General features: G+C 63.6%; 52 protein-coding genes and 1 tRNA gene (1 of these 53 running past the window's edge). 29 read left to right on the top strand and 24 right to left on the bottom strand.

The window, feature by feature from the left end; genetic code table 11:
- Positions 1-437, top strand: the 3' portion of a protein-coding gene (locus tag RCO31_RS29840) for a CPBP family intramembrane glutamic endopeptidase (RefSeq protein ID WP_308971951.1). Its footprint begins 331 nt before the window's first position; only the last 437 of its 768 coding nucleotides appear in the window; the start codon falls outside the window, past its left edge; its stop codon occupies positions 435-437.
- A 166-nt stretch (positions 438-603) separates the two neighbouring features.
- Here the strand turns inward: RCO31_RS29840 and RCO31_RS29835 are convergent, their stop codons facing one another.
- Entirely contained in the window at positions 604-1,536 is a 933-nt protein-coding gene (locus RCO31_RS29835; protein ID WP_308971949.1) for a LysR substrate-binding domain-containing protein, read from the bottom strand.
- 124 nt (positions 1,537-1,660) lie between these two features.
- On the opposite strand from RCO31_RS29835, the gene katG reads away from it, so the two are divergent.
- On the top strand, positions 1,661-3,829 hold the full coding sequence (gene katG / locus RCO31_RS29830; RefSeq protein WP_308971947.1) for a catalase/peroxidase HPI: 2,169 nt from the start codon (positions 1,661-1,663) through the stop codon (positions 3,827-3,829).
- A gap of 166 nt (positions 3,830-3,995) precedes the next feature.
- Here the strand turns inward: katG and aqpZ are convergent, their stop codons facing one another.
- The gene (gene aqpZ, locus RCO31_RS29825; RefSeq protein ID WP_308971945.1) at positions 3,996-4,721 is read right to left on the bottom strand and encodes an aquaporin Z; all 726 of its coding nucleotides are present in this window, start codon (positions 4,719-4,721) and stop codon (positions 3,996-3,998) included.
- A 198-nt stretch (positions 4,722-4,919) separates the two neighbouring features.
- Between aqpZ and RCO31_RS29820 the strand changes: the two genes are divergently transcribed.
- Both RCO31_RS29820 and RCO31_RS29815 read left to right on the top strand, forming a co-directional pair.
- A complete protein-coding gene (locus RCO31_RS29820; protein WP_308971943.1) occupies positions 4,920-5,381 on the top strand; it encodes a GNAT family N-acetyltransferase in 462 nt (153 codons plus the stop codon).
- Positions 5,378-5,974 carry a glutathione S-transferase family protein gene (locus RCO31_RS29815; RefSeq protein ID WP_308971942.1) on the top strand — a complete coding sequence of 199 codons (597 nt, stop codon included), beginning with the start codon at positions 5,378-5,380 and terminating at the stop codon, positions 5,972-5,974. Before RCO31_RS29820 ends, RCO31_RS29815 begins: the two co-directional genes overlap by 4 nt.
- 130 nt (positions 5,975-6,104) lie before the next feature.
- Here the strand turns inward: RCO31_RS29815 and fabI are convergent, their stop codons facing one another.
- The 3 genes from fabI to fabA form a co-directional block, all read right to left on the bottom strand.
- Positions 6,105-6,956, bottom strand: a complete 852-nt coding sequence (fabI, locus tag RCO31_RS29810) for an enoyl-ACP reductase FabI (protein WP_308971941.1) — start codon at positions 6,954-6,956, stop codon at positions 6,105-6,107.
- Positions 6,957-7,176: 220 nt separating this feature from the next.
- Positions 7,177-8,400: a beta-ketoacyl-ACP synthase I gene (gene fabB, locus RCO31_RS29805; protein ID WP_308971940.1), complete on the bottom strand. Its 1,224-nt coding sequence runs from the start codon at positions 8,398-8,400 to the stop codon at positions 7,177-7,179.
- Positions 8,401-8,457: 57 nt separating this feature from the next.
- Positions 8,458-8,982, bottom strand: coding sequence for a 3-hydroxyacyl-[acyl-carrier-protein] dehydratase FabA (fabA, locus tag RCO31_RS29800; protein ID WP_308971975.1), 525 nt, complete (start codon positions 8,980-8,982; stop codon positions 8,458-8,460).
- A gap of 377 nt (positions 8,983-9,359) precedes the next feature.
- Here fabA and irrA point away from each other — a divergent pair, with 377 nt between their 5' ends.
- On the top strand, positions 9,360-9,842 hold the full coding sequence (gene irrA / locus RCO31_RS29795) for an iron response transcriptional regulator IrrA (protein ID WP_308971939.1): 483 nt from the start codon (positions 9,360-9,362) through the stop codon (positions 9,840-9,842).
- A gap of 144 nt (positions 9,843-9,986) precedes the next feature.
- Here the strand turns inward: irrA and RCO31_RS29790 are convergent, their stop codons facing one another.
- Positions 9,987-10,511 carry an SH3 domain-containing protein gene (locus RCO31_RS29790; protein WP_308971938.1) on the bottom strand — a complete coding sequence of 175 codons (525 nt, stop codon included), beginning with the start codon at positions 10,509-10,511 and terminating at the stop codon, positions 9,987-9,989.
- Positions 10,512-10,754: 243 nt separating this feature from the next.
- Between RCO31_RS29790 and RCO31_RS29785 the strand changes: the two genes are divergently transcribed.
- Together RCO31_RS29785 and RCO31_RS29780 are read left to right on the top strand one after the other, a co-directional pair.
- On the top strand, positions 10,755-11,756 hold the full coding sequence (locus RCO31_RS29785; RefSeq protein WP_308971936.1) for a D-glycerate dehydrogenase: 1,002 nt from the start codon (positions 10,755-10,757) through the stop codon (positions 11,754-11,756).
- Between the two features lie 60 nt (positions 11,757-11,816).
- Complete coding sequence (locus RCO31_RS29780) at positions 11,817-12,311, top strand: GFA family protein (RefSeq protein ID WP_308971935.1); 495 nt, start codon at positions 11,817-11,819, stop codon at positions 12,309-12,311.
- A 12-nt stretch (positions 12,312-12,323) separates the two neighbouring features.
- Here the strand turns inward: RCO31_RS29780 and RCO31_RS29775 are convergent, their stop codons facing one another.
- Together RCO31_RS29775 and mutM are read right to left on the bottom strand one after the other, a co-directional pair.
- A complete protein-coding gene (locus RCO31_RS29775; RefSeq protein WP_308971973.1) occupies positions 12,324-13,124 on the bottom strand; it encodes a molybdopterin-synthase adenylyltransferase MoeB in 801 nt (266 codons plus the stop codon).
- Between the two features lie 996 nt (positions 13,125-14,120).
- Positions 14,121-15,002: a bifunctional DNA-formamidopyrimidine glycosylase/DNA-(apurinic or apyrimidinic site) lyase gene (gene mutM / locus RCO31_RS29770; protein WP_308971934.1), complete on the bottom strand. Its 882-nt coding sequence runs from the start codon at positions 15,000-15,002 to the stop codon at positions 14,121-14,123.
- A gap of 222 nt (positions 15,003-15,224) precedes the next feature.
- Between mutM and ubiE the strand changes: the two genes are divergently transcribed.
- The 12 genes from ubiE to trxA all read left to right on the top strand — a co-directional run bounded on the left by ubiE (position 15,225) and on the right by trxA (position 32,866).
- Entirely contained in the window at positions 15,225-15,989 is a 765-nt protein-coding gene (gene ubiE / locus RCO31_RS29765) for a bifunctional demethylmenaquinone methyltransferase/2-methoxy-6-polyprenyl-1,4-benzoquinol methylase UbiE (RefSeq protein ID WP_308971933.1), read from the top strand.
- Entirely contained in the window at positions 15,986-17,557 is a 1,572-nt protein-coding gene (ubiB, locus tag RCO31_RS29760; protein WP_308971932.1) for a 2-polyprenylphenol 6-hydroxylase, read from the top strand. The genes ubiE and ubiB overlap by 4 nt, the downstream gene beginning before the upstream one ends.
- Before the next feature lie 63 nt (positions 17,558-17,620).
- Positions 17,621-19,012, top strand: a complete 1,392-nt coding sequence (gene coaBC / locus RCO31_RS29755) for a bifunctional phosphopantothenoylcysteine decarboxylase/phosphopantothenate--cysteine ligase CoaBC (RefSeq protein WP_308971931.1) — start codon at positions 17,621-17,623, stop codon at positions 19,010-19,012.
- A 3-nt stretch (positions 19,013-19,015) separates the two neighbouring features.
- On the top strand, positions 19,016-19,471 hold the full coding sequence (dut, locus tag RCO31_RS29750) for a dUTP diphosphatase (RefSeq protein ID WP_308971930.1): 456 nt from the start codon (positions 19,016-19,018) through the stop codon (positions 19,469-19,471).
- A 102-nt stretch (positions 19,472-19,573) separates the two neighbouring features.
- Positions 19,574-19,996: an Rrf2 family transcriptional regulator gene (locus tag RCO31_RS29745; RefSeq protein WP_308971929.1), complete on the top strand. Its 423-nt coding sequence runs from the start codon at positions 19,574-19,576 to the stop codon at positions 19,994-19,996.
- Between the two features lie 194 nt (positions 19,997-20,190).
- Positions 20,191-22,683, top strand: a complete 2,493-nt coding sequence (locus RCO31_RS29740; protein WP_308971928.1) for a PAS-domain containing protein — start codon at positions 20,191-20,193, stop codon at positions 22,681-22,683.
- A complete protein-coding gene (gene tsaE / locus RCO31_RS29735) occupies positions 22,680-24,197 on the top strand; it encodes a tRNA (adenosine(37)-N6)-threonylcarbamoyltransferase complex ATPase subunit type 1 TsaE (protein WP_308971927.1) in 1,518 nt (505 codons plus the stop codon). Before RCO31_RS29740 ends, tsaE begins: the two co-directional genes overlap by 4 nt.
- Positions 24,198-24,259: 62 nt before the next feature.
- Positions 24,260-24,580 (top strand): PilZ domain-containing protein, encoded by a 321-nt coding sequence (locus RCO31_RS29730; RefSeq protein ID WP_308971926.1) that lies wholly within the window; start codon positions 24,260-24,262, stop codon positions 24,578-24,580.
- A 139-nt stretch (positions 24,581-24,719) separates the two neighbouring features.
- Complete coding sequence (locus tag RCO31_RS29725) at positions 24,720-25,442, top strand: nucleotidyltransferase family protein (protein ID WP_308971925.1); 723 nt, start codon at positions 24,720-24,722, stop codon at positions 25,440-25,442.
- Between the two features lie 345 nt (positions 25,443-25,787).
- Positions 25,788-28,940, top strand: a complete 3,153-nt coding sequence (gene addB, locus RCO31_RS29720) for a double-strand break repair protein AddB (protein WP_308971924.1) — start codon at positions 25,788-25,790, stop codon at positions 28,938-28,940.
- Complete coding sequence (gene addA / locus RCO31_RS29715) at positions 28,937-32,419, top strand: double-strand break repair helicase AddA (protein WP_308971923.1); 3,483 nt, start codon at positions 28,937-28,939, stop codon at positions 32,417-32,419. The genes addB and addA overlap by 4 nt, the downstream gene beginning before the upstream one ends.
- Before the next feature lie 126 nt (positions 32,420-32,545).
- Positions 32,546-32,866, top strand: coding sequence for a thioredoxin (trxA, locus tag RCO31_RS29710; protein WP_308971922.1), 321 nt, complete (start codon positions 32,546-32,548; stop codon positions 32,864-32,866).
- A 68-nt stretch (positions 32,867-32,934) separates the two neighbouring features.
- On the opposite strand, the gene RCO31_RS29705 is transcribed toward trxA, so the two are convergent.
- Together RCO31_RS29705 and RCO31_RS29700 are read right to left on the bottom strand one after the other, a co-directional pair.
- Positions 32,935-34,101, bottom strand: a complete 1,167-nt coding sequence (locus RCO31_RS29705) for an NADH:flavin oxidoreductase (RefSeq protein ID WP_374991551.1) — start codon at positions 34,099-34,101, stop codon at positions 32,935-32,937.
- Between the two features lie 50 nt (positions 34,102-34,151).
- Positions 34,152-34,544, bottom strand: a complete 393-nt coding sequence (locus RCO31_RS29700) for a RidA family protein (protein WP_308971920.1) — start codon at positions 34,542-34,544, stop codon at positions 34,152-34,154.
- Positions 34,545-34,695: 151 nt separating this feature from the next.
- On the opposite strand from RCO31_RS29700, the gene RCO31_RS29695 reads away from it, so the two are divergent.
- Positions 34,696-35,589: a LysR substrate-binding domain-containing protein gene (locus RCO31_RS29695; protein WP_308971918.1), complete on the top strand. Its 894-nt coding sequence runs from the start codon at positions 34,696-34,698 to the stop codon at positions 35,587-35,589.
- 51 nt (positions 35,590-35,640) lie between these two features.
- Here the strand turns inward: RCO31_RS29695 and RCO31_RS29690 are convergent, their stop codons facing one another.
- The 11 genes from RCO31_RS29690 to aroA all read right to left on the bottom strand — a co-directional run bounded on the left by RCO31_RS29690 (position 35,641) and on the right by aroA (position 46,944).
- Positions 35,641-36,915, bottom strand: coding sequence for a folylpolyglutamate synthase/dihydrofolate synthase family protein (locus RCO31_RS29690; RefSeq protein ID WP_308971971.1), 1,275 nt, complete (start codon positions 36,913-36,915; stop codon positions 35,641-35,643).
- Positions 36,916-36,968: 53 nt separating this feature from the next.
- Positions 36,969-37,907, bottom strand: coding sequence for an acetyl-CoA carboxylase, carboxyltransferase subunit beta (accD, locus tag RCO31_RS29685; protein WP_308971917.1), 939 nt, complete (start codon positions 37,905-37,907; stop codon positions 36,969-36,971).
- A gap of 227 nt (positions 37,908-38,134) precedes the next feature.
- Positions 38,135-38,971 (bottom strand): tryptophan synthase subunit alpha, encoded by an 837-nt coding sequence (gene trpA / locus RCO31_RS29680; RefSeq protein WP_308971916.1) that lies wholly within the window; start codon positions 38,969-38,971, stop codon positions 38,135-38,137.
- Positions 38,968-40,182: a tryptophan synthase subunit beta gene (trpB, locus tag RCO31_RS29675; RefSeq protein WP_308971915.1), complete on the bottom strand. Its 1,215-nt coding sequence runs from the start codon at positions 40,180-40,182 to the stop codon at positions 38,968-38,970. The genes trpA and trpB overlap by 4 nt, the downstream gene beginning before the upstream one ends.
- Positions 40,182-40,847: a phosphoribosylanthranilate isomerase gene (locus RCO31_RS29670; protein ID WP_308971914.1), complete on the bottom strand. Its 666-nt coding sequence runs from the start codon at positions 40,845-40,847 to the stop codon at positions 40,182-40,184. Before RCO31_RS29670 ends, trpB begins: the two co-directional genes overlap by 1 nt.
- Before the next feature lie 89 nt (positions 40,848-40,936).
- Positions 40,937-41,290 carry a lipopolysaccharide assembly protein LapA domain-containing protein gene (locus RCO31_RS29665; RefSeq protein WP_308971913.1) on the bottom strand — a complete coding sequence of 118 codons (354 nt, stop codon included), beginning with the start codon at positions 41,288-41,290 and terminating at the stop codon, positions 40,937-40,939.
- Positions 41,291-41,372: 82 nt separating this feature from the next.
- Positions 41,373-41,675, bottom strand: coding sequence for an integration host factor subunit beta (locus RCO31_RS29660; RefSeq protein WP_308971912.1), 303 nt, complete (start codon positions 41,673-41,675; stop codon positions 41,373-41,375).
- Between the two features lie 171 nt (positions 41,676-41,846).
- Complete coding sequence (gene sppA, locus RCO31_RS29655) at positions 41,847-42,827, bottom strand: signal peptide peptidase SppA (protein WP_308971911.1); 981 nt, start codon at positions 42,825-42,827, stop codon at positions 41,847-41,849.
- Between the two features lie 183 nt (positions 42,828-43,010).
- Entirely contained in the window at positions 43,011-44,720 is a 1,710-nt protein-coding gene (gene rpsA, locus RCO31_RS29650; protein ID WP_308971910.1) for a 30S ribosomal protein S1, read from the bottom strand.
- A gap of 260 nt (positions 44,721-44,980) precedes the next feature.
- Positions 44,981-45,610, bottom strand: a complete 630-nt coding sequence (gene cmk / locus RCO31_RS29645; RefSeq protein WP_308971909.1) for a (d)CMP kinase — start codon at positions 45,608-45,610, stop codon at positions 44,981-44,983.
- A complete protein-coding gene (aroA, locus tag RCO31_RS29640) occupies positions 45,607-46,944 on the bottom strand; it encodes a 3-phosphoshikimate 1-carboxyvinyltransferase (protein ID WP_308971908.1) in 1,338 nt (445 codons plus the stop codon). The genes cmk and aroA overlap by 4 nt, the downstream gene beginning before the upstream one ends.
- A gap of 316 nt (positions 46,945-47,260) precedes the next feature.
- Between aroA and RCO31_RS29635 the strand changes: the two genes are divergently transcribed.
- The 9 genes from RCO31_RS29635 (at position 47,261) to RCO31_RS29595 (ending at position 55,123) form a co-directional block, all read left to right on the top strand.
- Positions 47,261-47,656, top strand: coding sequence for a TIGR02300 family protein (locus tag RCO31_RS29635; protein WP_308971907.1), 396 nt, complete (start codon positions 47,261-47,263; stop codon positions 47,654-47,656).
- A 97-nt stretch (positions 47,657-47,753) separates the two neighbouring features.
- A tRNA-Ala gene (locus RCO31_RS29630) sits at positions 47,754-47,829 on the top strand.
- A 321-nt stretch (positions 47,830-48,150) separates the two neighbouring features.
- Positions 48,151-49,350, top strand: coding sequence for a CaiB/BaiF CoA-transferase family protein (locus RCO31_RS29625; RefSeq protein ID WP_308971906.1), 1,200 nt, complete (start codon positions 48,151-48,153; stop codon positions 49,348-49,350).
- A gap of 253 nt (positions 49,351-49,603) precedes the next feature.
- Positions 49,604-50,914, top strand: a complete 1,311-nt coding sequence (gene ugpB, locus RCO31_RS29620) for a sn-glycerol-3-phosphate ABC transporter substrate-binding protein UgpB (protein ID WP_308971905.1) — start codon at positions 49,604-49,606, stop codon at positions 50,912-50,914.
- Between the two features lie 476 nt (positions 50,915-51,390).
- A complete protein-coding gene (gene ugpA / locus RCO31_RS29615) occupies positions 51,391-52,272 on the top strand; it encodes a sn-glycerol-3-phosphate ABC transporter permease UgpA (protein ID WP_308971904.1) in 882 nt (293 codons plus the stop codon).
- Positions 52,272-53,120 (top strand): sn-glycerol-3-phosphate ABC transporter permease UgpE, encoded by an 849-nt coding sequence (gene ugpE / locus RCO31_RS29610; RefSeq protein WP_308971903.1) that lies wholly within the window; start codon positions 52,272-52,274, stop codon positions 53,118-53,120. The genes ugpA and ugpE overlap by 1 nt, the downstream gene beginning before the upstream one ends.
- A 2-nt stretch (positions 53,121-53,122) precedes the next feature.
- Positions 53,123-54,169, top strand: coding sequence for a sn-glycerol-3-phosphate import ATP-binding protein UgpC (locus RCO31_RS29605; RefSeq protein ID WP_308971902.1), 1,047 nt, complete (start codon positions 53,123-53,125; stop codon positions 54,167-54,169).
- Positions 54,170-54,359: 190 nt separating this feature from the next.
- Positions 54,360-54,785 carry an Hsp20 family protein gene (locus tag RCO31_RS29600; RefSeq protein WP_308971901.1) on the top strand — a complete coding sequence of 142 codons (426 nt, stop codon included), beginning with the start codon at positions 54,360-54,362 and terminating at the stop codon, positions 54,783-54,785.
- A 53-nt stretch (positions 54,786-54,838) separates the two neighbouring features.
- Complete coding sequence (locus tag RCO31_RS29595; protein ID WP_308971900.1) at positions 54,839-55,123, top strand: DUF1150 domain-containing protein; 285 nt, start codon at positions 54,839-54,841, stop codon at positions 55,121-55,123.
- Between the two features lie 234 nt (positions 55,124-55,357).
- On the opposite strand, the gene ptsN is transcribed toward RCO31_RS29595, so the two are convergent.
- From ptsN to rpoN, 3 genes are all read right to left on the bottom strand, one after another.
- Positions 55,358-55,819, bottom strand: a complete 462-nt coding sequence (ptsN, locus tag RCO31_RS29590) for a PTS IIA-like nitrogen regulatory protein PtsN (RefSeq protein WP_308971899.1) — start codon at positions 55,817-55,819, stop codon at positions 55,358-55,360.
- A 154-nt stretch (positions 55,820-55,973) separates the two neighbouring features.
- Positions 55,974-56,570, bottom strand: a complete 597-nt coding sequence (gene hpf, locus RCO31_RS29585) for a ribosome hibernation-promoting factor, HPF/YfiA family (RefSeq protein WP_308971898.1) — start codon at positions 56,568-56,570, stop codon at positions 55,974-55,976.
- 51 nt (positions 56,571-56,621) lie between these two features.
- Positions 56,622-57,671: RNA polymerase factor sigma-54 (gene rpoN, locus RCO31_RS29580; RefSeq protein WP_308971897.1), on the bottom strand; the 1,050-nt coding region annotated here is incomplete at its 5' end.

Raw genomic sequence — 57,671 nt, 5'->3', positions numbered from 1 at the left:
TTTTGCTTCTCTTGGCGCAACAGGTGGTCATGATCGCGCTGGCGGAAGAACTCTGGTTTCGGGGTCTCTGGATGCGGGCTATGGCCGGACGTCCCGGTTGTGCGATCTTCGGGGGCGCGGCCGGATTCGGCCTCTATCATCTGCATCAGGGATGGGAACTGATGCTCACCTCCGCAGCGCTCGGCGTGCTTTTCGGGACGGCCCGATGGTACGGCGCGCCCATCTGGGCTCTGGCTCTCGCACACGGCCTGTTCAACTGGATCAACAGCAACATCATTCCAGGTGTGGCCTGGCGGTCCGATCCGCTCACTGCGCGATTGCTTTACGTCGGCCTGCTTCTGCTGGGAGCCTGGGTGCTGCAGGCGTTTGCACGATCTCGCTCCAAGGATCGCCGATTGCGCGCTGAGGATGCCACGCTTTCAACGTCATCCTCATAGCCATTCGAAGAACGGCGTCGCTTCGCTCCCTATAAGAATCGGGAATCCCGCATCGCAGAGCCGCAGCGTTCTTATCGCAAATGCTGCGGAGTACTGAATGTCCGCCTACGCGGCCATGACGGCAGAGCCCAACCAAACTCATCATGCTTTAGAACGCCATTCACGATCAGCGCTTGCGCGACGACGATGGTCGCGGACGTCGCTTGCGCAGCACGTCGGCAGAGAGACAAACCACTTCAGAAATCTGCCGAAGCTGCCTCGCCAGCGGGCTTGTCTTGCGCCAGACCATGCCGATGGTTCGCGACGGCTGCGGGTTCTTGAAGCGGACGACAGACACGGGCGCCGAGCGCGTCTCCACGGCGACAGCCATTTCAGGGATCAAGGTAACGCCGATGCCGGCGCCAACCATTTGCACGAGCGTGGACAGCGAGCTCGCGTCGAGCACCTCCCGTGGCGGCTGTGACTGCATGTTGCAGAACGACAGAGCCTGATCGCGAAAACAGTGCCCCTCTTCCAGGAGCAGCAGCCGCATTTCGCGCAGCTTCTCGGCTGAGGGCACCGGCGTCCCCGCATCCTCGCCGGGCCGAACCAGCAGAAAATTTTCCGAGAACAGGACGGCCTCGGCAAGCGAAGGTTCGGACACCGGCAAAGCGACGATCGCCGTGTCGAGCCGACCTTCCGCGAGCTCCTGGATCAGCTTCGGCGTCATTGTCTCGCGAACATGGATCTCGAGTTCGGGATGCATCCGCGTGAGGTTGTCGATGATCGTGGGCAACAGATACGGCGCAATCGTCGGGATCATTCCGATGCGCAGCCGGCCCGCCAGCCGGTCGCGCGACGCACGCGCGAAGTCCCCGAGTTCATCGACCGAGCGCAGGATGTCGCGGACGCGCCCTGCGACCTCCTCGCCGAATCGCGTCAGCCTGACTTGTCGTGCGCCCCGCTCGAGGAGCACACCACCCAGAGTCTCCTCGAGTTCCTTGATCTGCATGGACAGGGCGGGCTGAGAGATCGCACACGCTTCCGCCGCCCGTCCGAAGTGGCAATGACCCGCCAGCGCATCGAAATAGAGGAGCTGTTTGAGGGTGACGTGGATCATCAAAATATCTTATTGCAGCGATCATTAGAGTCAATTTCACCTGATAGGATGCATGGCGTTAGATTGATTCTAACCGGAACGCGAACTGTGCGGCGGCAGCCGCAAACGGCCAGAGGAGACAGCGATGGATGATAAGACCAAGTGCCCGTTCACGGGCAGCACCGGCAGGCGCAACCGCGACTGGTGGCCCAGCACGCTGGACATCTCGGTTCTCCACCGGAACTCCGCCTTGTCCGACCCGATGGGCAAGGCGTTCGACTACGCCAAGGAGTTCAAGACCCTCGACCTTGATGCAGTGATCAAGGACCTGCATGCCCTGATGACGAACTCGCAGGAATGGTGGCCGGCCGACTTCGGCCACTACGGCGGTCTCATGATCCGCATGGCCTGGCACAGCGCAGGCACCTACCGCATCACCGACGGCCGCGGCGGCGCCGGTGCGGGCCAGCAGCGCTTCGCCCCACTGAACTCCTGGCCGGATAATGCGAACCTCGACAAGGCGCGCCGGCTGCTGTGGCCGATCAAGCAGAAGTACGGCCGGAAGATCTCCTGGGCCGACCTGATGGTCCTTGCCGGCAACGTTGCGCTCGAGTCGATGGATTTCAAGACATTCGGATTCGCCGGCGGTCGCACCGACGTCTGGGAGCCTGAAGAGCTCTTCTGGGGTCCTGAAGGCACGTGGCTGGGCGACGAGCGCTACAGCGGCGAGCGCCAGCTTGCCGAGCCGCTGGGCGCGGTGCAGATGGGCCTGATCTACGTCAATCCGGAAGGTCCGAACGGCAATCCGGACCCGATCGCGGCGGCCAGGGATATCCGCGAGACGTTCTTCCGCATGGCGATGAACGACGAGGAGACTGTCGCGCTGATCGCCGGCGGTCACTCCTTCGGCAAGACGCACGGCGCGGGCGATCCGTCGCTGATCGGTCCGGAGCCGGAAGGCTCGGATCTCGAGGACCAGGGCCTCGGTTGGAAGAGCAAGCACGGCACCGGCGTCGGCGCCGACGCGATCACCGGCGGTCCGGAAGTCACCTGGACGCAGACGCCGACCAAGTGGAGCAATCTTTTCTTCAAGAACCTGTTCGAGAACGAATGGGAGCTGACGAAGAGCCCCGCCGGCGCCCAGCAGTGGAAAGCGAAGGGTGCCGCAGCCTCGATCCCCGACGCCTTCGACAAGTCGAAGAAGCATGTACCCACCATGCTGACCACCGACCTCTCGCTGCGATTCGATCCGGCCTACGAGAAAATCTCGCGGCGCTTCTACGAGAATCCGGACCAGTTCGCGGATGCCTTCGCCCGTGCCTGGTTCAAGCTCACGCATCGCGACATGGGCCCGATTGTTCGCTACCTCGGTCCGCTCGTGCCGAAGGAGACGCTGATCTGGCAGGATCCGATTCCCGCCGTCGATCATCCGCTCATCGACGACAAGGACGTCGCGGCTCTGAAGACGAAGATCCTCGGCTCGGGACTGTCCGTGTCCGAGCTCGTCTCGACGGCCTGGGCCTCGGCGTCGACGTTCCGCGGCTCCGACAAGCGCGGTGGCGCGAACGGCGCGCGCATTCGCCTCGCGCCACAGAAGGATTGGGAGGTCAACCAGCCGAAGCAACTCGCGACGGTGCTTGCCAAGCTTGAAGCGATCCAGAAGGAATTCAACGCTTCAGCCAAGGGCGGCAAGAAGGTCTCGCTCGCCGACCTGATCGTTCTCGGTGGCGGTGCCGCTGTGGAGAAGGCCGCGCAGGCCGCAGGCATTGACGTGACGGTGCCGTTTGCACCGGGACGCACGGATGCGTCGCAGGATCAGACCGACGTCCAGTCCTTCGCTCCGCTCGAACCGCGTGCTGACGGCTTCCGCAACTACATCAGCGGCAAGCACCAGTTCATGCAGCCTGAGGAGGCCCTGGTCGACCGGGCCCAACTGCTGACGCTGACGGGACCGGAGATGACGGCTCTTGTCGGGGGTCTGCGCGTGCTGGGGGCCAATGCGGGTCAATCCAAGCACGGTGCCTTCACCAAGAAGTCCGAGGCGCTGACGAACGACTTCTTCGTCAATCTGCTCGACATGAGCACCTATTGGCAGGCCGTTCCGGGCTCCGAAGGTCTGTACGAGGGACGCGATCGAAAGACGGATGCCGGCAAATGGACCGGCACCCGCGTCGACCTGATCTTCGGTTCGCACTCGCAGCTCCGCGCGTTCGCCGAGGTCTATGCATGCGCCGATTCGAAGGACAAGTTTGCGAAGGACTTCGTGGCGGCGTGGACCAAGGTCATGAACCTGGACCGCTTCGACCACGCTTGAGGCATTCGCCCACTCGCTCACGCTCACTTGGAGCTCAGCCCCCAAGTGAGCCGTGAGGGGTGGCGCCTGCTCCCGAAAAAAATCAAGGCGGCGTTCCAGAAAACCTGGAACGCCGCCTTTTTTTATCCCCGCGGGGCAAAGCCGGGCCGCGCCCGGCGAAGCCAGGTCAGACTGGCTGCCGGTCACCTACGACGGCCGCGTCCTGCGTCTCGCTGAGCCAGCGGTAGATGATGCCGCCAAGCACGCCGCCGATCAGCGGCGCAACCCAGAACAGCCAGAGCTGGCTGATCGCCCATCCGCCGACAAACAGCGCCGGGCCTGTGCTGCGCGCGGGATTGACCGACGTGTTGGTGACCGGGATGCTGACCAGATGGATCAAGACAAGCGCAAGCCCGATCGCCAGCGGCGCAAAGCCTGCCGGCGCGCTGCCGTGGGTAGCGCCCATGATGATGAAGAGGAACATCATCGTCATCACGATTTCCATCAGGAGGCACGCGAGAAGGCTGTACTGGCCCGGTGAATGCTCACCATAGCCATTCGAAGCAAAGCCCTTGGCCACATCGAACCCGGCGGCTCCGCTCGCAATCACATAGAGTAGCGCGGCGGCGACAACCGCACCTACCACCTGCGCAATGACATAGGGCAGGATCTGTCCGGTCGGGAAACGACCGCCGGCGGCCAGGCCCACAGTTACCGCGGGATTGAGGTGGCAACCGGAAATATGGCCAATCGCATAAGCCATCGTCACGACGCTCAATCCGAATGCCAGTGACACGCCGACGAGCCCGATGCCGACTTGCGGAAACGCCGCGGCGATGACGGCGCTGCCGCATCCCGCAAATGTCAACCAGAACGTACCGATCGCTTCGGCCACATATTTTTTTGCATTCATGTCGCAGTCTCCCGGATCGTAAGTTTTCAAGAAGCAAATCAAGATGAAAAGGATGCGACGCTTTCTGCCGTCACCTACGCTGACATTGGCCGTGCCGCATTGCGAAAGCACCAGAATCGGAATGTTGTCATTTTCGTGTACTTTGCCGAGCCTGGGCGGCAGGTCAACTTCCGCCTCGTAATCCACAGGAAAATTTCCATGCAGGGCATGAAGATTCGAAAGGTGGAGGCGCAGGAGTACGACGAGGTCGCACGCGTCTGGATGGAGAGCTGGGCCTCGGTCGGCCTTGAGCCGGCGAGCGACCAACTTCTTGCCGAGCTGCGCGCGCACATCGACAGGGAGATCGCGAACGGCTGGAGCCTCTACGTCGCCGACGACGCCGGGCAGATCGCCGCGATGCTCGCCTTGCGGCTGCGCGACGGCTATCTCGACCAGCTTTTCGTTGCTCCAGCCTATCACGGCCGTGGCGTCGGCAAGATGCTGCTGCAATTCACGCGCAAGAACCTGCCCGATGAGATCTGGCTCCGCTGTGCGAGCAAGAATTCGAAAGCCTGGCACTGGTATGAGCGCGAGGGCTTCGTTCTGGAAAAGGAAGAGCCGCATCCCGTGCACGGCCTGATGATGCGCTACTATCGCTGGAAGAAGGGACTGAACCAATGATGAAGCTGTACTGGGCGCCTCGCACGCGATCATTCACGACGGTCTGGATGATGGAGGAGACCGGCGAACCCTACGAGCGGGTACTTGTCGACACCTCAGCGGGCGCACAGAAGGCGCCCGAGTATCTCGCCATCAATCCGATGGGCAAAGTCCCGGCCCTGCAGGACGGCGAAGCGACGATGGCCGAAGCCGCTGCGATCTGCGCCTATGTGGCTGATCGCTACCCGCAGGCGAAGCTGGCACCGCCGCTCGGCGACCCGCGCCGCGCGAAGTATCTCTACTGGTTGTTCTTTGCACCGAGCTGCATCGAACCGGCGATCATCCAGATCTTCACCAAACTCGAGGTGCCGTCGAGCACCGCGGGATGGGGCGACGCGACACAGGTGTTCGACGTACTGGACAAGGCGCTCGAAAAGGGCCCCTGGCTATTGGGCGACACCTTCACCGCCTGCGATGTCGTGATCGGCTCCAGCCTGAATTATGCGGTCCGCCTGTTCAAGATGGTGCCGGCACGACCGTCATTCGATCGCTACATCGACCGCTGCGAGCAGCGCCCCGCCTTCCAGCGCACCACAGCGCTCGCGAACGGGTGAGCGGCAGAATCTCGAAAGCACCAAGCGCTGTAGCCCGCATGAGCGAAGCGATATGCGGGGGTGGCCTCGCAGACTGCTGATGCTGTCCCGCATATCGCTGCGCTCATGCGGGCTACTCCTCTACAACTTTCTACTCCTCCGCGTCGCGCCGGTCCGGACTTTCGACGGCGGCTTCGGCCTCGTCGATCGCTTTCAGCGCTTCCGCGCGCGGCATCGAGATGATGTTGTAGCCGGAATCGACGAAGTGGATGTCGCCGGTGACGCCGGTCGACAGGTCCGACAGCAGGTAAAGCGCGGCATTGCCCACCTCATCGATGGTCACCGTGCGCCGCAGCGGCGTATGTCGCTTCTGAAACGCGAACATGTAGCGCGCATCGGAAATCCCGGCGCCGGCGAGCGTGCGCACGGGCCCGGCCGAGATCGCATTGACGCGGATGCCGCGCGGCCCGAAATCGTTGGCGAGATAGCGCACCGAAGCTTCGAGTGCCGCCTTCGCGACCCCCATGACATTGTAGTTCGGCATCACCCGCGTCGAGCCGCCATAGGTCAGCGTCAACAGCGCGCCCCCGTGCGCGGGCATCAGGTCGGCCGCACGCTTTGCAACCTCGGTGAACGAGAAGCACGAGATCACCATGGTGCGGGAAAAATTCTGACGCGTGGTGTCGGCGTAGCGCCCCTTCAGCTCGTTGCGATCGGAGAAGCCGATCGCGTGCACGAGGAAATCGATCGTGCCCCAGGCGCGCTTCAACTGCTCGAACACCTCATCGACGGAAGCGATATCCTCCACGTCGCAGGGAAGAACGAGGCGGCTGCCAACCGACTGCGCCAGCGGCCTGACGCGCCTGCCAAGTGCTTCGCCCTGATAGGTGAAAGCGACCTCGGCACCGTGCGCGGCGAGCGCCTTCGCAATTCCCCAGGCAATCGAATGATCATTGGCGACCCCCATGATCAGTCCGCGCTTGCCCTGCATCAGTTTCGTCATTCAGATAGATCTCTTAGGAGATGCCGCGAACTCGTTGCGCAGCTGCTCGTCGAACATGCTTTTTCTGCTACTCGTGTCGAAGCTGTTGTCTTCGCATCACAACTGCCGAATCCCTCACCCTAACCCTCTCCCCAAGGAGAGGGAACAGGCCGAGAGCGTGGCCACCCTCGCGCTAGATCTTAAGCGCCGGGAGTAAGATTGATCGTCAGCCAATCACGTTTCACGCTTCGAGCCGCTTGAACACCAGCGTGGCGTTGGTGCCGCCGAAGCCGAAAGAATTCGACAACACCGCGCCGATCTTCGCGTTGTCGACGCGCTTGCGCACGATGGGCATATCGGCGAACTCTGGGTCGAGCTCCTCTATATGCGCGCTTTCGCAGATGAAGCCGTTGTTCATCATCAACAGCGAATAGATCGCCTCCTGCACGCCGGTGGCGCCAAGCGAGTGGCCCGTCAGCGACTTCGTCGCCGAAATCGGCGGACACTTGTTCTCGTTGCCGAAGATGTTACGGATGGCCTTGATCTCCGGCGGATCGCCGGCCGGCGTCGAGGTCGCATGCGGATTGATGTAGTCGATCGGTGCCTTCACCGTGGACAGCGCCATCTTCATGCAGCGCTCGGCGCCCTCGCCGGACGGCGCCACCATGTCGTAGCCGTCCGACGTCGCACCGTAGCCGACAACCTCGCCATAGATGCGCGCGCCGCGCGCCTTCGCATGCTCGAGCTCTTCCAGCACCAGCACGCCCGCACCGCCGGCAATGACGAAGCCGTCGCGATTGACGTCGTAGGCGCGCGAAGCCGTGGCTGGCGCATCATTATACTTCGAGGACATGGCGCCCATGGCGTCGAACAGCACCGACATGGTCCAGTCGAGGTCTTCGCAGCCGCCAGCGAAGATGATGTCCTGCTTACCGACCTGAATGGTTTCGTAGGCGTTGCCGATACAGTGGTTCGAAGTCGCGCATGCCGACGAGATCGAATAGTTCACGCCCTTGATCTTGAACCAGGTGGCAAGCGTTGCCGACGCGGTGGACGACATCGCCTTCGGCACGGCGAACGGACCGACCCGTTTCGGTCCCTTGGTGCGGGTGATGTCGGCGGCTTCGACGATGGCACGGGCCGATGGACCGCCGGATCCCATGATGATGCCGGTGCGCTCGTTGGAGATGTCCTTCTCCTCGAGAGCGGCGTCGCGGATCGCCTGCTCCATTGCCACGTGATTCCAGGCCGCGCCCTCGCCCAGAAAGCGCATCGCCCGCCGGTCGACGACGTCTGCGGGATTCAGGGTTGGCTCGCCGAACACCTGTGAGCGAAAGCCGAGCTTCGCGTACTCCTCGGAACGCGTGATGCCGGATTTCGCTTCATAAAGGCTGCCGAGAACTTCCTGCGTGTTGTTGCCGATCGATGAGACGATGCCCATCCCGGTGACGACAACCCGTTTCATGCTCGCCTCGCCATGATCGTTGGACTAATGCTCGTTTGCATTCATGCAAACGACCGGTCACGACTGCGCCGCAGCCTCTTGCCGAATGAGCGCCACCCGCAAATCGCTTGCGCGATAGATAATCTCGCCATCGGCGGAAAGCCACCCGTCGGCAATGCCGAGCACAAGTTTCGAGCGCATCACCCGCTTGAAGTCGACGTTGTAGACGATCTTGCGGACATTCGGCAGAACCTGGCCCGCAAGCTTCAGTTCGCCAAGACCCAGCGCGCGGCCACGTCCCGGCGAGCCCAGCCAGCCTAAGAAGAATCCGACCATCTGCCAGAGCGCGTCGAGGCCGAGGCAGCCCGGCATCACCGGATCGCCCTTGAAGTGACACCCGAAAAACCACAGTTCCGGCTTCACATCGAGCTCGGCGCGGATGAAACCCTTGCCGAACTCGCCGCCCGCTTCCGAAATCTCGCTGATCCGGTCGAACATCAACATTGGCGGCAGCGGCAGCTGGGCATTGCCAGGACCGAATAACTCGCCACGGCCACAGGCCAGCAAGTCTTCGTACTCGTAGCTGGTGCGCCGCTTCGTCATCTCGTCCATTCCCGTTGCCGGCCCCGCCGGCCGAATTGACGGGTCTCTAACATAAAGGCCGCAAGGCGGGCAAAACCGGAAGCGGCCATTCGCTGAGGACATGGGGCTACCGGCGCGCTGGTCTGGCGCTCGTATCCGGACGACCCCAAACCCTCAGCGGGAACGCCAAATCCAAAAAGCGTCCTAGCTTCAGAGAGTTGCCAGCGTCGCCCCTGGCCTTGGCGTTCACAGGCGAAGTCGCCGCAAAATGGCGCCCGCAACGCCAGCATTAACCACCCCAGTTGCGAAATACTTGCATCTATCCCCTTGAGTTTCTATAGTGAAAACGAAAAATGAACCAAATTGAAGGGCGGGGTCTGCCCCGCAGCCAGTGTCGCATGAGTGAACAAGTCGCCCCCCGGAAGAGCGATGAGGACACCATCAGCCAAGGCCGCGCGCCCTTGCTGACTGGATGTCCGTGGCATGACGTCAACGAGATGCTCCAGTCGGTGGGCCTGCGGCCGACCCGGCAGCGGATGGCACTCGGCTGGCTGTTGTTCGGCAAGGGTGAACGTCACCTCACAGCGGAAATGCTTTACGAGGAAGCGACGCTCGCGAAGGTGCCGGTGTCGCTCGCGACGGTCTACAACACGCTCAATCAGCTCACCGAGGCGGGCCTGCTGCGGCAGGTGAGCGTCGACGGCACCAAGACCTACTTCGATACCAACGTCACCGCACACCATCATTTCTATATCGAAGGCAAGCACGAGCTGGTCGATATTCCGAACTCGAATCTCGTCGTGCAGAACATGCCGGAAGCGCCGGAAGGCTACGAAATCAGCCGCATCGACATGGTTGTGCGCCTGCGCAAGAAGCGCTGATCGATCGTCACGTTTTGCGCCCAGCATGCCCGCCCTTGGCGGGCATTTTGTTTTAAGGATCGACATTTCGGACGCCGTCCTCACAGGACGACAGTCCTCCGCATCGCTATCTCGCGCTCATCCCGCCAGAATCCGGACTTTGCCCTAGTCGATCTTCTCGTCGGGATAGACGCCCCACAACCGCTGCTGCTCGATCCATCCGTCGAAGCCCGGGCCCGAGATACGGCACCAGCCGCCTGAACAACGCCGGACCGTCGCGAGGACGCCGGCTTCAAGGCGTGCCGCGACCGCACTCGTCGGGTCGGCGCTGTCGTAGAGCGACGTCAGGTCGTCCTTTGTCTTGGACATGACGACGGCGGTCCGTCGGCCGGACAGCAACGAGTGATAGACCCAGCCCTCGGAGCCCTCCGAATCGCGAATGCGGCGCCAGTTCTCGAACTCGGCAGTGATTTCGACCGGCAGGCTGGAGCGGGTATAGATCCAGCTCACCTCGTTGTCCTTGGTCGGACCGACGCGCACGTTTACATGGTCTGATTTCAGGCTGACAAAGCGCGGCACCGGCAGGCCGCTGGTGATCGGGTTGGAGTCCTTTGCCGAAATCTCGCCGGTAGGCGCGATCAGACTGGTTCCGGCCAGAATGGCAGCGGCGAAGGTGCGGACGAGACGCATCGATGACTGACCCCCGAAAGCCTGAGCGACTGCCTCGCTCAAGCCCTGTTTGATACGGGCCGGCTTCTTGTCTTGGCCCGGCCTTCTGCTAGAGAGGGCTCAAAGCTTGTTGAGATAACCGGCCGCCGATTGCGGTGAAGTCCGCAGTTTCAATCAGGCGGGTTAATGAGGTCTGAACAATCCTGCAGATCGCCCTGACGCGCTGAACGAAAATGGCCCGATCAAGGTTTTGAGAAGCTAGACATGTCGGTTCGCAAGAAACCTCTCGTCGTCGTCACGCGGAAGCTTCCCGACACCATCGAAACGCGGATGCGCGAACTGTTCGATGCCCGGCTGAACCTCGACGACAAACCAATGTCGCCGCAGCATCTCGCCGAGGCCATGCGCGTGGCGGACGTGCTCGTGCCGACCGTGACCGACGAGATCAACGACGCGATCATCAATCAGCCCGAGGTAAAGGTGAAGTTGATCGCGCACTTCGGAAATGGCGTCGACAACATCGACGTGGAAGCGGCGCACAAGCGCGGCATCATGGTCACCAACACGCCCAAAGTCCTGACCGAGGACACCGCCGACATGACCATGGCGTTGATCCTGGCCGTGCCGCGCCGGCTGATCGAGGGGGCCGCGGTGCTGACCGAGGGCAAGGACTGGCAGGGCTGGTCGCCCATGTGGATGCTCGGTCACCGCATCGGTGGCAAGCGGCTCGGCATCATCGGCATGGGGCGGATCGGCCAGGCGGTGGCGCGACGCGCGCACGCGTTCGGGCTGCAGATCCACTATCACAACCGCAAACCGGTCGCGCCGAGCATCGAGGAAGAACTGGCGGCCACCTACTGGGAGAGCCTCGACCAGATGCTGGCGCGGATGGACATCATTTCGGTGAACTGTCCGCACACGCCGGCGACGTTCCACCTGCTCTCTGCGCGGCGGCTGAAGCTCCTGAAGAAGGATGCCTACATCGTCAACACCGCGCGCGGGGAGGTGATCGACGAGGCGATGCTGACCAAGCTGATCGAAAGCGGCGACATCGCCGGCGCCGGCCTCGACGTCTACGAGCACGAGCCCGCGGTCAGTCCGAAACTGCTGCGGCTTGCGAAGATCGGCAAAGTAACGTTGCTGCCTCACATGGGTTCTGCCACGATCGAGGGCCGCGTCGAGATGGGCGAGAAGGTGATGATCAACATCCGCACCTTCCTTGACGGGCATAAGCCGCCGGATCGGGTGCTGCCGGGGATGGGATGATATCGCGACCCTCCCCGCCCACTTGTAGCGGTGAGGGTGAAGACCAACGGAGGCAACGGCATGAACGGCGACCTGGAAGGTGGATGCACCTGCCGGCAGGTGCGCTACAGACTCAGCGGCATGCCGTTGATCGTTCATGCATGCCATTGCCGGTGGTGCCAGCGCGAAACCGGGACGGCGTTCGCGCTCAACGCTCTTTACGAGGCCGAGCGCGTCGAACACACCGCGGGCGAGCCTGAGATCATCGTCACGCCGTCGGCGAGCGGCAAGGGTCAGAGGATCGCGCGCTGCCCCAACTGCCGTGTCGCCATCTGGAGCAATTACCCCGGCGCCGGTCCCGCTGCCCGCTTCGTCCGGGTCGGCAGCCTCGACGAGCCGGATCGTCTGCCGCCGGACGTTCACATCTTCGCAGCATCGAAGCAGCCTTGGGTCGTGCTGCCGCCCGGCGCACGGGTCTTCAGTGAATTCTACGACATGAACAAGGAATGGTCGCCGGAGAGCCTCGAACGGCGGCGTCAGATGCGCGAGCGAGCAAAGGCGGCCGCGAAGCCGTAAAGATCGCGCCGGTCAACGATGGCTGCTCAGATCCCGGATCGTGACGCTGTCGCCGTTCAACGGATTTGACGGATCGCGCGCGTAGTTCAGCGTTTCGAAGCGCATCGACCTTGCGTCGATCATCAACAGCCGCCCGACCAGCGACTCGCCGAAGCCGACGATGTCACGAATAACCTCCAGCGCCATCATCGAACCGAGGACGCCTGCAAGCGCGCCGAGCACGCCCGCCTCCGCGCAGGTTGGCACCGTCCCTGCCGGTGGCGGTTCCGGGAAAAGACAGCGATAGGTCGGATTGGCTTCGCCTTTGGCGTTGCGGTCGTGGGCGCGGATCGTCGTCAGCGAGGCGTCGAATACGCCAAGCGCGCCGGTGACGAGGGTCCGTTTCGCCAGATAGCATGCGTCCGACACCAAGTAGCGCGTCGCGAAATTGTCGGAGCCGTCGGCAATGACATCATAGTCACCGACAAGGCCCAGAGCGTTGCCTGCATCGAGCCGCACATTATGGGTGCGCACGGCGACATGCGGATTGATCGCTGCGATCCGCTCGCGTGCGCTGTCGGTCTTCGGACGACCGATATCACAGGTCGAATGGATGACCTGACGCTGCAGGTTTGACAGCGACACGGTATCGTCATCGATGACACCGAGCGTGCCGACGCCAGCCGCGGCGAGATACATCAGCGCCGGCGCACCGAGCCCGCCGGCGCCGATCACCAGAACCCGCGCCGCCTTCAGCTTCGCCTGGCCGGGACCACCGACCTCGCGCATGACAATGTGGCGGGCATAGCGCTCGAGTTCTTCCGGATTGAGCATCGGCAGGATTCCCTCGGTCTCTCTAGCAAACATCTATGATTGTTCGCTGCGAATGGCGAGTGGCGAATCGCGCGTAGTAAGCAGAGCAGTACTCCGTCCTTGCGACCCGGCTTCGCCCTTCGGGCTACGTCGGGCAAGACCCACGCCGTCATTGCGAGCCATAGCCGTTCGAAGAACGGCGTCGCTTCGCTTCGCCTATGGCGAAGCAATCCAGTCTGAGCCTGCCGCAACCGCCGCGCTGGATTGCTTCGTCGCTCCGCTCCTCGCAATGACGAAGGAAGCGATGCGCACAGGATATTCACAAAGAATTCGCTTTTTCAGAAATTGTTCTTGTGGCTCTCCGTGCGCCGGCTATCATCTGCCTGTCCCGCTCCAATGGAGGGGCGCGTCGCGGTCGTCTTATCGATGCGGAGCGGGATGCGGTGGCCGTTACGATGCCGGGCCTTGGAAAGCGCCGGAGAAATCCGTGTGATGCCCGAAGGCAATCAAGACGCCGGTACGACGGACGGACGGTCCAAGTGCATGTCCGGGCGACAGTTCGCACGAACCGGGCGAAGCCAGCGAAAGTGGCGAGGCCTGGGGGCATGCAGCAAGCCGTGAAAAGAACCATCGCGTGCGGAGCGCAGGCGTTGAGCCTCCTCCGTGGCATGCCGTGTGCCCAAAAGGCATGCGGTTGCCGTGTGCTTCCCAAAGGCACACGGCTGCCATGTGCTTGCCAAGAGCACATGGCGCCGCGGGCGCGGTGAAACGCCCTTGCGTTCCGCACAGCCCTTTCGGGCAAGGGACGGCACAAGACGGCCGGCAAGCCTCAGGCCGGACAAGAACAGGGGGCGACGATGCACGCCTGTAGCCCGCATGAGCGAAAGCGATATGCGGGGCCGACTCTGCGAACGTCTCACCCGGATGTCGCTTCGCTCATCCGGGCTACAGGTCACAGGCTGTTTGACAATTGAATACGCGCAATGTCGAACATTCGACTTGCAAGACTGACCGACATCACCGCTGGCACTTCGGACACCAGAACGTGGAGCGGCCGCCTTGCGTGAAGCGTCGGATGGTGCCGCCGCATTTCGGCGTGGGGCATTTCTGCTTGTCGCGGTCGTAGACGCGAAACGAGTGCTGGAAGTAACCGAGCTCGCCATTGGTGCGGCGATGATCGCGCAGCGACGACCCGCCGGCCGCGATCGCGGCGTTGAGAACGTCGTGAATCGCGCCGACCAGCCGTTTCGCATGATCCGACGGTGCGCCGCTGCGCAGGGCCAGTGTCGCCGCGGCACGTTTCGGCGACAGGCGCGCACGATGCAGCGCTTCGCAGACATAGATATTGCCGAGCCCTGCGACCACGCGCTGATCGAGCAGCACGGCCTTCAGGTTCGTCTTCTTGGCCGCGCAGGCCCGCGCCAGCAATGCCGCATCGAACTCGTTGCCGAGCGGCTCCGGGCCAAGGCCCTTCAGGAACGGCTCCTGCTCCATCTCCGTCCGCCGCACCACCTTCATGTAGCCGAAGCGCCGCGGATCGTTGAACGACACGATCGCTCCGCTCGCCATGTGAAAGATGACGTGATCGTGCAGCCGCTCGTCGCTGCGGGCATGATGAAACACACCCGGCGTGTGGTTGTGGGCGCCCTCGCTGACCCGGAACGATCCCGACATGCCGAGATGCATCAGCAGCACATCGCCGGAGGCGAGGTCGGCCAGGATGTACTTTGCCCGGCGGCCAAGCCCGACCACGGTCTGCCCATCGAGCCGCGCCAGGAAATCCTTCTGCAGGGGAAATCGCAGATCGCCGCGGCGCGCTTCCACGCGGGCGATCTGCGTTCCTTCCATCACCGGCTGCAGTCCGCGCCGGACCGTTTCGACTTCGGGGAGTTCGGGCATCGCGCTGACGTAGCACGAAAGCGCGCGCGTGCGTCACGCCATCACCGATTCGTCACGTCGGATTCACTGAAAAGGATCGTGTTCATGGAGCGTTGTTTACGAAACAGGCCGCGGGGTTAACCAATCCGGCTGGCGGCGACTTTGGCCAGTTTTGCGGCCGCCGCGCGTTGTAGCGCGAGGCGTCACGGCAGGCTATGGTCGGCCCGTTTTGGAGAGAGTGGAATGGCTCAAGAGCGATCGAACACCGCGCATTTCGGCTTTCGCGATGTGCCGCTCGGCGACAAGCAGGCGATGGTGGACGACGTGTTCCGCAGCGTCGCGCGCCGCTACGACCTGATGAATGACCTGATGTCCGGCGGGCTGCATCGCGCCTGGAAGGCGGCGATGATTTCCAAGCTCAATCCGCCGCGCGACCCGCGCGCATTCGTCCTGCTCGACCTGGCAGGCGGCACGGGCGACATCGCTTTTCGCGCGGCAAAGGCCGGCGGGACAGGCTTTCGGGCGATCGTCTGCGACATCAATGCGGACATGCTGGGCGTCGGTCGCGAGCGGGCCGCCAAGAAGCATCTCGACGACCGCGTCAGCTTCGTCGAGGGTAACGCCGAGAGCTTGAGCTTCGCTGACAAGAGCTTCGACGCCTGCACGATCGCCTTCGGCATTCGCAACGTGCCGCGGATCGACGCCGCGCTGCGTGAGATTCATCGCGTGCTCAAGCCCGGCGGCCGCTTCCTCTGTCTTGAATTCTCGAACGTCGACATGCCGGGCCTGGACCGGCTCTACGAACTCTATTCGTTCAAAGTTATCCCCGAGCTCGGTCGCATGGTGACCGGCGACGCCGAATCCTATCGCTACCTTGTAGAATCGATCCGCAAGTTTCCGCGGCCAGAGGCGTTTGCCACGATGATGCGCGAGGCCGGATTTGCGCGCACGACATGGGACGTCATGAGCGGCGGCATCGTCGCGCTGCATTCGGGCTGGCGTTTGTGATCACTTCGCTGATTCATCTCGCCCGGCTGACGCGCGCGGGCTACGTGTTCGCACGCGCCGGCGTATTCGGCATTGTCGATCCGATTGCCCTTCCACCGGCGGCGCGATTCGCCCTCCGGCTCGGCCGCCTGATCGAGGCACCGCAGACTGACAAGTCGATCGGACGCATCTCAGCAGCCGTGCGCCATCTCGGTCCAAGCTATGCGAAGCTCGGGCAATTCCTTGCGACCCGCCCGGACGTGGTCGGCATGCGGCTGGCGCGTGAACTGGAAAGCCTGCAGGACCGGATGCCGCCGTTCTCGCAAAAAGAGGCGGAAGCCGCCGTGGTCGCCGCGTTCGAGCGTCCACTGGCGCAGAGTTATGCGAGCTTCGGCCCCGCCGTCGCAGCCGCATCGATCGCGCAGGTGCATCGGGCGGAGATCGAGACGGGCGGCGTTCGCCGCGTCGTCGCGGTCAAGGTGCTGCGGCCGAACGTGGCGCACAGCTTCAAGGTCGATCTCGACGCACTGATGTTCGCCGCACGGCATATGGAGGCGCTATCGGCCGATGCACGCCGGCTGCGGCTGACCGAAATCGTCCGCACGCTCACCCGCTCCGTCGCCATGGAAATGGATCTGCGGCTGGAGGCCGCCGCGCTGTCGGAGATGGCCGAGAACACCCGTGACGATCCGGACTTCCATGTGCCGGCTGTCGAGTGGAACTACACCGCCCACGACGTGCTGACGCTGGAGTGGATCGACGGCATCCCGCTGAACGACCGCGCGCGGCTGGAAGCTTCGCACGTCGACATGCCCGATCTCGGCCGCAAGATCATCCAGGGCTTCCTGCGCCATGCGCTGCGCGACGGCTTCTTCCATGCCGACATGCACCCGGGCAACCTGTTCGTCGACAATGCCGGCCGGCTGGTCGCGGTGGATTTCGGCATCATGGGCCGCCTCGGCGTGCAGGAGCGGCGCTTTCTCGCCGAGATTCTCTACGGCTTCATCACCCGAAATTATCAGCGCGTGGCGGAAGTGCATTTCGAGGCGGGCTACGTCCCGCCGCACCATTCGGTCGCGAACTTCGCCCAGGCGATCCGGGCGATCGGCGAGCCGATCCACAATCGCACCGCCCAGGAAATTTCCATGGCGAAGCTGCTGACGCTGCTGTTCGAGGTCACTGCACTGTTCGACATGCAGACCCGCCCCGAGCTGCTCTTGCTGCAGAAGACCATGGTGGTGGTCGAAGGCGTCGCACGCAGCTTTGATCCGAAGCTCGATATCTGGGCCACCTCGGAGCCGGTGGTGCGCGAATGGATCGAGCGCAACATGGGTCCGATCGGTCGAATTGAAGGCGCCGTCGGCGGTGCCGGCGAACTCGGCAAGATCGTCGCCGGCCTGCCGGCCGTTGCCGCGCGCAGCGTGGCGCTGCTCGAGCGTTTCGAGACCATCACCCGCAATGGGCTGCTGCTGGCGCCCGAGGCGATCGAGACCATCGGGCGCGTCAAGAGCTGGCGAAGCCGCTGGCACACCGCCGGAATCTGGGCGATTGCTATCGCCCTGTTTGCCGCGGTTTGGATGCTCCGATGATTGCATTGCAATCGCCGCAGTGATATCATTGCAATCATTACAGCAGCCCCGCGATGTCGCCCCATGGCCAGCCTGACCATCCGCAAGCTCGATGAAACACTGAAGGCGCAGCTCCGGCTGCGCGCGGCCCGCAACGGCCGCTCGGTCGAGGATGAGGTTCGCTTCATCCTGCGTGACGCGGCTTCGGACCGGCCGACACCGCCCGCCGCAACAGACGGAGCACCGCACCGAGCCCGGCGCGCGGCATCCGCCGCCCGGCAAGTTACGCTCATCATCGGCGGCGGCATCGCCGCCTACAAGGCGCTGGACCTGATCCGCCGCCTGAAAGACCGGCACATGCATGTGCGCTGCGTGCTGACCCGCGCCGCGCAGCAGTTCGTCACGCCGCTTGCGGCAAGCGCGCTCGCCGACGAGCGCTGCTACACCGACCTGTTCGATCCCCAGAGCGAATTCGACGCCGGGCACATCCGCCTGGCGCGCGATTGCGACCTGATCGTCGTGGCGCCGGCGACGGCCGACCTGATGGCGAAAATGGCGAACGGCCACGCCGACGATCTCGCGACCGCGATCCTGCTCGCGACCGATAGGCCGCTGCTGCTGGCGCCGGCGATGAATCCGCTGATGTGGGCGAACGCCGCCACGCGTCGCAATGTCGCGATACTCGCCGAACGCGGCGTGCACTTCGTCGGCCCAAATTCGGGGGCAATGGCCGAGGCGGGCGAAGCCGGCGTCGGCCGCATGTCCGAACCAGCGGAGATCGCGGCTACCGCCGAACAACTGCTCGAACCGGAGACGACTGGCCCGCTGCGCAATGCAACGCTGCTCGTCACCGCGGGACCGACGCATGAGGCAATCGATCCGGTGCGCTACATCGCCAACCGCTCGTCGGGCAAGCAGGGCTACGCCATCGCTGCTGCCGCCGCCGCCGCCGGTGCGAAGGTCCGGCTGATTTCGGGCCCGGTCGATCTCCCCGACCCTGCCGGCGTCGATGTGACGCGCGTTGAGTCCGCGCGCGACATGCTGGCGCAGGTTCAGGCTGCGCTGCCAGTCGATTGCGCGATCTTCGCGGCCGCCGTCGCGGACTGGCGCGTGGCCGACACGGGCGCGCAGAAGATCAAGAAGCAGGCGGGCGCGACGCCATCTTTGACGCTGGTGGAGAATCCAGACCTGCTGGCGACGGTCGCCAGACTCGCCAGCGGGCGCCCGCGCCTCGTCATAGGCTTCGCCGCGGAGACCGAGAACCTGATCGCGAATGCGCAGGCGAAGCTGCAACGCAAGGGATGCGACTGGATTGTCGCCAACGACGTGTCGCCGGAGGGCGGCGTGATGGGCGGCGACCGCAACACCGTCCACATCGTCACCCGCGATAACGTCGAGTCCTGGCCAGCGATGGACAAGGACGACGTCGCGACTGCGCTCGTTGCCCGCGTCGCTACCGCACTGACGGAGACTTGAGGCATGAGCGACGTGACTGTTGAAATCAGCCGCTTGCCGCACGGCGAGGGCCTTGCGTTGCCGGCCTATCAGACCGAACACGCTGCCGGCCTCGACCTCGTCGCGGCGGTTGCCGAGCAGTCGCCGCTGACGCTTGCGCCTGGGACCCGTGTGCTGGTGCCGACCGGACTGACGATCGCCTTGCCCGTCGGCTTCGAAGGCCAGGTTCGTCCCCGCTCGGGGCTCGCGCTAAATCACGGCATCACGGTGTTGAATGCACCTGGCACGATCGATGCCGACTATCGGGGCGAGGTCTGCGTCATTCTGATCAACCACGGCAGCGAGCCGTTCGTCATCCGACGGGGCGAACGGATTGCGCAGCTTGTCATCGCCCCGGTTCGGCGTGCGCGGCTCTCCGTCGTCGCGAGGCTGAGCGAGACCTCGCGCAGCGGTGGTGGTTTTGGTTCGACTGGCCGTTGAAGTTCCATTCTGTTAGGGACAACCCGCGCCGACCCTCGACGCCGCGAACTCACCTTATTAGGTTACCGTCGCCAATGACGGCGAAGTATCGGTAACTCTTGAATGTCGTTTGTTCCTCAGCGTGGTGTCCTAGCCGTCCTTGCCGTCGTCGATGTCGCCCTCAATGCCTCCAACCGGCCGCTCTCCGCAAAATCGCTGGCCGCGCGTTACAATCTCGCGCCACGCTACCTGGAACCGATGCTGCAGATGCTGGTGCAGGTCGGCATCCTTAAAGGCATTCGCGGCCCTCGCGGCGGCTATCGGCTCGCCAGGCCTGCGTCCGAACTCACTGTCGACGACATCTTTCGCGCCGCGCTCGACGGTGCGGCCGATGCGCATCCGTTTCTCACCCAGAATCCCATCGTCGCCAAGGTCATCATCCCCAGCCTCGAAGAGGCAGAACGCGCGCTGGCGGGCGCGCTGAGCTCCGTCACCGTCGAGACGCTCGCTGCACGCGCCACAGCGATCGGCGTGCTGCACGCTTAAGGGCATCGTTCACGATCTGGACTCTTACCGGTCGAGTCCGGTTGGGGATATTCTGGATTGATTCGGTGCGCCGATGATCTGGGCAGTCGCGCGTCATCCGAAAATGTCCGCATTGCTGCACCATGTCGCGCCCGCCCGCTGCGGGCTCTTCAGAATGCAGGGACTGGGCGGAGCAAGTGTTGGGGTGCAAACCAATGGGGGGCATGATCCATGCGATGCGTCGGACGTTGTCGTCCTGCATCCGCCCCCGTCGCTATGCGCCGGCTCTGATCCTGGCACTTGGCGCCCGCCCGGCCAACGCACAGGATTTCGATCTGGGCCGCGTGCTGGCGTCGCTTGGCGATCTGGATCGGCAGGAATTCGTCGCGATCGCGCTGGTGCTGGCGATTCTTGGATTCTCCGTCGTCTCAGCGATCCTGTTGATGCGGACGCGCACGCGGGCGGCCGAGAACGAGCTTCGCCTGCGCTCCGAAATCCAGGCGCTGCAGGCCGAGAACGATCGCAGCAACGCGCTGCTGCTGAGTGAGCCGCAGGTGGTCGTGTCGTGGCGCGCAGGCGACGATCGGCCGCGCATCGCCGGCGACACCGCGCTGCTGGCCGTCGGTCCGGCCCACCGGCTGCTGGCCTTCGGCACGTGGCTCGCGCCGGAGCCGTCGGTGCGGCTGGAGCGGGCCGTCGAGGCGCTGCGCAACGACGCGGAGAGCTTCGCGCTGAACCTGACGACGGTCAGCGGCCGCGGCGTCGAGGCGGTCGGCCGCGTCGTCGGTGGACAGGCGATCGTGCGCTTCCGCGAGCTGAGCGGCCTGCGCCGCGATCTTGCGGAAATGACGCTGCGCTACAATGCACTGCTGGAGGAAACGGAAATCCTGCGCGGCTTCGCCACGGCGATCCCGGCCCCGGTCTGGGCCCGCCGCGCCAACGGCACGCTGGCTTTCGCCAACCCTGCCTACGCTGTCGCCACGGAAGCGACCTCCAGCGCCGACGCCATCAGCCGCAACCTTGACCTGCTCGACAGCCCGGACCGCAATGAAATGGCGCGCGTCTTGTCGGAACAGGCCGCGTTTGCAAAGCGGCTGCCGGTGGTGATCCGCGGCGAACGCAAGATGTTCGACGTCCAGGCCATCGCGCTGCGTTCGGGCAGCGCCGGCATCGCGATCGACGCCAGCGAGGCTGCGAGCCTGCGCGCGAGCCTGTCGCGGATGGCCGACGCACACCGGCGGACGCTCGATCAGCTGTCCTCCGCCGTGGCCGTGTTCGACGCGCGCCAGCGGCTGACATTCTACAATGATGCCTATCGCCGCCTCTGGAACCTCGACATCGGATTTCTCGACACGAGCCCGAGCGATTCGGCGATCCTGGACCAGCTCCGCGCATCGCGGAAGATTCCGGAACAGCAGGACTTCCGCCAATGGAAGGCGCGGCTGCATGAAGCCTACCGCGCCACGGAAGCCAGAACCGACGAGTGGCATCTGCCGGACGGACGGACGCTGCGCGTGATTTCGACGCCCAATCCCGAAGGCGGCGTCACCTACCTGTTCGATGACGCAACCGAGAGCCTCGACCTATCGCGGCAGTTCGACGCCCTGATCCGCGTCCAGCGCGCGACCTTGGACAACCTCGCGGAAGCTGTCGCGGTGTTTGCCAGCAACGGCTGCGCGCGCCTGTTCAATCCGGCCTTCGCGCGCATGTGGCGGCTGTCGCCGGACGCCCTGGCGCAGCAGCCGCACATCAAGACGGTGCAGGAATGGTGCTGGCCGCTGTTCGACGACGCGCGCGCCTGGCAGGAACTTCGCGCAGCAATCACAGGCATCGACAACCGCAACTCAGTGGTGATGCAGATCGAGCGCAAGGATGGCAGCGTTCTGAACTGCATGACCATGCCGCTGCCCGACGGCGCCACATTGCTGACGTTCCAGGATGTCACCGATACGGTGAACGTCGAACGCGCGTTACGCGAACGCAACGAAGCGCTGGAAGCCGCCGACAAGATGAAGGTGAACTTCGTCCACCACGTCTCCTATGAGTTGCGCTCGCCGCTGACGACGATCATCGGCTTCGCGCACTTCCTCAGCGATCCGTCTACCGGACCGCTGACGTTGAAGCAAAGCGAGTACCTCTCCTACATCACCTCATCCACCAATGCGCTGCTGGCGATCATCAACAACATCCTGGACCTTGCCACTATCGATGCCGGGGCGATGTCACTCAACCTTGCACCCGTCGACGTACGCAAGGCGATCGAGCAGGCCACGGCCGGCGTGCAGGATCGACTCGTCACCGACAACATCCGTCTCGAAGTGAAAACCGCAGGCGCAAACACGCCGCTCATCGCCGATGAACGGCGTGTCGTCCAGGTTCTGTACAATCTGCTCGCCAATGCGGTCGGCTTTTCGCCGCGGGGCGGAACCGTGACCCTGACGGCCACACAGCACGGCGGCCGAACTTTCTTCGCTGTCACCGATCATGGCCCCGGCATTCCGCCCGAGAACCAGAGCAAGGTGTTCGACTGGTTCGAAGCCAACGCCAACGGATCGCGTCATCGCGGGGCGGGGCTGGGCCTGTCGCTGGTGCGTTCGTTCGTCGAGATGCACGGCGGCAGCGTTTTCATCGATTCCGCCGTCGGCCGCGGCACAACCGTCACCTGCGAGTTCCCGACAGAGCCGCCGGTGCGCAGCGCAGCCGAATGACCGCGGCCTGGTCCTTCAGCACTGATCTTGCCGACGAGGCTGCGACCGCCGGCCTGATGGCCGACCTCGGCCTGTTGATCGGCGCGCGCGACGTCATCACGCTTTCCGGCGACCTCGGTGCGGGCAAGACCACGGCGGCGCGCGCGCTGATCCGCTATCTCGCCGATGACCCGGGGCTGGAAGTGCCGAGCCCGACATTCACGCTGGCGCAGAGTTACGATCTCGCGCCGCCGGTGCTGCATGTCGATCTGTATCGCGTCAATGACCCCGGCGAGCTCGACGAGCTGGGCCTTGCGCCGTTTCCCGACGACATCCTCGTGCTGGTCGAATGGCCTGATCGCGCAGGCGAGCTGCTCCCCGCCGACCGCATCGACATCGCATTCAGCCAACGGCCGAACGGCGCCAGCGATACGCGGACGGCGATCATAACCGGTCATGGTACGGCGCAAGCGACCGTCCGCCGACTGGCCAGCCTGCGCGCCTTTCTCGAAAAGTCCGGTGCGATGCAGACGACACGCAAGCGCATGGCCGGCGACGCGTCGACACGTTCCTATGCGCGGCTTGTGTTCAACGGGCACTCGACGATCCTGATGAACTCGCCGCCGAAATCAGATCCGCACCTGATCTACGGCGGCAAGTCCTACCTCACGGCCGTGCATCTTGCCGAAGACATCGTTCCCTTCGTCGCCATCGACAAGGAGCTGCACGCGCGCGGCCTCTCGGTCCCTGTCATCTATCAGACAGACCTTGAGGACGGATTCCTGATCAGCGAGGACCTAGGCTGCGAAGGCGTGCTGGCCGGCACGCCGCCGGCGCCGATCGAAGAACGCTATCAGGCTGCAGCCGACGTGCTGGTCGCGTTGCACAGGAGCCCGTTGCCGACCGAACTGCCGGTCGAAAACCGGCGCTCCTACACCGTCCCCGCCTTCGATGCCGATGCCATGCTGATCGAGGTGAGCCTGCTGCTCGACTGGTATCTGCCGGACCGCGGCGTCCAGGTCACGCCCGCAATGCGCGAGGAATTTGTCTTGCTGTGGCGGCGGCTGTTGCAGCAGGCGCTTGCGGTGCCCGCCACATGGGTCATTCGCGACTTTCATTCTCCGAACCTGATCTGGTTGGCCGACCGCCAGGGCATGGCCCGCGTCGGCGTGATCGATTTTCAGGACGCGGTGCTCGGGCCGCCGGCATACGATGTCGTGTCGCTGGCGCAGGACGCGCGGGTCGATGTGTCCGAGCCGCTCGAGATTGGCCTCGTCTCCCGCTATGTGCGCGGCCGAAAAGACGACGATCCATCGTTCGATACCGCCGCCTTCGCCGAATCCTATGCAATGATGTCGGTGCAGCGGAATACGCGGTTGCTCGGGGTCTTTTCGCGGCTCAACCGGCGCGACGGCAAACCGCACTACCTGCGGCATCGGCCGCGCATCTGGGCCTATCTGAACCGCGCGCTCAAGCATCCGTCGCTTGCCGGTCCCCGCGCATGGTTTGCGAACCGCGTGCCGCCGCCTGCTTAACCGGCTGTTAGCGGCGATGCGAATAATCTCGCGCTGGATTTGCAAAGGCGTGGGAGCAGGAGATGGCCTCGGAACGGCGGAAGGGAGAGCGCGTCAGTTTCGAGCGCGGGATCAACGCGCACATGATGGGCATCGACGGCACTTGGCGGCGCAACTGCATCATGGAAGAGATCTCCGAGACCGGCGCACGGCTCACTGTCGAAGGTTCGGTCGAGGGACTGAACCTGAAGGAGTTCTTCCTGCTGCTGTCGTCGACCGGCCTCGCCTATCGCCGCTGTGAACTGGCCTGGGTCAATGGCGACCAGGTCGGCGCGACCTTCCTCAAACAGTCGGACAAGAAGAAGGGTCGCCGCTCGAACGGCGCCCAGACGGTTGATGCCTAATGCCGCCCGTCCAGCTCGATTGCGGCTGGAATGTCTGTCTTAGCATTGTAATGTTGGGCGACTATCCGGGCGCATTGATCCGGAAAGTGCCAATATGCAGCTTCATTTGAACGCGCGAGCCTTCGAGACGTCTTCTTCAATGCCGTTGAAACCGACGACCGCCATGGTGCTTGCCGCAGGATTTGGCCTGCGCATGCGGCCGATTACGAACACGATCCCGAAGCCGCTAGTGCAGGTCGCGGGCAAGACCCTGCTCGACCACGTGCTCGACAAGCTCGCCGGGGCGGGCGTCCAAAAGGCGGTGGTCAACGTGCACTATCTGCCCGACCAGATCATCCGCCACGTCTCGCAACGCCAGCGCCCTCGCATCGTCATCTCCGACGAGCGGAACGAGATCCTCGGCACCGGCGGCGGCGTGGTCAAGGCGCTGCCGCAGCTCGGATCCAGCCCCTTCTTCCACATGAATGCGGACACCATGTGGATCGACGGCGTGCGATCCAATCTCACGCGGCTCGCCGAAGCCTTCGATCCCGCCAGGATGGACATGCTGATGCTGATGGCGCCGACCGCGACGAGCATCGGCTATGACGGCCGCGGCGACTACACCATGTCGGCGGCCGGCACCCTGCACAAGCGCAACGAAAAGCAGATCGCGCCCTTCGTCTATGCCGGTGCCGCGATCGTCTCGCCGCAACTGTTTGCGTCGGCGCCGCAGGGCGAGTTCGGGCTGGCCCGGCTGTTTGACGCGGCCGAGGAAGCCGGCCGCCTGTTCGGGGTTCGGCTCGAAGGAACATGGATGCATGTCGGAACTCCCGACGCCATTGGTGAGGCCGAACGGGCCGTGCTTGAAAGCGCCGCCTAGTCTCCCGAATCCGAAGTTCGCCGTACTTTGCAGCGAGCTCAGAGCGAACTTCGGATTCGATCAGGACCCTAACAAGTTTATGATTCTAGTGTCGTTTATGGATCAGAAATTCGCACGATGGACTCGCGGCAACGATGGCGCGAATTTCTGATCCACGACACTAGTGCGGTGACTTGAAATTCCGACCCGGCCGCTCCGGGATACTGGATCCCCGCTTTCGCGGGGATGACGCCGAATGCGTGTCGTAGACCCGACAAACCTAATTTCATCATGCTTTAGGGCCTGAGCCTCCATCTTGCGCATTCGCCGTGCCATGATACGCCGGTCGCCCAATTTGGACCGCGCATGCACGTCTACAACGTCCCAGCCTCAGCGCCCTTCTTGCGCACGGTGATCGAAGCGCTTGTCGATGGCAGGCTCGTTCCGGGATTCGAGGCGCGACACACGCCCGAGAATCTGGCCAGAGCGACGCTCTATCTGCCGACCCGGCGCGCCACCCGGCTTGCGCGCGAGGTGTTCCTCCAGGTGCTGGACAGCGAGGCGGTGATGCTGCCGCGGCTGGTCGCGCTCGGCGACATCGACGAGGACGAACTGATCTTCGCCCAGGCAGCCTCGAACGCACCGGCCACCGCGCTTGAGCTGCTTCCGGCGATCGACGGACTGGAACGGCGGCTGACGCTTGCGCAACTGATCGTTGCCTGGTCGTCCCGGCTGAAGCCGGCCGACGCGGCTTCGACACCGCTCGTGATCTCAGGCCCGTCGTCGGCGCTGGCGCTGGCCGATGATCTCGCCCGGCTGATGGACGACATGCAGACGCGTAAGGTTCCATGGGCCGCACTCGATCGGCTCGTGCCCGAAGAGCACGACAAGTACTGGCAGCTCACGCTCGACTTTCTGAAGATCGCGCGTGAATCCTGGCCCGCCCACTTGCGTGAGACCGGCAGGATGGAGCCTTTCGCGCGACGCGATCTCTTGATCGCCGCCGAGGCGGAGCGGCTCGCCGCGAACCAGACCGGGCCGGTGATCGCCGCAGGCTCGACCGGATCGATGCCATCGACGGCAACGTTCCTGCAGGCCATCGCCCGGCTGCCGCAAGGCGCGGTGGTTCTGCCCGGCCTCGACGTCGAGCTCGACGACGAGTCCTGGTCGATGATCGGCGGGATCAAGAATGCCGCCGGCCTGTTTGTGACGTCACCCGCGCCGTCGCATCCGCAATTCGCCATGCACGGCCTGCTGGATCGGCTGGGCGTGTCCCGCCGCGAGGTAACGAACCTCGCATCGTCGAGTGTGGCCGGACGCGAAACCCTGATGTCGGAGGCGATGCGGCCATCGGATTCCACGGCGCTGTGGCGACAGCGACTGAGCGCGCCCGGAATATCCGACGGCATCGCCCGCAGCGTTCAGCGCGCTGCGGTGGTCGAAGCCCCGAACGTCGAAACCGAAGCGCTGGCGATCGCCGTCGCGATGCGCGAGGCACAACACAAAGCCATCACCACGGCGCTGGTCACGCCCGACCGCGCGCTGGCGCGGCGCGTCCTGGCCGCACTGGATCGGTGGAGCCTGGTCTGTAACGACTCGGGCGGCGATTCGCTGTTGGAGACGCAGGCGGGGCTGTTCGCCCGCCTGGTTGCGACCGTCGCCGCCGAACAGCTCGCGCCCGCACCGCTGCTGGCCCTGCTGAAACATCCGCTGTTCCGCCTGGCACGCGACAGGAAGTCGCTCGAAAGGACGGTCGCGGATCTCGAGCTGGCGCTGCTGCGCGGCACCCGTCCGCCGCCGGGCCTGTCAGGACTGCAGAGGAGTTTCGCCGATTTCCGCGGTGAGCTTGGCAAACTCCGGCGGCGTGAGCCGTCACTGCTGCATCGCTCCGAGCTGCGCACGACGCTCGGCGACCACCGGCTCGACGCCATCCACGCCCTGCTCGCCGATCTCGGCCGGGTGCTGACGCCCTTGGCCGACCAGCATGGAAAAGGCCCGTTCGATTTCGCTGCGCTCGCCGAGCTGCATCGCCATGCGGTCGAATACATGTCCGCCGATGAACACGGCGCGGTGCTGGCGTTCGACGGCGGAGACGGACTTGCCCTGCTCGCAGCGTTTGACGATGCGCTCGCGGATGGCGCGCAGCGCCGCCTGGCGGTCAAGCTCGAGGAGTATCCGGAGCTGTTCGAGACGGCGTTTGCCGGACGGATCGTCCGGCGCCCGGAAAAGCCTCATGCCTTGCTGCACATCTACGGGCAGCTCGAGGCGCGCCTGTCGCATTGCGACCGCGTCATCCTCGGCGGGCTGACCGAGGGCGTGTGGCCGCCCGATCCGCGCAGCGATCCATGGCTCAGCCGGCCAATGCGCCACGAGATCGGTCTCGATCTGCCCGAACGCCGCATCGGCCTCGCCGCACACGACTTCGCGCAGCTGATGGGCGCCGACGAGGTGATCCTGACCCGCTCCGACAAGGTCGGCGGAGCACCTGCGGTCGCCTCGCGCTTCCTGCACCGGCTGAAGGCCGTCGCCGGCGAGGACCGCTGGAACGCCATGCGCGAGGCAGGCAGCGTCTATCTGCGATATGCGGAAGAGCTCGACCGACCCGTCAGCGCCCCGAAGCCGGTCGATCAGCCGGCGCCCAAACCGCCGCGCCACGCGCGGCCGACGGCCCTTTCGGTCACCGAGATCGAGGACTGGCTGCGTGATCCGTACACGATCTACGCCAGGCACATCTTGAGGCTTTCACCGCTCGATCCGATCGACATGCCACCCTCGGCCGCGCACCGCGGTTCGGCGATTCACAACGCGCTTGGCGAGTTCGCGCAGGCTTTCCCGCTTGAGCTGCCCGACGACATCGCGCGCCACCTGCGCGAGATCGGCGGCAGGCACTTTGCACCCTTGATGGATCGCGCGGAAGCGCGCGCGCTGTGGTGGCCGCGCTTCCTGCGTATCGTGTCGTGGGTTGCGGGCTGGGAGCAGACGCGCCGCGATGGTCTCATGCGCGTTATCGCCGAAAGCCACGGTGCCATGGCGATCCCTGTCGGCGAGCGCACCTTCCGCCTTTCGGCGCGCGCTGACCGCATCGAGATCCGCAGCGACGGACGTCTGGCGCTATTGGACTACAAGACAGGCGCTCCGCCATCCGACAAGCAGGTGCGCATCGGCCTGTCGCCACAACTGACGCTGACCGCCGCCATCCTGCGCGATGGTGGCTTCGAGGGTGTCGCGCCCGGCACGCCGGTGTCCGAGCTGGCCTATGTCAGGCTCAGCGGAAACGATCCCCCCGGCGAGGAAAGACGGCTGGAGCTGACGCGCGACAAGCGCTCGGAGCCGCCGATATCGCCTGATGAGGCGGCGCGGGAGGCGCGCGAGAAACTTGAAAAGCTGATCCACGCCTTCGAGGACGAGACGCAGCCCTACAATTCGCTCGTGCTGTCCATGTGGTCCCGCCGCTATGGCACCTATGACGACCTTGCGCGCGTCAAGGAGTGGTTCGCGGGCAGGGGTGACGACGCATGAGCGCTGCACGCAAGATACCCGCTGCAATCCGCGACACGCAGGCCCGCGCCTCCGATCCGGAAGTATCCGCATTCGTCTCGGCGAACGCCGGCGCCGGCAAGACCCACGTGCTGGTCCAGCGGGTGATCCGCCTGCTGCTGCGCGGCACCGCGCCTGAGCGGATCCTGTGCATCACCTTCACCAAGGCTGCTGCAGCGAACATGGCACAGCGGGTGTTCGAAACGCTTGGCAAATGGATCGCGCTGGACGACGCGCGCCTGGACGCAGCACTGCGCGATGCCGGCGTCGCACGGCCCAGTGCGACGATCCGCTCCGACGCGCGCAAATTGTTCGCCCGCGCGCTGGAAACGCCGGGCGGCCTGAAGGTGCAGACCATTCACGCGCTCTGCACCCGGCTGCTTCAGCAATTTCCGTTCGAGGCCAACGTCCCGGCGCGGTTCGCCGTGCTCGACGACCGCGATCAGAACGCGATGATGGAGCGCGCGAGCCTTGCCGTACTGCTCGATGCCGCCGCGCGGCCGGAGAGCGCCGCAGGCCAGGCGCTCGCAACCGCGATGAGCGTTGCGGCGGACGTGACGTTTCGCGACGTCGTGCGCGAAGCCTGTCTCAGCCGCGATCACTTCATGAGCTGGATCGATCGATCAGGCAGCGCGGCGGCGACGATCACTGAACTCTCGCGCTGGCTGAATGTCAGTCCGGATGATCGGCTCGAGACCGTGGATCAGGCCATCGTCGACGGACCGTTGCTGCCGAGTTCGCAGTGGTCGGCAGCGGCGGCGATCTTCGAAGCCGGCACGGCGAACGATCGCCGGCAGGCGGAACGACTGCGCGGGGCGCTGGCCACATCCGACGCCTTGCGACGAGAGCGCTACCTCGCGGTCTTCCTGACAGCAGACCGCGAGCGCCGAAAATCGCTTGTCACCGACCGGCTTTCAAAATCGTATCCGGATTTCGGTGCACGTCTCGACCGCGAAGCCGACCGTCTGGCTGAATTGCTCGACCGGCGGCGCGCGATCGCCATGCGCGACCGCACAGCAGCCCTCGTGACCATCGCAAGCGCGGTTGCCGCGAACTATCGCCGCGAGAAGAACGAGCGCGGCCTGCTCGACTACGACGATCTGATCGACAAAACATTGAAGATGCTCGAGGACACGCGGGCGGGATGGGTGCACTACAAGCTCGACCGCGGCATCGATCATGTGCTGATCGACGAGGCGCAGGACACGAGCCCCAAGCAGTGGCAGATCGTCGAGCGGCTGATCGCCGATTTCACCACAGGGGCCGGCGCGCGTGATGGAATCGAACGCACCATCTTCGCCGTCGGTGATGAGAAGCAGTCGATCTTCTCGTTTCAAGGTGCCGCTCCGCACGAGTTCGACGAAAGACGGCGGGACTTCAGAGCGAAGTTCGAAGCCGCCAATCTCCGTTTCGCACCGGTGTCGTTCAACTATTCATTTCGCTCCGGCGTCAGCATCCTTCAATCGGTGCAAAGCACGTTTCAGGCGCAGGCGATCTACCGAAGCATCACCTCCGATCGCGACGGTATGCCGGCGCATCTGGCGATGGAGGACGCCGCCCCGAGCGTAGTCGACCTGTGGGAATTGCAGGAACCGGAGAATCGCGCCGACATCGAAGGCTGGCGCGCACCGTTCGACGCGGTTTCCGAGACCAGCCCGGAGGCGAAGCTCTCCGAGCGGATGGCACGCACGATCAGGCGGATGATCGCAGGCGATGAAGCTACCGGCCGCGCCGGCGGCCGACGGCCGCTGCGGGCTGGCGATATCCTTGTTCTGGTGCGCCGGCGGGGTGGCCTGTTCGATGCTGTGATCCAAGCGCTGAAGTTCGCCGGCGTGCCGGTTGCCGGCGCGGACCGCCTGAAGCTGACCGAGCATATTGCCATTATCGACCTGATGAACCTGGCGGATGCGATCCTGCTGCCTGCCGACGATCTTGCGCTTGCGGTCGCACTGAAGAGCCCGCTGTTCGGCCTGAACGAGGAGCAGCTGTTCGCGCTGGCCCATGGCCGCAAAGGACGCCTGCGTGAGGCGCTCGCAAAGGGGGCCGACGATTGCCGCACCTTCGGCGATGCCTTTGCATTTCTGCAAGCTTGCGAAGCGCGCGCGGCGCACGCGACACCGTTTGCTTTCTTCTCCTGGCTGTTGGGCTGCGCGCGCGGCCGGGCAAAGATCTTCCAGCGGCTCAATCATGAACCGAGCGATGCACTCGACGAATTTCTCGAACTGGCGCTGACGTACGAGCAGCGCGAGGCGGCAAGTCTGCAGGGCTTCCTCGCCTGGCTGCGCGCCGCCGACACCGAGATCAAGCGCGACATGGAGATCTCGCGCGACGAGGTGCGGGTGATGACGGTGCACGGCGCGAAAGGCCTCGAGGCGCCGGTCGTTTTCCTGATGGATACGACGTCGTCGCCGACCGATACGCGGCGGCTCAATCTGGTCCGCCTGCCGCAAAGCGCCGGCGGTTGCGTCGTCTGGGGCGGCCGCAAAGCCGACGATCCGCCCCCGGTCGTCGCCGCCCGCCTTAAGATGCTTGAGGAAACCGAGGACGAGTATCGCCGCCTCCTGTACGTGGCGATGACACGCGCTGCCGAGCGATTGATCGTCGGTGGCATCAAGCAGGCCAACCGCAACGAAGTCCGCAGCGGGTCATGGTACGATCTGATACGAACCGGACTCGCCAATTCAGATCTGACAGAACAGGTCATAGAAACGAAGGACGGTCCCGTGCGCCGCTACGCGCGGGCGGAAGACACGCTGGTCCCTCCGGACGAAAGGACACAGGCGCCCGCCCAGGCTCAGCTGTTCCTCGCCCCGCCCTGGCTTCGCGAGAGCGTTGTCGCAACGACTCCCGGCTTCGAGCTGAGACGCCCGTCCGACGCAGACGACGGCGACGGCCACCGATTTAATCGCACCGAGACGGTTGCCGACCGGCAGCGCGCCCTGCGTCGGGGCGTGCTGGTGCACCGGCTCCTGCAGTCGCTGCCGGACATCGCGAACGATCGCCGGCGTGAGGCCGCGGACCGTTATCTGGCACGAAACGCGGGCGACGACTGGCCGGAGGCCGAGCGCGCCGCGCTTGCGGCAGAAACGATCAACCTCGTCGACGACCCGCGATTTGCCGCGCTGTTTGCACCGGGCAGCCGGGCCGAGGTGCCGCTGATCGGACGCATCGAGCGGCCGGGCCGGTCTCAACTCGCGGTCTCCGGTCAGATCGATCGCCTGATCGTCGCCGACGGCGAGATCTGGATCGCCGACTACAAGACCAACCATTCGCCGCCGCGCGAGACCTCAGGCATCCCGCCGGCCTACCGGCGGCAGCTTGCTCTCTATCGCGCCCTGCTCCAGCGGATTTATCCCGCCCGGGTCGTCCGTGCGGCACTGGTGTGGACCGAAACACCTGAAATCATGGAGGTTCCGGCGTCCGTCCTGGACGATGAGATGACCGGGATCATCTCACCGTGATGCGGCTTGACCGGACAAGGTCGCGTTCATAGTTTCGTCTTATCCTTCTGGCGCGATTCCCGCGCTGCTGCGATGTCGACGCTGTCCAACGCTTAAGACATCAACACCAAGACATGAGGTTTGACCATGAGTGTCGGCAAGGTTTCGGACGCTAATTTCGAGGCGGAAGTTCTCAAAGCCAATGGACCGGTCGTGGTCGACTTCTGGGCCGAGTGGTGCGGGCCGTGCCGCATGATCGCTCCCGCGCTCAATGAAATCGCCGACAGCATGGGCGACAAGGTGAAGATCGTGAAGCTCAACGTTGACGAGAATCCGGAGACCGCGTCGCGCTATGGCGTGATGTCGATCCCGACCTTGATGATCTTCAAGGGCGGCGAAATGGCTTCGCGTCAGGTCGGCGCCGCGCCGAAGCAGAAGCTGCAACAGTGGATCAACACGGCAGTCTGATCGCCAGCCTCGCAACGCTACACTTCAGAAAAGCCGGCGCGCCCTGTCGCCGGCTTTTTCTTGTTCCGTCAGAGCAATGAGTTGGGCTCCGCAGCATTTTGCGATAAGCGGTGCGAAGCCTCGCTTTGTCCTGCTACGGCAACCGTTCCGGTGCGATGCCGCTCCGCATTCGCAAGGTCCGCGATTGGCGAGATCATGCCAGGATTGAACGTCTCCAAAGGAGCGCCTTTGGCGACACGCCGCGGCCAGTCCGGATGGGCAAGCGCGCCACGCCCTAACGACACGAAATCAGCCTCGCCGCGCCGAAGAAGGCCCGCGGCCTGCTTGGGATCGTGCAGAGACCCGTTCGCGAGCACCGGCACTGGCAAATGCTTCTTCGCCAAGGCCGCCAGGCTCGGACCTTCGCCGAAGGCCGGTCGCCATGCCTCGAAGTCGGTCGTATGCACATAGTCGATGGGAAGCTGTCCAAGCGAACCGAAGATCGCTGCCGCCTCATCTTCGCGCCCGCTCCATTTATGTGTGAAGTCGTTGACCTTGCCCTGGGAGATACGCACGCCGACGATGAAGTCAGAGCCGACCGAGTTTCGCACGGCTTCCACGACCTCGACGATAAGCCGAAACCGGCCCTCGACGGAGCCGCCATAGCGATCGTCGCGAAGGTTGACGCCCTCCGTGAGGAACTGGTCCAGCAAATAGCCGTTCGCGCCATGGACCTCGACGCCGTCGAAGCCTGCGTCCCTCGCAACGAAAGCGGCGTGTGCGAAGCCGTTGACGGCCTGTGCGATCTCTTCGGAGGACATCGCCGTCGGTACGCGATAGGGCCCCGCCCCGCGATAGAAAGCCATCTGTTGCCCCTTCGGGCGGATAGCCGATGGCCCCCTGGTCTCGGCGCTGTACGCGTTTCCCTGTGATAGCGCGCCGGCGTGCATGAGCTGAGCAATCATGCGCGATCCCGCGTCATGCACCCGCTCGACGATCGGCCGCCAGCCGTTTCTCTGGCAGGCTTCTGTGAGTCCGGGCTGGAAGAGATATCCCTGTGAGAAGGCTTTATCGGTGTAGAGGCCCTCGGTGACAACGAGACCGAACCCGCCCTCGGCGAACGCCGTGTAATAGTCAGACATGCGCGATGTCGGGATTCCCTCCGGCGTCGCACTGACCCGTGTCATTGGCGCGACTGCGAGGCGGTTGCGAAGCGTCAACCCACCGAGCTTGAGCGAACTCAACAGGGTTTCCATCCGATCGGAATGTTCACGCTGCAACTGGTCTGGGTGCTCGGCCATGTCGCTCAATGCCCCGTAGACCGGATCGCCGCGATGGCCTCGATTTCGATCAGAACCTTGGGATCGTAGAGAGCCCTGACCTCGGCGATGGTGTCGGCCGGATAGGGCGCCGAAAAGAACTTGCGGCGGAGTTCGACAACCTCTCTGAAATTGCCCATGTCGGTGACGAAGATCGTCACCTTGACGACGTCGTCCAGGCTCGACCCGCCCGCCTCCAGCGCCCGCCGAAGATTGGCGAACGCCTGCTCGCCCTGGGCGCGGAAGCCCCCATCCACGATCTTGCCGTCGTCGCCGGCTCCCGCCTGACCGGAAATGAACAGGAGGTTTCCGAACTTGATCCCCTGCGACAGCAGGAATGGTTCATAGATGTCGGGGTTGGTTATCACGCGTTCCAGCATTGCAGTGATCCTTTAAATTGCCTTATGAGAAAGCTGAGCTCATCTGAGAGAGCTTCGCTCACACCGGCAATTTGTCGTCAGATGCGACGTTGGACAAACTCCGAATTATCAGCTATTAGATGATCTAATTTCATCTATCTACGTACGAGGCATGCGAAGGCTTCCGCCACTTTCTGCTCTGCGTGCGTTCGAGGCTGCGGCCAGACACGGCAGCTTCAAGCGGGCAGCGAGCGAACTCGCAGTCACTCCCACCGCGATCAGCCACCAGATCCGTTCGCTCGAGGAGCACACCAGGCTGACCCTCTTCGAGCGAAAGGTTCGCAAGGTGGTGCTGAGCGATGCCGGCGTGCAGCTCTATCCGGTGCTGCGGGACGGGTTCGACGCGTTTGAGGCCATGCTCGATCGCCTTTCGCAGTCCAGAAAGCGGGCGCAGGTGACGATCTCTGCCACCAACGCCTTCACGGTGAAGTGGCTCGTTCCTCGAATGGCCAACTTCCGGAAGCTGCACCCCGACATCGATCTGCAGCTTCAGGCATCAGACGAAGCCGTCGATCTCGACGGCCGCTCGGTCGACATCGCCATCCGCTACGGACAGGGGTCGTATCCTGGTCTTCGCTCAGAACCGATGTTCGCCGACGAGTTTGCGCCGCTCGCCAATCCAAGACTCGGCGTGCGCGACCCCGCCGATCTCAGTCGGTTTTCCCTGATTCATTTCGAATGGATCAGAAAGCGGCCGGGCAATCCGAACTGGCAAAACTGGTTCGCGAAGGCCGGACTTCCCTGCCCGTCGGACCTCGGACAACTCCAATTTTCCGACGAGAGTCATGCCATTCAGGCGGCTGTCGCGGGACAGGGCGTCGCGCTGCTGAGCCTGGCCCTGGTGGCGGACGAACTCGCCGCCGGGCATCTTATGCAGCCCTTCGGCCCTAAGCTCGATGGATACACCTACCATCTCGTGATGAAGGGCGATGGTTCGCCGAGCTCTAGCGTCAGCGCAGCCGCGGACTGGCTTCGATCGGAAGTGCGTTCGGCCCGCGCGCGCTGAACGCACTGACCGAACGGCAAGGGCGGCCCTCGGCTTTGGACGGACAGAGGCCTAGTTCGGAAACGTGCCGTTCTCGCGCAACACCTCGCCGGCAAGATAGAGCGAGCCGGTGATCAGGATGCGCGGCGGCGTCTCGTAAGACAGGCGCGCGACCCTGCGCAGCGCATCGGCGACGCTCGGCGCGGTCTCGATCCTCATGCCGAGGTGCCGACCCGCTTCGGCCAGCGCCGACGGCGCATAGGCATTCTCGTGATCCGGGATCGGCACGGCGATGACGTGCCGCGTCATACCCGTGAAATTGGTAAGGAACGCGCTCGCATCCTTGTTCGACATCATGCCAACGATGACCACGAGCTGCCGCGACACGCGCTCTTCAAGGTCGCCAAGCGCAGCGGCGACGACGCGCCCGCAATCCGCATTGTGCCCGCCATCGAGCCAGACCTCGGATTGATCGGGCGCGAGCTTCACCAGCGCACCCGAGGCAAGCCGCTGCATCCGCGCCGGCCATTCCGCCCTGGCGACGCCGGTCTCATAGGCGCTTGAAGGGACCTTCAGCGTTTCGATCGACCGCAGTGCGGCAATCGCAAGCGCGGCATTGTCGAACTGATGCCGCCCGAACAATCTGGGAGCAGGCAGATCGAGCAGACCGCGCTCATCTTGGAACACCAGCCGCCCCCGCTCCACGCTGACGTGCCAATGCTGACCGCCCATGTGCACGGGCGCGCGCAGCTCTTTTGCGCGCTTCTCGATCACGGCTTCCGCTTCAGCCTGCTGCAACGCCGAGACCAGCGGCACGCCACGCTTGATGATACCCGCCTTCTCCGCAGCGATCTTGGCGAGCGTATCGCCAAGCATCTCCATGTGGTCCATCGCCACAGGCGTGATGACGGTCGCAAGCGGCTTCTCGATGACATTGGTCGAATCGCCGCGTCCGCCGAGCCCGACCTCCAGCAACACGACATCAGCCGGATGTCTTGCGAACAGATGAAACGCCGCCGCGGTTTCCATCTCGAAGACCGTGATCGGCTCGCCTGCGTTCAGCTGCTCGCAATGTTCGAGCGCCTCGATCAGTTCGGCATCGGAGACCATCGTGCCCGCAAGCCGGAAGCGCTCGTTGATGCGCACGAGATGCGGCGAGGTGTAGACGTGCACCTTCAGGCCCGCAGCCTCCAGGATCGCGCGCAGGTAAGCGATGGTGGAGCCCTTGCCGTTGGTTCCCGCAACATGGATGACCGGCGCCATCCGCCGCTCGGGGTGACCGAGCAATTCCAGGATACGCAGCATGCGATCGAGCGTCAGATCGATCTTGCGCTGATGCAGCGCCATCAGTCGCTGCTGGATCGCATCCAGCGGCTCGAGCTTCTTGGCAGGCGAAGCGCTCACGGGGGCGATGCCGCCGGCGGCGCTTCGGCCAGGTCCAGAAGTGGCGGTGTTACCGCCGGCTGCTCGACCTCGGCAGGCTTGATGGCTTCGGCCTTGCACAGAATCCGGCACAGCCGCGCAAGCGTCGCACGCATCTCGTGGCGATGGACGACCATGTCCACCATGCCGTGCTCTTTAAGATATTCGGCGCGCTGAAAACCCTCGGGGAGCTTCTCGCGGATTGTCTGTTCGATCACGCGCGCGCCGGCAAAGCCGATCAGTGCGCCGGGCTCGGCAATCTGGATGTCGCCAAGCATCGCGTAGGACGCCGTGACGCCGCCCGTGGTCGGGTTCGTCAGCACAACGATGTAAGGTTTCCTGATCTCGCGCAGCATCTGCACGGCGACCGTCGTGCGCGGCATCTGCATCAATGACAGGACGCCTTCCTGCATGCGCGCACCGCCGGACGCAGCGAACATGATGAAAGGCGTCTGCTTCTCTACCGCAAGCTCGAGACCTTTCACCACTGCCTCGCCTGCGGCCATGCCGAGCGAGCCGCCCATGAAATCGAAATCCTGTACGCCGACCACGACCGGCGAGCCCTCAAGCTTGCCATAACCCACCTTGACCGAGTCGTTCATGCCGGTCTTGGCGCGCGCATCCTTGATGCGGTCTACATACTTTCTCTCGTCGCGAAACTTGAGTGGATCGGCGGCAACCGGAGGCAGCGCGACGTCGTACCAGGTCTCGTTATCGAAGACCGATTTCAGGCGCGCATTGGCGCCCATGCGCATGTGATAATTCGAGCCGGGGATGACGAACTGGTTGGCCTCGACGTCCTTGAAGAACACGAGCTGCCCGGTGTCCGGACATTTGATCCAAAGATTCTCCGGCGTTTCGCGGCGATTGAGGAAGCTGCGAATCTTTGGCCGGACGACGTTTGAGATCCAGTTCATGAAAGGCTCCTGTTCCCGGTGTCGTCCTCGCGAAAGCGGGGACCCATATTCCAGAACGTCCAAGGCCAGATCGCTGCCGCTCTGGAATATGGATCCCTGCTTTCGCAGGGATGACGAGCTTTTGTAGTGTCGACTTGCGGACCTAAACTCATCATGCTGAGCGCCTATATGGACGTCCCGCGATATCGGGGCAATGCCGGCGCCGCGTAAACTTTCCGCTTGCAATGCTATTCCGCGGCCTGTCGCGCACCCCGCACGCCCGCAGCGAGCGTGGCGACCAGATCGGCCACGGCGGAAACGGTCCTCGGCGTGGCGCGGCTCTCCGCATCAAGGCTGTCGCGAATCGCATCGACCAGCGCGGTACCGACCGCCACGCCATCCGAGTGCTCAGCGATCGCCCGCGCCGCTTCTGGGTTGCGAATGCCGAAGCCGACACACACGGGGAGCTCCGTATGCCGCTTGATGCGGCTGACCGCCTGCGACACTTTCGCCGAGTCCGCCGTTGCACTGCCGGTGATGCCGGTGATCGACACGTAGTAGACGAAGCCGGATGTGTTGGCGAGCACGGCGGGCAAACGCTTGTCGTCCGTCGTCGGCGTCGCAAGGCGGATGAAGTTCAGTCCCGCCTTCAGCGCGGGAATGCACAGTTCGTTGTCCTCTTCCGGTGGCATGTCTACCAGAATCAGCCCGTCAACGCCGGCAGCCTTCGCGTCGATGAGAAACCTGTCGACGCCATGGATGTAAATCGGGTTGTAGTAACCCATCAGAACGATCGGCGTCACATCGTCGCCTTCGCGAAAGCGCCGTACCACGTTGAGCGTCTTTTTCAGCGTCGTCCCCGCCTTCAACGCGCGCAGACCGGCGGCCTGAATCGACGGGCCGTCCGCCATCGGATCGGTGAACGGCAGGCCGACCTCGATCACGTCGGCGCCGGCGCTCGGCAGCGCCTTGATGATCGCGAGTGAGGTCTCGATGTCCGGGTCGCCGCACATCACGTAAGCAACAAACGCCGCGCGGCGCTGGCGTTTCAGCTCGGCGAAACGGGTCTCAATGCGGGTCGTCACGGCTTGCCTTTCAGAATCTCGGCGACCTGCGGAATATCTTTGTCGCCGCGGCCTGAGAGGTTGACCACCATCAGATGATCACTGCTGCGCTGCGGCGCGAGGTCCACGACCTTCGCGATCGCGTGCGCAGACTCCAGCGCCGGAATGATGCCCTCCAGCCGGGTCAGCAACTGAAACGCATCGAGGGCTTCCTGATCGGTCGCCGACAGATAGGTCACGCGTCCCGTTTCATGCAGCCAGGAGTGCTCCGGTCCGATTCCCGGATAGTCGAGGCCCGCCGAGATCGAATGCGCATCCTGAATCTGTCCATCGTCATTCATCAGCAGATACGTGCGATTGCCATGCAGCACGCCAGGCCGGCCGCCGGTCAGCGACGCTGCATGCAACTTGTCGAGGCCGTGGCCTGCGGCTTCAACGCCGAAAATCTCGATACTGGCGTCGTCGAGAAACGGATGGAACAAGCCCAACGCATTCGAGCCGCCGCCGATGCAGGCAATGAGCGAGTTCGGCAAGCGCCCCTCCGCGCTGAGCATCTGCTCGCGCGTCTCCCGACCGATGATCGACTGAAAGTCGCGCACCATCATCGGATAGGGATGCGGACCTGCGACCGTGCCGATGCAGTAGTAGGTGCTATCGACGTTCGTCACCCAGTCGCGCAGTGCTTCGTTCATCGCGTCCTTCAGCGTGCGCGTTCCGGACTGCACCGCGACCACCTTGGCGCCGAGCATCTCCATGCGGAACACGTTCGGCGCCTGCCGCGCCACGTCCACGGCGCCCATATAGACGATGCACTCGAGACCGAAGCGTGCGCAGAGCGTCGCAGTAGCGACGCCATGCTGTCCCGCACCGGTTTCGGCGATGATGCGCTTCTTGCCCATGCGCTGCGCGACCATGATCTGGCCGAGCACGTTGTTCACCTTGTGCGAACCGGTGTGGTTCAGCTCTTCGCGCTTGAGATAAATTTTTGCGCCACCGAGATGCTGCGACAACCGTTCGGCGTAGTAGAGCGGCGACGGACGGCCGACATAGTCCTTCAGGTGCGCGTTCATCTCGTGGTGAAACGACGGATCGACCTTCGCCGCGGCATAGGCCTTTTCGAGGTCGAGGATCAGCGGCATCAGCGTTTCGGCGACGAACCGCCCGCCGAACATGCCGAAGTGTCCGCTGTCATCCGGACCGGTGCGGAAGGAATTCGGTTTCGACAACGCCATCAGCCACTCGCCAGTCTTGTCTCGTCCACGGCGCGCGCCGCGCGGATGAAGTCACGGATTTTTTCGGGGTCCTTGACGCCGGGCGCGCGTTCGACGCCTGAGGAGACATCGACGCCGCCGGCCCCGGTGATGCGCACGGCATCTGCGACATTGATCGCGTTCAGACCGCCTGAGACCATGAAGGGGACTTCCAGGTCAAGGCCCTCCAAAAGCCGCCAGTCGAACGCCTCGCCGAGACCGCCCGGGCGCGTAGCGTCCTTCGGCGCCCGCGTGTCGAACAGAATGCGATCGGCGACGGCGGCGAAGCCTGCAAGCGTCGAGAGGTCGGCCTCTGTCGCGACGGGAAGAACCTTCATCACCGGCAGCTTGAACTTTGCCTTGATGTCGCGCACACGCGCAACGCTTTCCATGCCGTGCAGTTGCAGCAGGTCCGGCCGCAAGGCTTCGATGCTGTTTTCAAGCAGGGCGTCGTCGGCGTCGACTGACAGCGCCACCTTCAGCGCGCGGCCGCGCACCTGGCGGCCGAGCTCTTCGGCGGTGCCAAGCGCGATATGGCGCGGCGAAGCCGGAAAGAACACGAAGCCAACCATGTCGGCGCCGGCGCCGAGCGCTGCGTCGAGCGTCTCGCCGGTAGACAGGCCGCAAATTTTGACGATCAGGGACATGGCCTCAAAAACGCGTCAAAGCATCGTGGAACGATGGCCGGCTTCTACAACGCCAGGAGCCGCTTGTCTCCCCGCCCCGTGCCCGAAGGCTACTCTGCCCGGGGGCGCAACAGGGCGTTTGAGGACGGCAGAGGAGAGGCGAATCGGGAGACCTTGCTGTCGTCGAGTTGGCTGCGGGCGGCGCGGGCCTCAGCTTCATGGCGGCGGGCGGCGCGTCGCCAGCGGCGCTGCCGGAACCAGGTGGCCGCCCCTCCCGCTGCCACACCCGCGATCGCGGCCAGCAGGATCACCAGAAACAACGGCATGGTCAGACTTAAAGCCGGATCCGTACTGTCGAAGGGATCAAATGATACCGTCGCCATGTGACGGTTCGCGACCGCAAAGATCACGACCACCATCGCAAGCGGCAGCAGCACAAGGCCGTTGAAAATCTTTCGCAGCATCGGCTCGTCTCCTGGCGGAAGCCCGCAGACAACACCGAGCCAATGCCACCTGAGCGCCAGACTGGCTCGGCGCCAACTGGACTCAATGGGACGTATCTTCGCCGTTGGCCTTGTTCAACCGCTCGCGCATTTCCTTGCCGGTTTTGAAGAACGGTACGCTCTTCTGGTCGACCGGAACGTGCTCCCCGGTGCGCGGATTACGGCCCGAGCGGGCCGGCCGGTGCTTCACGGAAAACGCACCGAAGCCGCGCAACTCAACCCGATCGCCGCGCGCAAGCGCTGCGACGATCTCGTCCAGAATCGCGTTGACGATATTCTCGACGTCTCGCTGATAGAGATGCGGATTGTGCTCGGAGATGCGTTGAACGAGCTCTGACTTGATCATCGGGGCGCGTGCCTATGAATGACGAAACCCATTTCCGTGAAAAGATGCTGCACTGTCAAGACGATAAATCGAAGCCTCGAGGTATGAAAAAGAGCGTGACAAAACGGCTCGGGCAGGCTTGGCCGGCCGGCGCACGCGCTTTTCGCACAGTGATAACGTGATCGAAGAACGCTACTCGGTCACCGACGGACGCCAGAGCGCCAGCAGACCTTGCAGGCCAAGCTGATCCACCGCCTGGATAGAGCCTGCTTCTTCCAGCTGGCGTGCAATGGTCGTCAGCCCGACCGCGTCGAGCGTCGCGCTCATCGCAAGGCGAATGAAGCTCATATCGCCGAAGCGCGGCGACATCCGGAAATCCCGCACCGGAAGCTCACGATCGATCTTCTTCTGCGCAACGAGCCAGGCGACCGCTGTCTTCTCGTCGCCAAGCTGATCGACAAGCTTCAGCGCGAGCGCCTGGCGGCCGGTAAAGACCCGACCGTCGGCGGCCTGCGCCAGCGTAGCATCATCCATACTGCGCCGGGTCTTCACGAGATCGCGGAACCAGGCATAGGAATCCTTGACCAGCGAATCGATCGCTGCGCGAGCCTCGGGGCTCGTCGGCTCGAAGCCGTTCGGCGCGGCTTTCAGCGGCGATGACTTGATCTCCTCCACCTTGACGCCGACCGTCTTCATCAGCTCCGTAAAATTCGGGAACTGCACCAGCACCCCGATCGATCCGACGAGGGAGGTTCCCTGGGAAACAATGTGATCGGAGGCGAGTGCAGCAATGTAGCCCCCGGACGCGCAAAGCCCGTCGACGACAACCACAAGCGGCTTTTTTTCCTTCAGGCGCACCAGCGAGTCATACAGCTGTTCGGCGCCGGCCGTGGTGCCGCCGGGCGAGTTGATGTGCACGATCACCGCCTTGGTTGACGAGCGTCCGAGCCGCTCCAGTGCCGCAACGCGGTCACTGTCGCTGCGGATCAGTCCCTCGATCTTGATACGGGCGATCGACGAATCGCCGGCGATCGAGCGTCGACCGGCTGGGGTCGCCAGAACGGCGACGGCGACAATCGCGGCGGCGGCGGTCAGCGCCGCAGCGACACGCCAGAAGGTCAGCTTACGGCGCATGCGTCGACGATCGACGATCAGATCGGCATCGGAAGGCATCTGTCATCCTCTTGGGGCTTTCGGAACCGTGTTGGCCCGCTCGCCCTTTATAGGTGGTAACGTGCAATTTCTCATTACAATTCAATATGTACAAAACAAGGACTGAAGTGCCCTGAAAAGCCGAAGGCCCCGGAGTGACCGGGGCCTTCGTTTCGTCTTTTTGTGCTGTCGGGCAGCTTACGCCTACTTCTCGCCGCTACGCTGCTTGAGTGCCGTGCCGAGAATGTCGCCGAGCGTCGCACCCGAATCGGACGAGCCGTACTGGGCAATGGCTTCCTTCTCCTCAGCGACTTCCAGCGCCTTGATCGAGACCTGCACCTTGCGCGCCTTCTTGTCGAACTGGATGACGCGCGCGTCCACCTTCTCGCCGACGGCGAAACGTTCCGAGCGCTGCTCGGAGCGATCGCGGGCGAGTTCGGAACGCTTGATGAAGGTGGTGAAGTCGGTGCCGGTGATCTTCACCTCGATGCCGCCTTCCTTCACTTCCAGCACTTCGCAGGTCACGACCGCGCCCTTCTTGACATCACCGGGCTCAGCAAAGGGATCGCCCTCGAGCTGCTTGATGCCGAGCGAAATGCGCTCCTTCTCCACGTCGACGTCGAGCACCACGGCCTTGACCATGTCGCCCTTCTTGAAGTTGTCGATCACCTGCTCGCCTGGAAGCTTCCAGTCGAGATCGGAGAGATGGACCATGCCGTCCACGTCGCCATCGAGCCCGAGGAACAGGCCGAACTCGGTCTTGTTCTTGACTTCGCCCTCGACGACTGCGCCAACCGGATACCTCTCGACGAACAGCTCCCATGGATTGCGCATGGTCTGCTTGAGGCCGAGCGAGATACGGCGCTTGACGGAATCGACTTCCAGCACCTGCACCTCGACCTCCTGCGACGTCGAAACGATCTTGCCGGGGTGCATGTTCTTCTTGGTCCACGACATCTCCGACACGTGGATCAGGCCCTCGATGCCCGGCTCCAGTTCGACGAACGCGCCGTAGTCGGTGATGTTGGTGACGCGGCCGATGATCTTCGCCTGCAGCGGATACTTCGCTTCAATTCCCTGCCACGGATCATCAAGCAGCTGCTTCATGCCGAGCGAGATGCGGTGCGTCTCGTGATTGATCTTGATGATCTTCACCTTGACGGTCTGGCCGATGCTCAGAACTTCGCTCGGGTGATTGACACGACGCCAGGCGATATCGGTGACGTGCAGGAGGCCGTCGATTCCGCCGAGGTCGACGAACGCACCGTAGTCGGTGATGTTCTTGACGACGCCGTCGATGACCTGACCCTCTTCGAGGTTCTGCACCAGTTCCTGGCGCTGCTCGGCGCGCGTCTCTTCAAGCACCGTGCGGCGCGACACGACGATGTTGCCGCGGCGGCGATCCATCTTCAGGATCTGGAACGGCTGCGAATTGTTCATCAGCGGGCCGACGTCGCGTACGGGACGGATGTCCACCTGCGAGCGCGGCAGGAATGCCACGGCACCGTCGAGATCGACCGTGAAGCCGCCCTTGACCTGGTTGAAGATGACGCCGCTGACCTTCTCGTTGTTCTGGAACGCCTTCTCGAGCTTGCCCCAGCTTTCCTCGCGGCGAGCCTTGTCGCGCGACAGCACGGCTTCGCCGAGCGCATTCTCGATCCGGTCGAGGAACACTTCGACTTCGTCGCCCACTTTGAGCTGGTTCTCCCGACCGGGGCCGGAAAATTCACGCAGGGCCACACGGCCCTCGGTCTTCAGGCCGACATCGATGACGGCCATGTCCTTCTCGATCGCAACCACCTTGCCCTTGATGACAGAGCTTTCCTGCAGGTTGCCGCCGGCGAACGACTCGTCGAGCATGGCGGCAAAATCGTCGCGGGACGGGTTGTAGGAATTCGCAGTACTTGAAGCCATTTGTTCTCCAGTGAGCGGTAACGCCGGACCTTTGAGGTTGACGGGCATAACGGCCGTGCCGGGCGCAGGGTCCGCACACCCTGCGCGACCGCCCCACAAACCCAAATCCACAAACAGGATGTGAATTGGCGTGAATGCGAAGCGGACCGGCGCGAAGCCGGCATGATCGTTACGATGATGATCTGTTGCCGGAGCCTCGATCGAGACAGGGGAGCGGGCTGATCCTCCAATGACGGCAGCAGAGCTTAAAAGTATACCCGCTACCGGCCCGCTCGGACGGCCTCGACAATGTCAATGGCGGCCCGGACGGCGCCTTCTATATCCAATGCGGAGGTATCGAGCAAGTGCGCGTCCGGCGCAGCCTTCAGGGGCGCCGCGGCGCGATTCCTATCCCTTTCGTCACGCTTTTTAATGTCGTCCAGGACCGCGGCCTCGTCCGCCGTCTCGCCCCGGGCGACGATCTCCAGCGTTCTCCGGCGTGCGCGCACTTCCGGCGAGGCGACGACAAAGATCTTCACCTCCGCGTGCGGGCAGATGATGGTTCCAATATCGCGGCCATCGAGCACCGCGCCGGGCGGGTGGCTGGCGAAATCGCGCTGGAAATCGAACAGCGCAGCCCGCACCCCCGGATAGGCGGAAACGACCGAAGCGGCCTGGCCCATGACGTCGGTCTTCAGGTCGGGGCTTTCCAGCTGGCCGGTATCGAGGGCCACCGCTGCGGCGACCGCTTGCGCTTCGTCGGTCAATTGATGGCCGGCATCGAGGACGGCCTTGGCGACCGCCCGATAGATCAATCCGGTATCGAGATGACGATAACCGTAGTGCGCGGCCAAACGCTTGCCGAGCGTGCCTTTCCCGGAGGCTGCAGGTCCGTCGATCGCGATGATCATGCGAACTCCGCGCCCAGCTTCCGCATCATCGGCACGAAGTCGGGGAAACTCGTCGCGATGAACGCGGTGTCATCGACCTTCACCGGCGTGTCGGCGGCAAGGCCCATCATCAACGCCGACATCGCAATCCGGTGGTCCATGTGAGTGGCGACGACACCGCCGCCCGGAACATGACCGCGCCCCTCGATGATCATGTCGTCGCCGACGATTTCGGTCTTTACGCCATTGACGCGCAGCATCGCCGCGGTGGCCGCCAACCGATCCGACTCCTTCACGCGCAGCTCCTGCAGGCCGCGCATGGTCGTCGTGCCCTCGGCGAAGCTCGCAGCCACGGCCAGCACCAGATACTCGTCGATCATCGATGGCGCGCGCTCTGCCGGCACATCGACACCGCGCAGTTGCGAAGAGCGCACCCTGAACTCCGCCATCGGCTCGCCCGCATCGCCGCGCGTCTTCAGCTCATCGATCTGTGCGCCCATGTCCCGCAGCGTCTTGATCAGGCCGGTGCGGAGCGGATTGGTCATGACATCGGCCAGCACAATCTCGGAGTCCGGCACCACCAGCGCAGCAACCATCGGAAATGCCGCCGATGACGGGTCGGCTGGCACGGTGACGGCCGCGCCTTTGAGCTCGGGCTGGCCTTTGAGCGAAATCCTCCGGCCGTGCACACCCTCCGGCTTCGACGAGACCTCGGCACCAAAATGCGTCAGCATGCGTTCCGTGTGGTCGCGACTCCACTCGTTCTCGATCACCGTGGTCATGCCGGGCGCGGCAAGGCCTGCGAGCAATACGGCGGACTTGATCTGCGCCGAGGGCACCGGCGTGCGGTAGATGATCGGAATCGGCGCGCGCGCGCCTTCAAGCGTCAGTGGCAAACGGCCACCATCGGCGTCGTGGCTGCTGCGGGCGCCCATCTGCTCCAGCGGATCGAGAATCCGCCGCATCGGTCGCGTACGAAGGCTCGCATCGCCATCGAATCTCGCCGTAATCGGCGCGCCTGCGACCGCGCCCATCGCCAGCCGGCAACCGGTGCCGGAATTGCCGAAATCAAGCGGCTCCGACGGGGCGGCGAAACCGGCGACACCGACGCCGCGAACCGTCCACAGACCTTCGCCATGCCGCTCCACGCTGGCGCCGAGGCTGCGCATCGCCTTGGCCGTGTTGAGGACGTCCTCGCCCTCCAGAAGACCTGAAATCCGGGTTTCGCCCACCGCAAGCGCCCCCAGAATCAGCGCACGATGGGAGATCGACTTGTCTCCCGGAACGCGCACGCGCCCGGACAGGGCAGCGCTCTTTCTGGCCTCAATCGGCGTTTTGGGACCGGAATGGCTCACGGGCGGCAAATCTCCATGCGTGTTCAGTCTCTCGTGTCCCGGTTCTAACGTTCGCACCACTTCGCAGCAACCTCGGAGGCGCACGTTAGAACCAAGAGGGACACTAGCAACCTTATGAAGCTAGTGCGCTTTTTGGATTTGACGTTCGTGCGCAGGACTGGCGGCGAGGGCGGCACGAACGTCAGATCCAGCGCACTAGCAGGCCTCCCGCGCCGCGTCACGAGCAGATATCCCGATATGCAAACGCGCTATTGACAGCGGCCATTCAACTAGCCAAGTGAAGCACCGCTTTTCAGAAAATCCCAGGATTCTGCACGTGGCCAAGTCCGAACTCGGAACTAAACGCATTTGCCCTACGACGGGTAAGAAGTTTTACGACCTGAACAAGAATCCGGTGATCTCTCCCTATACGGGCGAGGTCGTGCCGATCGCGCCGCCCGCACCGTCACGCGGTCGCGGTGCCGCTGCGGCCGCATCGGCGGAGGAAGCAGCGCCGGAGGCCGCCGAAATGGAGACGGTGTCGCTGGAGGAGGCTGACGCCGAGGCCACCGGCAAGGGCAAGGCCGATCTGCCCGAGAGTGAGGACGATATCGAGGTGGATGAGACGCTCGACGACGAGGACGATGATTCGACCTTCATCGCCGAAGAGGAAGAAGGTGAAGACGACGTTACCGACATCATCGGCGATGTGTCGGACGACGAAGAGAGCTGACGGCCGCTCTTGGACGGCTCATGGGCAAGAACTGCTCTTGAGAACCGCAGGGAAGTATGATTTCAGAAGTCTCGCTGCTTATGAGCAGCGACGCGTCGGGGCCATAGCTCAGCTGGGAGAGCGCTTGCATGGCATGCAAGAGGTCGGCGGTTCGATCCCGCCTGGCTCCACCACGCTTCGCCCGTAGGGCGAAGACGGGCTGCCGTGGATCAATGTCGCGCGCAGCAACAACTTTCCCGAGCAAGAATAAACCAGCGTCACGACCGACCTGAAGGTCGCATGGCAGATCACAACGCCCGGCCCCTCGCCGCATACCGCGAAGTTCGCGCCTTGGACGCTTGTCTGGTATTGCGCGTGCCGCGACAAGCTCACGATATTAGCGTTTGAAAGATATCTAAAGTCGCACTCGGGCAGAGCGTTTGCCAAGAAGTGCCTCCTGTGCTCCCTCCCTTCTTCTGACCAACCCCGAACGAACTAAGGAACGGCTAAGCTTCATGACCACCCAATCGGCCTTTGGCGCTCTGGCGGGTTTGCGCGTGATCGATCTCACGCGCGTGCTCGGCGGACCTTACTGCACGCAGATCCTCGGCGATCACGGCGCGGAGATCATCAAGCTCGAGCCGCCGGCCGGTGACGAGACGCGCGAATGGGCGCCGAGGGCGAAGGAAGGCTCCGCCTACTTCAACGGTGCCAACCGCAACAAGCGCTCGATCGGTCTCGATCTGACGAAACCTCGCGGACGCGAGGTGCTGATGAAGCTGCTGAAAGACGCAGACGTCATGATCGAGAATTTCAAGCCCGGAACCCTCGACAAGTGGGGCATCGGCAGCGCGTTCCTGCGCGAGAAATTTCCAAGGCTGATCCACTGCCGCATCTCCGGCTTCGGCGCCGATGGTCCGCGCGGCGGCAACCCCGGCTACGACGCCATCGTTCAGGCCATGGCGGGCATGATCGCCGCCAACGGCTCGCCCGAGGGCGGCCCGACACGAATAGGCATTCCGGTCGTCGACCTGACCACCGGGCTCTACGCCGCCGTCGGCATTCTGATGGCGCTGAACGAACGGCAGAAGTCGGGCATGGGGCAATTTCTCGAAACGACGCTGTTCGAGACCGGTCTTGCCGTCATGCACCCGCATTCGTCGAACTACTTCTTCACCGGCAAGACGCCGGTGCCGCAGGGCAACCCGCATCCAAGTCTTGCGCCGTACGAGTCGTTCAAGACGCGCGACGGGCTGATCTTCATCGGCATCGGCAACGACGGCACCTTCCGCAAGCTCGCCCAGGAAGTCGGCAAGCCGGAGCTCGGCACCGACAAGCGCTTTGCGCGAAACGAGGACCGGATCGCCAATCGCGAAGCGCTGCGCGCGGAGATGGAGGAAGTCTTCAAGGATTTCGACCGTGACCCGTTGTGCGACCGGCTGCTGGCGGCAGGCCTACCCGCCGGACCGATCCAATCGATCGACAAGGCGCTGAACAGCGAGCAGAGCAAGCATCGCGGCATCGTTATCAGCAAGGACTGGTACAAGGGCGTCGCCTCGCCGATCCGCTTCGACCGCTCGAAGGCCAGCCTGCGTCACACCCCGCCCGCATTCAGCCAGCACGCCGTAGAAATCCTTGGCGAGGCGGGCTTGAAACAGGACGAGATCGACGGCCTCGTCGCAGAAGGCGTCGTGAGCCCTACAAAGACAATCTGATCGCGCACGATGGGCTCGCGGCCACGATGGTGCGAATTTCTGGTCCACGACACTAGTCACCATCGTGACAAACCCGGCACCGCCAGCCCGGCGGTGCCGGGCGCTGTCGACGCTGAAGTCATCGTCTTCGCCTAATTGGGGCTTCCCTCCCGCAGGTCTCCCGCCGTACCATCCTTGCTACAAGAGCGTCATTGCCCGCCGATAAAACCTGCGGCGGCCAGATTCCAGCCGATGACGCACCGGGAGGGACTTCATGATCCGTTCGATCCGCCTTTTGGCGGCCTTAGCCACCGTCGCAGCGGCGACACCCGCGCTTGCCCAGACCGAAATCCAGTGGTGGCACGCGATGACCGGCGCGAACAACGACGTCATCGTCAAGCTCGCCGAGGAATTCAACGCCTCGCAGAAGGACTACAAGGTCGTCCCCTCCTACAAGGGCAGCTATCCCGACACGATGAACGCAGGCATCGCGGCGTTCCGTGCCGGCAACGCGCCGCACATCATGCAGGTGTTCGAGGTCGGCACCGCAACGATGATGGCGGCGACGGGCGCGGTGAAGCCCGTTCACCTGTTGATGAAGGAGACCGGGGAAAAATTCGACCCGAACGCCTATCTGCCCGCCATCACCGGCTACTACTCGACGTCGAAGGGCGAAATGCTGTCGTTTCCCTTCAACTCGTCCTCGACGGTGATGTGGATCAACAAGGACGCGCTGAAGAAGGCCAACATCGCCGAGATTCCGAAGACCTGGCCGGAGGTCTTCGAGGCAGCAAAGAAGCTGAAGGCGTCCGGCTCCACCACCTGCGGCTTCTCCAATGCCTGGGTCACCTGGGTGAACCTCGAGCAGCTGTCGGCGTGGCACAACGTACCGCTGGCAACCAAGGCCAACGGACTCGACGGCTTCGATACCGAGCTCAAGTTCAACGCGCCGCTGCAGCTCAAACACCTTCAGACGCTGATCGACCTGCAGAAGGACAAGACCTACGACTACTCAGGCCGCACCAACACCGGCGAGGGCCGCTTCACCTCCGGCGAGTGTCCGATCTTCCTCACTTCGTCAGCCTTCTTCGGCAACGTCCGCGCCAACGCCAAGTTCGAATGGACCAACGCGCCGATGCCTTACTATCCGGATGTCGCCGGCGCCCCGCAGAATTCGATCATCGGCGGCGCCTCGCTGTGGATCATGGGCGGCAAGAAGCCGGACGAGTACAAGGGCGTCGCCAAATTCCTGGCGTTCCTCTCCGACACTGACCGGCAAGTGGCGATCCACAAGGCCTCCGGCTATCTGCCGATCACCAAGGCCGCTTATGCCAAAGCGAAGGAGCAGGGCTTCTACAAGGACCAGCCCTATCTCGAGACGCCGCTGCTCGAGCTTTCCAACAAGGAGCCGACCGAGAATTCGCGCGGCCTGCGCCTCGGCAACATGGTTCAGCTTCGCGATATCTGGGCGGAGGAAATCGAAGCGGCACTGGCCGGCAAGAAGTCGGCCAAGGAAGCGCTCGACACTGCGGTGTCGCGCGGAAACCAGATGCTGCGCCAGTTCGAACGCACGGTTTCGAGGTGATCATGAAGGGGCGGACCGGCTAGTGTCCCGAATCCGAAGTTCGCTATACTTTGCAGCGAGCTCAGAGCGAACTTCGGATTCGATCAGGACGCTAGCAAGTTTATGATACTAGTGTCGTTTATGGATCAGAAATTCGCACGACGGACTCGCGTCAACGATGGTGCGAATTTCTGATCCGCGACACTAGCGCCTGATGAGTTGGATTTGCCGTCATGCCCTCGGTCGTCGCGGCCAGGCGAAGCGCGAGCCGGGACCCGGCATGCCAGCGTCGGACCCTTGTCGCAGACGCTGCGGGCCGCTGGATGCCCGCTGCAGCCTGTCCTCGGTCCGCGCTTCGCGGACCCGGGGCGGGCATGACGGCGGGTCTAACTTGGCCAAGAGGTTTCAGCATCGCTTCAGCGGAGAACAACGATGAAAATGTGAAGCCAACCTAAACCCATCACGCTCGAGCGGCCTGCCCCCTTCAGCCCTTCCAGATGCAAAAGCAATCGTTCTTTCAGTCCCCGCTGCTCCCGTTCCTTCTGATCGCACCTCAGGTGACGATCGTCCTCGTGTTCTTCTACTGGCCCGCGATCCAGGCGGTCTGGCAATCGTTCCTGCTGCAGGATGCGTTCGGCCTCTCGACCACGTTCGTCGGCTTCGAGAACTACGTCCATCTCCTTCACGAGCCCGGCTACTTCGACGCCATCGTGCGGACGTTCGCATTTTCGGCGATGATCGCGCTGCTGTCGCTCAGCATCGCGCTGCTGCTGGCGGTGATGGCCGACAAGCCGATGCGGGCCGGCGGCATCTATCGCACGCTGCTGATCTGGCCCTACGCCGTCGCGCCTGCCGTCGCCGGCGTGCTGTGGATCTTCATGCTGCATCCATCGCTGGGCGTTCTTGCGCGCGGCCTGCGCGCGCTCGGTATCGACTGGAATCCGCTGCTCAACGGCGACCACGCGGCGATTCTGGTGATCGCGGCCGCGACCTGGAAGCAGATCTCCTACAACTTCCTGTTCTTCCTCGCCGGCCTGCAATCGATCCCGCGCAGCATCATCGAGGCGGCCGCGATCGACGGCGCAGGTCCGACGCGCCGGTTCTGGACGGTGGTGTTCCCACTGCTGTCGCCCACGGTTTTCTTCCTCATCGTCGTCAACATCGTCTATGCGTTTTTCGATACCTTCGGAATCATCGACGCAACCACCGGCGGCGGTCCGTCGAAAGCGACCGAAACACTGGTCTACAAAGTTTATCTGGACGGCCTGCTCGGCGGCAATCTCGGCTCGTCGGCGGCGCAGTCGGTGATCTTGATGGTGATCGTAATCGCGCTCACTGCGATCCAGTTTCGCTATGTCGAACGCAAGGTGACGTACTGATGGTCGAACGCAGGGGCATCGGCGACATCGTTCCGCACCTCGTGCTGTGGCTCGGGATCGCGGTCGTTGCGTTTCCCGTCTACCTCGCCTTCGTCGCCTCGACGCAGGAAGCCTATCTGATCGCCAACGGCCAGATGTCGCTGCTGCCCGGCGGCAAGTTCCTCGACAACTACTACCGGACGATCTTCATCGGCACGAGCAGTTCGACCCGCGAGCCGGTCGGCACGATGCTGTTCAATTCCTTCGTGATGGCGATGGCAATTTCGCTCGGCAAGATCGCTATCTCGATCATCTCCGCCTATGCGATCGTCTATTTCCGCTTTCCCTTTCGCATGGCGGTGTTCTGGCTGATCTTCATCACGCTGATGCTGCCGGTCGAAGTCCGCATCTATCCGACCTACAAGATCGCCGCCGACCTTTCGCTGCTCGACAGTTTCGCGGGGCTGACGCTGCCGCTGATTGCATCCGCGACGGCGACACTGCTGTTCCGGCAGTTCTTCATGACCGTGCCGGACGAACTTCTCGAAGCCTCGCGGATCGACGGCGCGGGACCGATCCGCTTCTTCAAGGATACGCTGCTGCCGCTGTCGCGCACCAACATGGCGGCGCTGTTCGTCATTCTTTTCATCTATGGCTGGAATCAGTATCTCTGGCCGCTGCTGATAACCACACGCGACAACATGCAGACGATCGTCATCGGCATCCGCAAGATGATCACGACATCGGATGCGCTGACCGAATGGCCGCTGGTGATGGCGACCGCGATGCTGGCGATGCTGCCGCCGGTCGCCGTGGTCATCCTGATGCAGAAGCTGTTCGTTCGCGGCCTTGTCGAGACAGAGAAGTAATCATGGCGAATGTCACCTTGCGCGATGTGCGCAAGACCTACGCGGGCGGCGTCGAGGCCATCAAGGGCATCAGCCTGGAGGTTGGCGATGGACAGTTTTGCGTATTGGTCGGTCCCTCCGGTTGCGGCAAGTCCACGCTGCTGCGGATGATCGCGGGGCTCGAGACGATCACCGGCGGTGAGATCGACATCGGCGAGCGCGTGGTCAACAACATCGAGCCGGCCGATCGCGACATCGCGATGGTGTTCCAGAACTACGCGCTCTATCCGCACATGAGCGTCTACAACAACATGGCCTACGGCCTGCGCAACCGCGGCATGCCGAAGGCCGCGATCGACAAGCGCGTGCGCGACGCAGCGCAGACCCTCGAGATCGGCGCGCTGCTCGACCGCAAGCCGCGGCAGCTCTCCGGCGGCCAGCGTCAGCGCGTCGCGATGGGGCGCGCCATCGTCCGGCAGCCGAAGGTGTTCCTGTTCGATGAACCGCTGTCCAACCTGGATGCGAAGCTGCGTATCGCCATGCGGGTCGAGATTCGCAAATTGCAACGACGGCTGCGGACCACGTCGGTCTACGTCACGCACGATCAGCTCGAGGCAATGACGCTCGCCGACATTCTGGTGGTGATGAATGGCGGCGTGGTCGAGCAGATCGGCAAGCCGATCGAGATCTACCGCCGGCCCGAGACGACCTTCGTGGCCTCCTTCATCGGCGCGCCGCCGATGAACCTGCTGTCGCTGGGCTCGCCGTCCATCGGCGGCGTATCGGGGCTGCCGGCGGCCGCCGGCGTCGTCGGCGTGCGGCCGGAGGACCTGTCATTCGGCGGCAGCGGCGCTCCCAGCGGCGGACTGGCGCTCGACCTGCAGGTCGAGGCCGTCGAACGCATCGGCGCGGAGACCTTCGTCTACGGACACCACGCGAATGCCGGCGAGATCCTGGTCCGTGTGCCCGGGGAAGCCGCGCCGCCGATCGGCGAGGCGGTGACGGCGGTCGCGCCACGGGCCAAGCTGCATGTGTTCACCGGCGACGGCCGCCGGCGGATCGACATCTGAGGGTTGCAAGGCGGGGCCCGGGGGCGCTTCAGGCCAGACCGCGAGGGCGGTTTTCTCCTTTGGTTCCAGAAGCTTCTTGAAAGCCGGTTCCGTCTCCCCATATCATTCATGACGACCGGCGACCGAATCGCCGGGCGGCAGGGGTGCCATTCCGGGCCCCGTCAAAGTCGCTTCGAGAGGACTTTGGGAAATGACCCGTGTTCCTTCGCTATCCAGCCCGTTCCTGCTGGGATTCGACGAAATCGAGCGTGTGCTTGATCGCGTCGTCAAGGGCGCCGATGGCTACCCGCCATACAACATCGAGCGTCTGGCCCGTACCGACGGCCAGCCTGAACGCCTGCGCATCACGCTGGCGGTTGCAGGGTTCACCCGCGATCAACTCGATGTGACGACTGAGGAAAATCAGCTCGTCATTCGCGGGCGGCAGCAGGACGAAAAGACCAGACAGTACATCCATCGCGGCATTGCCGCACGCCACTTCCAGCGCACCTTTGTGCTGGCGGAAGGCATGGAAGTACTAGGCGCGGATTTGCGAAATGGCCTGCTGTCGATCGATCTCGCCCGACCGGAACCCGAGCGGATCGTTAAGACGATCGCCATCCATGAACACGAATAATCGTTGGAACTGAAGCGGACTCGACCGCTTGCAACCTTGAGGAGTCGAGGACCATGACTGAAGACAATGTCGTCAACGAAGGCAATGTCATCAACCCTGCTTCGGACATGACGCCAGAGGCGTTGGCTCACCTGGGCGAAGGTCACATTGCCTATGTGAAGCAGATTCGTTCCGAGGATGTGCCCGGACTGTTTCCGACCGCGCCGCAGATGTCGCCCGGCCTGAAACTGTTCGCGCTGCACGCGGCGAACGGTGCGCCGATCATGCTGACTGACAGCCTGGAGGCGGCCATTGCCAGCGCATGGAGCAACGAACTGCAAACCGTCAGTGTCCACTGACGTAGCCGAATTCTCTTCCGCAACGGCGGTTCACTGAACTGATCCCGAAAACCGGTCTCCACTTTTCGGGATCAGCGCCTTGAGATCAAGCAAAGCAACATCTCCACAACTATCTCAGCGTCGTCCTCGCGGAGACGGGGACCCGGCACCCTCAAGCGTCTGCGATAAAATCGAAGCCGCTGCGGTATAGGATGCCCGCCTTCCGCGGGCATGACGACGGAGCCTCAGCTCACGCTAGGCGGCCGTTGCGGGAGGTAACGCGAGAACCGCGTAGAGTGCTTCCGCGTCGCGCGAGGCGCGGAGCTTGTTGGCAACATCCTGATCGCGAAGAAGCCGCGCAACGCGCGCCAGCGCCTTGAGATGATCGGCACCGGCGCCCTCAGGTGCCAGCAGCAACAGCATCAGATCGACCTGCTGGCCGTCCATCGCTTCGAAGTCGATCGGCCGTTCCAGACGTGCGAACAAACCGAAGATCTTGTCGAGCTTCGGCAGCTTGCCGTGCGGAATCGCGACGCCGTAACCGACGGCCGTCGTTCCGAGCTTCTCCCTTTGCAACAGCACCTCGAAGATCGATCGTTCGTTCTGTCCGGTCAGCACCGCCGCACGCGCCGCAAGTTCCTGCAACGCCTGCTTCTTGCTGTTGACCTTCAATGCCGGGATGATCGCCTCGGGCGCGACGAGATCGGTAATCGTCATGTAGCGTACCGAGAGTGAAGAGTTGGGACCGTCAGGGTTGCAATATGGGACCATGGCCGGCGGGCGCCAAGCGCAGGCCGGATAGGGCCCCCAAGCCTCAAGGGCGGCGGACCATAGGGAGAGGGTTTCACGGCGTCAATGCCTTCACGAGTGGCTAGCTGTTAACCGCCGGCGGGTCCACCCAGCCGATATTGCCGTCTGGACGCCGGTAGATAAGGTTAACACGGCCACTGGTGCCGTGCAGGAACACGACCACCGGAGCGCCGGTGAGATCCAATTCCATCACCGCCTCGCTGACCGAAAGGCGGCGCAGCGACTGCGTCGTCTCGGCGATGATGACCGGATTGAAGGCCTGCATCTCCTCGTCGTCGGACAGCGGAGGTGCCTCGATCACGTAGCTTGGAACATTGAAGGCGGCGAGCGCGTCACTGGCCGCAGCCGCGTATGCTTTGCGCGCGGAACGATCCTTCAGGCGGCTCTTGTAGCGGCGCAACCGCTTTTCGATCTGGCCGAGCGCCAGGTCGGCGCTCGCATAGGCATCACCCGCCGTCGAATCGGCTTCAAGAATCATCCCGGAGTCGAGATGCAACATGCAGTCGGTGCGGAAGCCGTTCTTGCCTTTGCCGATCGTCACGTGTCCGGAAAAGTTGCCGTCGAAATACTTGCGCAGCACATCGTCGGTGCGACCGCTGACGCGCTCGCGAAGCGCCTCGCTGACACTGATACCCTTTCCCGACACCCGGATCGTCATGTCGTTCCTCGTCTCGCTGGGGTGAATTCGCCGCCCCGGAACGGAGCGGCGCTAACCTGCAGCAACCGCGGTTACGGCCGCTTCGTTCCCCGGCAGGCACTTCTTGTCGCGACGTCGTTGAACCGATGACGGAATACGCATGGCTTCACGATATTTTGCCACCGTTCGCCGGGCGATGTCGATCCCTGCGGCCTTCAACATTTCGACGATGGCGTCGTCGGACAGAATATCATTGGGATTTTCCGCATCGATCAATTGCTTGATGCGGTGCCGCACGGCTTCTGCGGAATGGGCATCGCCGCCGTCGGCGGATGCGATCGCCGCGGTAAAAAAGTATTTCAGCTCGACGATGCCACGCGGCGTCGCCATGTACTTGTTGGCGGTAACGCGCGACACTGTTGATTCGTGCATCTGGATTGCGTCGGCCACGACCTTGAGGTTGAGCGGACGCAAGCGGGCAATGCCGTGCTGAAAAAATCCGTCTTGCTGGCGGACGATTTCGGTTGAGACCTTCAAGATCGTGCGTGCGCGCTGATCGAGCGCCCGCACCAGCCACGTCGCGTTCTGCAGGCAATCGGCAAAGTACGATTTGTCTTCACCTTTACGCAGATTGCCCGCGAGTTCGCTGTAGTAGCTCTGATTGACGAGGACCTTCGGCAGCGTATCGCTGTTGAGCTCGACCAGCCAGCCGCCGTCCGGCCCGGGACGCACGAACACGTCCGGCACCACCGTCTGCACGCGCGTCGACGAGAACTTCAGGCCGGGCTTCGGATCGAGCTGACGGATTTCGGAGATCATCTCGGCGAGGTCCTCATCGTCGACGCCGCAGACTTTTCGAAGCGCGGCGACGTCGCGCCGCGCCAAGAGATCGAGATTCTCGACCAGCGCGCGCATCGCCGGATCGTAGCGATCGCGATCGCGCAGTTGAACCGCGAGACACTCGCTCAAGCTCCTCGCACAGATTCCAACAGGATCGAATTTCTGGATGGTCGTGAGAACGCTCTCGACATCGGCTGGCGACGCGCCGAGCTGATCGGCGACATGGCTGAGATCTGCCGGCACGTATCCCGCCTCGTCGACCAGATCGATGAGGTACTGTCC

The organism is Bradyrhizobium sp. LHD-71 (assembly GCF_031157255.1).
In the GTDB taxonomy this organism is placed as follows: domain Bacteria; phylum Pseudomonadota; class Alphaproteobacteria; order Rhizobiales; family Xanthobacteraceae; genus P52-10.
Note: the sequence above shows the minus strand (reverse complement) of the source record. Positions and strands in the feature narration are given on the sequence as shown.

Coding starts and splice junctions, on each gene's coding strand:
- RCO31_RS29670 (WP_308971914.1), bottom strand. CDS start 40,847: ATGTCCCTGATCGTCAAAATTTGCGGCCTGTCTACCGGCGAGACGCTC.
- RCO31_RS29700 (WP_308971920.1), bottom strand. CDS start 34,544: ATGCTGGAACGCGTGATAACCAACCCCGACATCTATGAACCATTCCTG.
- RCO31_RS29785 (WP_308971936.1), top strand. CDS start 10,755: ATGTCGGTTCGCAAGAAACCTCTCGTCGTCGTCACGCGGAAGCTTCCC.
- cmk (WP_308971909.1), bottom strand. CDS start 45,610: ATGATCATCGCGATCGACGGACCTGCAGCCTCCGGGAAAGGCACGCTC.
- ugpE (WP_308971903.1), top strand. CDS start 52,272: ATGGTCGAACGCAGGGGCATCGGCGACATCGTTCCGCACCTCGTGCTG.
- fabI (WP_308971941.1), bottom strand. CDS start 6,956: ATGACGAAACTGATGCAGGGCAAGCGCGGACTGATCATGGGGGTCGCC.
- hpf (WP_308971898.1), bottom strand. CDS start 56,570: ATGACGATCCGGGTGTCGGGAAAGGGTATCAGTGTCAGCGAGGCGCTT.
- RCO31_RS29695 (WP_308971918.1), top strand. CDS start 34,696: ATGCGAAGGCTTCCGCCACTTTCTGCTCTGCGTGCGTTCGAGGCTGCG.
- RCO31_RS29835 (WP_308971949.1), bottom strand. CDS start 1,536: ATGATCCACGTCACCCTCAAACAGCTCCTCTATTTCGATGCGCTGGCG.
- RCO31_RS29660 (WP_308971912.1), bottom strand. CDS start 41,675: ATGATCAAGTCAGAGCTCGTTCAACGCATCTCCGAGCACAATCCGCAT.
- RCO31_RS29820 (WP_308971943.1), top strand. CDS start 4,920: ATGCAGGGCATGAAGATTCGAAAGGTGGAGGCGCAGGAGTACGACGAG.
- ugpA (WP_308971904.1), top strand. CDS start 51,391: ATGCAAAAGCAATCGTTCTTTCAGTCCCCGCTGCTCCCGTTCCTTCTG.
- rpsA (WP_308971910.1), bottom strand. CDS start 44,720: ATGGCTTCAAGTACTGCGAATTCCTACAACCCGTCCCGCGACGATTTT.
- ptsN (WP_308971899.1), bottom strand. CDS start 55,819: ATGACGATTACCGATCTCGTCGCGCCCGAGGCGATCATCCCGGCATTG.
- sppA (WP_308971911.1), bottom strand. CDS start 42,827: ATGCCTTCCGATGCCGATCTGATCGTCGATCGTCGACGCATGCGCCGT.
- RCO31_RS29625 (WP_308971906.1), top strand. CDS start 48,151: ATGACCACCCAATCGGCCTTTGGCGCTCTGGCGGGTTTGCGCGTGATC.
- trpB (WP_308971915.1), bottom strand. CDS start 40,182: ATGGCGTTGTCGAAACCGAATTCCTTCCGCACCGGTCCGGATGACAGC.
- tsaE (WP_308971927.1), top strand. CDS start 22,680: ATGACCGCGGCCTGGTCCTTCAGCACTGATCTTGCCGACGAGGCTGCG.
- irrA (WP_308971939.1), top strand. CDS start 9,360: ATGAGTGAACAAGTCGCCCCCCGGAAGAGCGATGAGGACACCATCAGC.
- RCO31_RS29690 (WP_308971971.1), bottom strand. CDS start 36,915: ATGGCGCTGCATCAGCGCAAGATCGATCTGACGCTCGATCGCATGCTG.
- RCO31_RS29725 (WP_308971925.1), top strand. CDS start 24,720: ATGCCGTTGAAACCGACGACCGCCATGGTGCTTGCCGCAGGATTTGGC.
- RCO31_RS29815 (WP_308971942.1), top strand. CDS start 5,378: ATGATGAAGCTGTACTGGGCGCCTCGCACGCGATCATTCACGACGGTC.
- RCO31_RS29790 (WP_308971938.1), bottom strand. CDS start 10,511: ATGCGTCTCGTCCGCACCTTCGCCGCTGCCATTCTGGCCGGAACCAGT.
- RCO31_RS29745 (WP_308971929.1), top strand. CDS start 19,574: ATGTCGTTTGTTCCTCAGCGTGGTGTCCTAGCCGTCCTTGCCGTCGTC.
- fabA (WP_308971975.1), bottom strand. CDS start 8,982: ATGACGAAGCGGCGCACCAGCTACGAGTACGAAGACTTGCTGGCCTGT.
- RCO31_RS29595 (WP_308971900.1), top strand. CDS start 54,839: ATGACTGAAGACAATGTCGTCAACGAAGGCAATGTCATCAACCCTGCT.
- addB (WP_308971924.1), top strand. CDS start 25,788: ATGCACGTCTACAACGTCCCAGCCTCAGCGCCCTTCTTGCGCACGGTG.
- ubiE (WP_308971933.1), top strand. CDS start 15,225: ATGGCTCAAGAGCGATCGAACACCGCGCATTTCGGCTTTCGCGATGTG.
- fabB (WP_308971940.1), bottom strand. CDS start 8,400: ATGAAACGGGTTGTCGTCACCGGGATGGGCATCGTCTCATCGATCGGC.
- trxA (WP_308971922.1), top strand. CDS start 32,546: ATGAGTGTCGGCAAGGTTTCGGACGCTAATTTCGAGGCGGAAGTTCTC.
- RCO31_RS29605 (WP_308971902.1), top strand. CDS start 53,123: ATGGCGAATGTCACCTTGCGCGATGTGCGCAAGACCTACGCGGGCGGC.
- ugpB (WP_308971905.1), top strand. CDS start 49,604: ATGATCCGTTCGATCCGCCTTTTGGCGGCCTTAGCCACCGTCGCAGCG.
- RCO31_RS29730 (WP_308971926.1), top strand. CDS start 24,260: ATGGCCTCGGAACGGCGGAAGGGAGAGCGCGTCAGTTTCGAGCGCGGG.
- RCO31_RS29740 (WP_308971928.1), top strand. CDS start 20,191: ATGGGGGGCATGATCCATGCGATGCGTCGGACGTTGTCGTCCTGCATC.
- dut (WP_308971930.1), top strand. CDS start 19,016: ATGAGCGACGTGACTGTTGAAATCAGCCGCTTGCCGCACGGCGAGGGC.
- RCO31_RS29775 (WP_308971973.1), bottom strand. CDS start 13,124: ATGCTCAATCCGGAAGAACTCGAGCGCTATGCCCGCCACATTGTCATG.
- accD (WP_308971917.1), bottom strand. CDS start 37,907: ATGAACTGGATCTCAAACGTCGTCCGGCCAAAGATTCGCAGCTTCCTC.
- aqpZ (WP_308971945.1), bottom strand. CDS start 4,721: ATGAATGCAAAAAAATATGTGGCCGAAGCGATCGGTACGTTCTGGTTG.
- coaBC (WP_308971931.1), top strand. CDS start 17,621: ATGGCCAGCCTGACCATCCGCAAGCTCGATGAAACACTGAAGGCGCAG.
- RCO31_RS29665 (WP_308971913.1), bottom strand. CDS start 41,290: ATGCTGCGAAAGATTTTCAACGGCCTTGTGCTGCTGCCGCTTGCGATG.
- katG (WP_308971947.1), top strand. CDS start 1,661: ATGGATGATAAGACCAAGTGCCCGTTCACGGGCAGCACCGGCAGGCGC.
- mutM (WP_308971934.1), bottom strand. CDS start 15,002: ATGCCCGAACTCCCCGAAGTCGAAACGGTCCGGCGCGGACTGCAGCCG.
- RCO31_RS29705 (WP_374991551.1), bottom strand. CDS start 34,101: ATGGAAACCCTGTTGAGTTCGCTCAAGCTCGGTGGGTTGACGCTTCGC.
- RCO31_RS29780 (WP_308971935.1), top strand. CDS start 11,817: ATGAACGGCGACCTGGAAGGTGGATGCACCTGCCGGCAGGTGCGCTAC.
- addA (WP_308971923.1), top strand. CDS start 28,937: ATGAGCGCTGCACGCAAGATACCCGCTGCAATCCGCGACACGCAGGCC.
- RCO31_RS29600 (WP_308971901.1), top strand. CDS start 54,360: ATGACCCGTGTTCCTTCGCTATCCAGCCCGTTCCTGCTGGGATTCGAC.